At 28.5% G+C, this 57671-nt stretch carries 58 protein-coding genes, 1 tRNA gene, 1 other RNA gene and 1 riboswitch (2 of these 61 running past the window's edge); of the genes, 46 read left to right on the top strand and 14 right to left on the bottom strand.

Going from position 1 to position 57671, the window contains the following annotated elements; translation table 11 throughout:
- From BN2087_RS05540 to trhA, 6 genes are all read left to right on the top strand, one after another.
- Positions 1–1091 carry the 3' portion of a hypothetical protein gene (locus tag BN2087_RS05540; RefSeq protein WP_049690839.1) on the top strand. The gene continues 94 nt to the left of window position 1, outside the view, so only the last 1091 of its 1185 coding nucleotides appear in the window; its start codon lies off the left edge, out of view; its stop codon occupies positions 1089–1091.
- A 235-nt stretch (positions 1092–1326) separates the two neighbouring features.
- Positions 1327–1833 carry a transposase gene (locus BN2087_RS09580; RefSeq protein ID WP_425339115.1) on the top strand — a complete coding sequence of 169 codons (507 nt, stop codon included), beginning with the start codon at positions 1327–1329 and terminating at the stop codon, positions 1831–1833.
- Positions 1727–2233 carry a transposase gene (locus tag BN2087_RS09320; RefSeq protein WP_049690840.1) on the top strand — a complete coding sequence of 169 codons (507 nt, stop codon included), beginning with the start codon at positions 1727–1729 and terminating at the stop codon, positions 2231–2233. Before BN2087_RS09580 ends, BN2087_RS09320 begins: the two co-directional genes overlap by 107 nt.
- A gap of 566 nt (positions 2234–2799) precedes the next feature.
- A complete protein-coding gene (locus BN2087_RS05550; RefSeq protein WP_209320248.1) occupies positions 2800–4575 on the top strand; it encodes a DUF262 domain-containing protein in 1776 nt (591 codons plus the stop codon).
- A gap of 11 nt (positions 4576–4586) precedes the next feature.
- Entirely contained in the window at positions 4587–4865 is a 279-nt protein-coding gene (locus BN2087_RS09325) for a DUF5655 domain-containing protein (RefSeq protein ID WP_209320249.1), read from the top strand.
- A gap of 359 nt (positions 4866–5224) precedes the next feature.
- A complete protein-coding gene (trhA, locus tag BN2087_RS05555; RefSeq protein ID WP_245190846.1) occupies positions 5225–5842 on the top strand; it encodes a PAQR family membrane homeostasis protein TrhA in 618 nt (205 codons plus the stop codon).
- A 676-nt stretch (positions 5843–6518) separates the two neighbouring features.
- Here trhA and BN2087_RS05560 read toward each other — a convergent pair.
- On the bottom strand, positions 6519–8006 hold the full coding sequence (locus BN2087_RS05560) for a helicase HerA-like domain-containing protein (protein WP_049690841.1): 1488 nt from the start codon (positions 8004–8006) through the stop codon (positions 6519–6521).
- Positions 8007–8332: 326 nt separating this feature from the next.
- On the opposite strand from BN2087_RS05560, the gene BN2087_RS05565 reads away from it, so the two are divergent.
- Positions 8333–8833 (top strand): hypothetical protein, encoded by a 501-nt coding sequence (locus BN2087_RS05565; RefSeq protein ID WP_049690842.1) that lies wholly within the window; start codon positions 8333–8335, stop codon positions 8831–8833.
- Between the two features lie 489 nt (positions 8834–9322).
- Here BN2087_RS05565 and BN2087_RS05570 read toward each other — a convergent pair whose 3' ends face one another.
- The 3 genes from BN2087_RS05570 to BN2087_RS05580 all read right to left on the bottom strand — a co-directional run bounded on the left by BN2087_RS05570 (position 9323) and on the right by BN2087_RS05580 (position 11810).
- Positions 9323–9691: a DUF5684 domain-containing protein gene (locus BN2087_RS05570; RefSeq protein ID WP_049690843.1), complete on the bottom strand. Its 369-nt coding sequence runs from the start codon at positions 9689–9691 to the stop codon at positions 9323–9325.
- 579 nt (positions 9692–10270) lie between these two features.
- Positions 10271–10897 (bottom strand): response regulator transcription factor, encoded by a 627-nt coding sequence (locus BN2087_RS05575; RefSeq protein ID WP_049690844.1) that lies wholly within the window; start codon positions 10895–10897, stop codon positions 10271–10273.
- Entirely contained in the window at positions 10887–11810 is a 924-nt protein-coding gene (locus BN2087_RS05580; protein ID WP_148485522.1) for a sensor histidine kinase, read from the bottom strand. Before BN2087_RS05580 ends, BN2087_RS05575 begins: the two co-directional genes overlap by 11 nt.
- Before the next feature lie 255 nt (positions 11811–12065).
- Between BN2087_RS05580 and BN2087_RS09475 the strand changes: the two genes are divergently transcribed.
- From BN2087_RS09475 to BN2087_RS05595, 4 genes are all read left to right on the top strand, one after another.
- Positions 12066–12263, top strand: a complete 198-nt coding sequence (locus BN2087_RS09475; protein WP_245190847.1) for a DUF4428 domain-containing protein — start codon at positions 12066–12068, stop codon at positions 12261–12263.
- Positions 12224–12703 (top strand): hypothetical protein, encoded by a 480-nt coding sequence (locus BN2087_RS05585; protein WP_245190849.1) that lies wholly within the window; start codon positions 12224–12226, stop codon positions 12701–12703. Before BN2087_RS09475 ends, BN2087_RS05585 begins: the two co-directional genes overlap by 40 nt.
- A gap of 753 nt (positions 12704–13456) precedes the next feature.
- On the top strand, positions 13457–14422 hold the full coding sequence (locus tag BN2087_RS05590; RefSeq protein ID WP_049690845.1) for an InlB B-repeat-containing protein: 966 nt from the start codon (positions 13457–13459) through the stop codon (positions 14420–14422).
- A gap of 216 nt (positions 14423–14638) precedes the next feature.
- Positions 14639–15553: an alpha/beta fold hydrolase gene (locus BN2087_RS05595; protein ID WP_049690846.1), complete on the top strand. Its 915-nt coding sequence runs from the start codon at positions 14639–14641 to the stop codon at positions 15551–15553.
- 276 nt (positions 15554–15829) lie between these two features.
- On the opposite strand, the gene BN2087_RS05600 is transcribed toward BN2087_RS05595, so the two are convergent.
- Together BN2087_RS05600 and BN2087_RS05605 are read right to left on the bottom strand one after the other, a co-directional pair.
- Positions 15830–17053, bottom strand: a complete 1224-nt coding sequence (locus tag BN2087_RS05600) for an IS110 family RNA-guided transposase (protein WP_049690226.1) — start codon at positions 17051–17053, stop codon at positions 15830–15832.
- 278 nt (positions 17054–17331) lie between these two features.
- Positions 17332–18339 carry a potassium channel family protein gene (locus BN2087_RS05605; protein WP_049690847.1) on the bottom strand — a complete coding sequence of 336 codons (1008 nt, stop codon included), beginning with the start codon at positions 18337–18339 and terminating at the stop codon, positions 17332–17334.
- Positions 18340–18513: 174 nt separating this feature from the next.
- Here BN2087_RS05605 and BN2087_RS05610 point away from each other — a divergent pair, with 174 nt between their 5' ends.
- The 15 genes from BN2087_RS05610 (at position 18514) to BN2087_RS05680 (ending at position 32997) form a co-directional block, all read left to right on the top strand.
- Positions 18514–19557: a serine hydrolase gene (locus tag BN2087_RS05610; protein WP_049690848.1), complete on the top strand. Its 1044-nt coding sequence runs from the start codon at positions 18514–18516 to the stop codon at positions 19555–19557.
- 79 nt (positions 19558–19636) lie between these two features.
- Complete coding sequence (locus BN2087_RS05615) at positions 19637–20659, top strand: serine hydrolase (RefSeq protein ID WP_049690849.1); 1023 nt, start codon at positions 19637–19639, stop codon at positions 20657–20659.
- Positions 20660–20741: 82 nt separating this feature from the next.
- Positions 20742–21479 carry a YwaF family protein gene (locus tag BN2087_RS05620; RefSeq protein ID WP_049690850.1) on the top strand — a complete coding sequence of 246 codons (738 nt, stop codon included), beginning with the start codon at positions 20742–20744 and terminating at the stop codon, positions 21477–21479.
- Between the two features lie 130 nt (positions 21480–21609).
- Positions 21610–22275, top strand: coding sequence for an L-serine ammonia-lyase, iron-sulfur-dependent subunit beta (gene sdaAB, locus BN2087_RS05625; protein WP_049690851.1), 666 nt, complete (start codon positions 21610–21612; stop codon positions 22273–22275).
- A complete protein-coding gene (gene sdaAA, locus BN2087_RS05630; RefSeq protein WP_049690852.1) occupies positions 22275–23174 on the top strand; it encodes an L-serine ammonia-lyase, iron-sulfur-dependent, subunit alpha in 900 nt (299 codons plus the stop codon). Before sdaAB ends, sdaAA begins: the two co-directional genes overlap by 1 nt.
- Positions 23175–23528: 354 nt before the next feature.
- Entirely contained in the window at positions 23529–24215 is a 687-nt protein-coding gene (gene gloB, locus BN2087_RS05635; RefSeq protein ID WP_049690853.1) for a hydroxyacylglutathione hydrolase, read from the top strand.
- 23 nt (positions 24216–24238) lie between these two features.
- A riboswitch (Fluoride riboswitch) is annotated at positions 24239–24313 on the top strand.
- A 45-nt stretch (positions 24314–24358) separates the two neighbouring features.
- Positions 24359–25549 (top strand): cation:proton antiporter, encoded by a 1191-nt coding sequence (locus tag BN2087_RS05640; RefSeq protein WP_049690854.1) that lies wholly within the window; start codon positions 24359–24361, stop codon positions 25547–25549.
- A 21-nt stretch (positions 25550–25570) separates the two neighbouring features.
- Positions 25571–26482 carry a LysR family transcriptional regulator gene (locus BN2087_RS05645; protein WP_049690855.1) on the top strand — a complete coding sequence of 304 codons (912 nt, stop codon included), beginning with the start codon at positions 25571–25573 and terminating at the stop codon, positions 26480–26482.
- Positions 26483–26612: 130 nt separating this feature from the next.
- Positions 26613–28880: a 5-methyltetrahydropteroyltriglutamate--homocysteine S-methyltransferase gene (gene metE, locus BN2087_RS05650; protein WP_049690856.1), complete on the top strand. Its 2268-nt coding sequence runs from the start codon at positions 26613–26615 to the stop codon at positions 28878–28880.
- Positions 28864–29715, top strand: a complete 852-nt coding sequence (gene metF, locus BN2087_RS05655) for a methylenetetrahydrofolate reductase [NAD(P)H] (protein ID WP_049690857.1) — start codon at positions 28864–28866, stop codon at positions 29713–29715. Before metE ends, metF begins: the two co-directional genes overlap by 17 nt.
- A gap of 138 nt (positions 29716–29853) precedes the next feature.
- A complete protein-coding gene (locus tag BN2087_RS05660; protein ID WP_049690858.1) occupies positions 29854–30741 on the top strand; it encodes an alpha/beta fold hydrolase in 888 nt (295 codons plus the stop codon).
- Positions 30731–31012, top strand: a complete 282-nt coding sequence (locus BN2087_RS05665) for a DUF1294 domain-containing protein (protein WP_049690859.1) — start codon at positions 30731–30733, stop codon at positions 31010–31012. Before BN2087_RS05660 ends, BN2087_RS05665 begins: the two co-directional genes overlap by 11 nt.
- Positions 31013–31080: 68 nt before the next feature.
- Positions 31081–31608, top strand: a complete 528-nt coding sequence (locus BN2087_RS05670; protein ID WP_049690860.1) for an NUDIX hydrolase — start codon at positions 31081–31083, stop codon at positions 31606–31608.
- A gap of 85 nt (positions 31609–31693) precedes the next feature.
- The gene (locus BN2087_RS05675) at positions 31694–32632 is read left to right on the top strand and encodes an L-lactate dehydrogenase (RefSeq protein WP_049690861.1); all 939 of its coding nucleotides are present in this window, start codon (positions 31694–31696) and stop codon (positions 32630–32632) included.
- 59 nt (positions 32633–32691) lie between these two features.
- Entirely contained in the window at positions 32692–32997 is a 306-nt protein-coding gene (locus tag BN2087_RS05680; RefSeq protein ID WP_049690862.1) for a DUF4298 domain-containing protein, read from the top strand.
- Positions 32998–33035: 38 nt separating this feature from the next.
- Here the strand turns inward: BN2087_RS05680 and BN2087_RS05685 are convergent, their stop codons facing one another.
- The 3 genes from BN2087_RS05685 to BN2087_RS05695 form a co-directional block, all read right to left on the bottom strand.
- Positions 33036–33773 (bottom strand): ECF transporter S component, encoded by a 738-nt coding sequence (locus BN2087_RS05685; protein ID WP_049690863.1) that lies wholly within the window; start codon positions 33771–33773, stop codon positions 33036–33038.
- A 149-nt stretch (positions 33774–33922) separates the two neighbouring features.
- Positions 33923–33998: transfer RNA gene (locus tag BN2087_RS05690), tRNA-Lys, on the bottom strand.
- Between the two features lie 58 nt (positions 33999–34056).
- Positions 34057–34953 (bottom strand): C39 family peptidase, encoded by an 897-nt coding sequence (locus BN2087_RS05695; RefSeq protein WP_049690864.1) that lies wholly within the window; start codon positions 34951–34953, stop codon positions 34057–34059.
- A gap of 154 nt (positions 34954–35107) precedes the next feature.
- Here BN2087_RS05695 and BN2087_RS05700 point away from each other — a divergent pair, with 154 nt between their 5' ends.
- The gene (locus BN2087_RS05700; RefSeq protein WP_049690865.1) at positions 35108–35608 is read left to right on the top strand and encodes a QueT transporter family protein; all 501 of its coding nucleotides are present in this window, start codon (positions 35108–35110) and stop codon (positions 35606–35608) included.
- Positions 35609–35656: 48 nt separating this feature from the next.
- Here the strand turns inward: BN2087_RS05700 and BN2087_RS05705 are convergent, their stop codons facing one another.
- From BN2087_RS05705 to BN2087_RS05715, 3 genes are all read right to left on the bottom strand, one after another.
- Positions 35657–36076, bottom strand: coding sequence for an Asp23/Gls24 family envelope stress response protein (locus BN2087_RS05705; protein WP_049690866.1), 420 nt, complete (start codon positions 36074–36076; stop codon positions 35657–35659).
- Positions 36077–36154: 78 nt separating this feature from the next.
- Positions 36155–36424, bottom strand: coding sequence for a metal-sensing transcriptional repressor (locus BN2087_RS05710; RefSeq protein ID WP_049690867.1), 270 nt, complete (start codon positions 36422–36424; stop codon positions 36155–36157).
- Position 36425: 1 nt separating this feature from the next.
- Positions 36426–38975: a heavy metal translocating P-type ATPase gene (locus tag BN2087_RS05715; RefSeq protein WP_049690868.1), complete on the bottom strand. Its 2550-nt coding sequence runs from the start codon at positions 38973–38975 to the stop codon at positions 36426–36428.
- A gap of 113 nt (positions 38976–39088) precedes the next feature.
- Here BN2087_RS05715 and BN2087_RS05720 point away from each other — a divergent pair, with 113 nt between their 5' ends.
- Positions 39089–39355, top strand: a complete 267-nt coding sequence (locus tag BN2087_RS05720) for an acylphosphatase (protein WP_049690869.1) — start codon at positions 39089–39091, stop codon at positions 39353–39355.
- Between the two features lie 30 nt (positions 39356–39385).
- Here BN2087_RS05720 and BN2087_RS05725 read toward each other — a convergent pair whose 3' ends face one another.
- Positions 39386–39727, bottom strand: coding sequence for a phage holin family protein (locus BN2087_RS05725; protein WP_049690870.1), 342 nt, complete (start codon positions 39725–39727; stop codon positions 39386–39388).
- A gap of 117 nt (positions 39728–39844) precedes the next feature.
- Between BN2087_RS05725 and BN2087_RS05730 the strand changes: the two genes are divergently transcribed.
- The 11 genes from BN2087_RS05730 to BN2087_RS09125 all read left to right on the top strand — a co-directional run bounded on the left by BN2087_RS05730 (position 39845) and on the right by BN2087_RS09125 (position 52315).
- Positions 39845–40534: a DeoR/GlpR family DNA-binding transcription regulator gene (locus tag BN2087_RS05730; RefSeq protein ID WP_049690871.1), complete on the top strand. Its 690-nt coding sequence runs from the start codon at positions 39845–39847 to the stop codon at positions 40532–40534.
- A complete protein-coding gene (gene pfkB, locus BN2087_RS05735) occupies positions 40531–41445 on the top strand; it encodes a 1-phosphofructokinase (protein ID WP_049690872.1) in 915 nt (304 codons plus the stop codon). Before BN2087_RS05730 ends, pfkB begins: the two co-directional genes overlap by 4 nt.
- A gap of 124 nt (positions 41446–41569) precedes the next feature.
- Positions 41570–42940 (top strand): aldehyde dehydrogenase family protein, encoded by a 1371-nt coding sequence (locus BN2087_RS05740; RefSeq protein ID WP_049690873.1) that lies wholly within the window; start codon positions 41570–41572, stop codon positions 42938–42940.
- A 107-nt stretch (positions 42941–43047) separates the two neighbouring features.
- Complete coding sequence (gene dnaG / locus BN2087_RS05745) at positions 43048–44718, top strand: DNA primase (protein ID WP_049690874.1); 1671 nt, start codon at positions 43048–43050, stop codon at positions 44716–44718.
- Positions 44719–44744: 26 nt separating this feature from the next.
- On the top strand, positions 44745–46601 hold the full coding sequence (gene rpoD / locus BN2087_RS05750) for an RNA polymerase sigma factor RpoD (RefSeq protein ID WP_082144183.1): 1857 nt from the start codon (positions 44745–44747) through the stop codon (positions 46599–46601).
- A gap of 1 nt (position 46602) precedes the next feature.
- Complete coding sequence (locus BN2087_RS05755) at positions 46603–47298, top strand: tRNA (adenine(22)-N(1))-methyltransferase (protein ID WP_049690875.1); 696 nt, start codon at positions 46603–46605, stop codon at positions 47296–47298.
- A complete protein-coding gene (locus BN2087_RS05760; protein ID WP_049690876.1) occupies positions 47276–48043 on the top strand; it encodes a Nif3-like dinuclear metal center hexameric protein in 768 nt (255 codons plus the stop codon). Before BN2087_RS05755 ends, BN2087_RS05760 begins: the two co-directional genes overlap by 23 nt.
- Positions 48044–48081: 38 nt before the next feature.
- Positions 48082–48417, top strand: an RNA gene (rnpB, locus tag BN2087_RS09030) — RNase P RNA component class A.
- Positions 48418–48705: 288 nt separating this feature from the next.
- Complete coding sequence (locus BN2087_RS05765) at positions 48706–50406, top strand: C40 family peptidase (protein WP_049690877.1); 1701 nt, start codon at positions 48706–48708, stop codon at positions 50404–50406.
- Between the two features lie 47 nt (positions 50407–50453).
- Positions 50454–51254 carry a bifunctional 5,10-methylenetetrahydrofolate dehydrogenase/5,10-methenyltetrahydrofolate cyclohydrolase gene (locus BN2087_RS05770; RefSeq protein WP_049690878.1) on the top strand — a complete coding sequence of 267 codons (801 nt, stop codon included), beginning with the start codon at positions 50454–50456 and terminating at the stop codon, positions 51252–51254.
- Positions 51255–51322: 68 nt separating this feature from the next.
- Positions 51323–52315, top strand: a complete 993-nt coding sequence (locus BN2087_RS09125) for a lipid II:glycine glycyltransferase FemX (protein WP_082144184.1) — start codon at positions 51323–51325, stop codon at positions 52313–52315.
- Between the two features lie 135 nt (positions 52316–52450).
- On the opposite strand, the gene tpx is transcribed toward BN2087_RS09125, so the two are convergent.
- Entirely contained in the window at positions 52451–52963 is a 513-nt protein-coding gene (gene tpx / locus BN2087_RS05780) for a thiol peroxidase (RefSeq protein ID WP_049690879.1), read from the bottom strand.
- Between the two features lie 154 nt (positions 52964–53117).
- On the opposite strand from tpx, the gene BN2087_RS05785 reads away from it, so the two are divergent.
- The 7 genes from BN2087_RS05785 to uraA form a co-directional block, all read left to right on the top strand.
- Complete coding sequence (locus BN2087_RS05785) at positions 53118–53762, top strand: 50S ribosomal protein L25 (RefSeq protein ID WP_049690880.1); 645 nt, start codon at positions 53118–53120, stop codon at positions 53760–53762.
- A 97-nt stretch (positions 53763–53859) separates the two neighbouring features.
- Positions 53860–54489, top strand: coding sequence for a dTMP kinase (tmk, locus tag BN2087_RS05790; protein ID WP_049690881.1), 630 nt, complete (start codon positions 53860–53862; stop codon positions 54487–54489).
- Positions 54486–54815 (top strand): cyclic-di-AMP receptor, encoded by a 330-nt coding sequence (locus tag BN2087_RS05795; protein WP_049690882.1) that lies wholly within the window; start codon positions 54486–54488, stop codon positions 54813–54815. Before tmk ends, BN2087_RS05795 begins: the two co-directional genes overlap by 4 nt.
- Position 54816: 1 nt before the next feature.
- Positions 54817–55647, top strand: coding sequence for a DNA polymerase III subunit delta' (locus BN2087_RS05800; protein WP_049690883.1), 831 nt, complete (start codon positions 54817–54819; stop codon positions 55645–55647).
- Entirely contained in the window at positions 55622–56440 is an 819-nt protein-coding gene (locus tag BN2087_RS05805; RefSeq protein ID WP_049690884.1) for a PSP1 domain-containing protein, read from the top strand. The genes BN2087_RS05800 and BN2087_RS05805 overlap by 26 nt, the downstream gene beginning before the upstream one ends.
- A 92-nt stretch (positions 56441–56532) precedes the next feature.
- Positions 56533–56709 (top strand): ferredoxin family protein, encoded by a 177-nt coding sequence (locus BN2087_RS05810; RefSeq protein ID WP_004813856.1) that lies wholly within the window; start codon positions 56533–56535, stop codon positions 56707–56709.
- A gap of 143 nt (positions 56710–56852) precedes the next feature.
- Positions 56853–57671, top strand: the 5' portion of a protein-coding gene (gene uraA, locus BN2087_RS05815; RefSeq protein ID WP_049690885.1) for a uracil permease. 447 nt of this gene lie beyond the right edge of the window; only the first 819 of its 1266 coding nucleotides appear in the window; its start codon is at positions 56853–56855; the stop codon falls past the right edge of the window.

The following is a 57671-nucleotide window of genomic DNA, read 5'->3' on the forward strand; positions in this document are numbered from 1 at the left end:
ATACATTAAGCTTGCCAATTGCTGACCTATCAATGTTGGGAGTAACTATATCGTCTTTGCTACCTTATTTTAGAACGGTTACGCAGACAACTAGCTTACCTGCTGATGGCTTATTTAGAATAGCAAATAAAGCTTTTGGAGATACACTCAAAATGGCTAAAAATGGAAATGCCTGGGGTGCAATGTTTACAGGCAATGGGAAGTCAAAGCTAGTCCAACTTGCTAAAGTAGATTCTGTTTTATTAACAACAAAAACAGTGGCTCCTATGAATCCTGGGCTTATTTTTGCTGCTATGATGATATATTCTGTAGAAAAAGATATGAAGCAAATAAAACAAGACCAGAAGAAAATTCTTTCTTTTCTAGAAGTAGAAAATGAGTCACAAATTGAAGCTGATGTTGAAACTTTAATGGAGATAGTAAAAAACTATAAGTATAATTGGGACAACCTTATGATTGTCACAAATAGTCATAATGTGGTAATGAATATAAAAAACAGATCAAGGAAAAATATCTTATCATTTCAAAGGAAGATAAATGATGAAGTATTAAAGAAGCAGCTTTTTGCAAGGCAAGGAAAGATCAACTCTAGATTAGCTGATTTAGTTAAGAAATTTAAATATTACCGCCTATCTATTTACATATTTTCCTTATCTTCCTTGATGGAAATAATGCTGGCAGGCAATTTCAAAGAAGAATATATTTCATATACAAGAAATGAAATTGAAAAATTATCAAGTCAATATAGGAATTATTTTATGGAAGCCTCCTTTTACTTAGAAAAAATTTCAAAGACTGGAATTGAAAAGAATTTATTTAAAGGAATAGGAATGGCAGGAAAAACTGCTGGTAAAGTTATAGGTTCTATACCACTCATAAACAAAGGTCCGGTGGATGAGTATTTGCAAGATAAGGGTGATGATATATATAAAAGTTCTCTAGAAATTGAAAAGAATCTTTTAAGAAATTTTGCTGACTTAGCTAATCCATCTACAAGAATTTTAATTGAAAAGATAGAAAACTTAAATTATATTTATAACAAGACTGAAGAAATATATTTCAATAAAGAAAAAATTTATTTTTTACAATGAAATCTTATTGGTTTTTTATAAGTTAAGTCCATAATATGTATAAAATCATAGTATAAAATATTATGTGTAAAATAGAAAAAGAGAACTCAAACTTGTAAAGTTTTGTTAAGTAAAAAAAGAAAAACATAAACTAACAAGGAGTTCTCTTATGAATAATTTTAACACAGATTTAATGCGAATACTGGCCCAAGGATTAGATATTAATGAATTTTTTAGGCAATAGTTAGAAATAGCTATTAATAATTTACTAAAATCAGAACTAACAGTATTTTTAAACTATGAAAAATGGGAATATAAAGGCTGTGGTTCGGGCAATTCAAGAAATGGATACTATCATAGAAACTTAAAAACTAGATTTGGAGAGCTTGAACTTCAAATTCCAAGGGATAGAGCGGGTCAATTTAAGCAAGAAACAGTAAAAGCATATGCTAGAAACACAGATAATCTTGAGAATATGGTTATCACTCTATACAAGAAAGGTATAACTACAAGGGAAATAGCAGAACTATTGGAAAAAATGTATGGAAACCATTATTCTCCAACAACCATATCAAATATCTCAAAAGTAATGAAAAATGAAATAGAAGCATATCACAATCGCAAAATAAAAAAAGACTTTATCGTTTTGTATTGTGATGCTACATACTTTACCAGTAAGAGGGAATTCAGTAGCAAAAGAAGCTCTTCATGTAATAATTGGAATAGATCCAAATGCAAAGGACAAACTAGAAGTAGCAAATGATGCTAAACTAATCTACAGCTTCGATAATATAGAAGCAGCAGAAAAAAGATTGATTGAGTTTTTATCAAAATGGTCAATTAAATATCCTAAACTAAGAAAAATGCTAGAAGGTAAAGATAATTTATTTACCTTTATGCTATTTCCAAAAGCAATAAGAAGAAGCTTGTATACCAATAATATATGTGAAAATTTCAATAAGGATATAAAAAGAAAATTAAAACAGAAAGTCCAATTCCCAAATGAAGAAAGCCTTGATAAAGCAATTTATATACTAGTATCAGAATATAATAATAAATTTTCAAATAGGACTCATCTTGGATTTGGCTTGGTAAGATATGAACTAATAATCATGATAGGGGAAATAAGTGATTCACCAGATACAATCAAATCTACGATTTAATTGTATCTAGTGAATTAAGATGACAAAATTTATAAGTTAGAGTTTACACAAAAAATTTGACAGTACCTATTAATGCTATACCATGTATATTGGAAATTAAAGAAAATGAAATCATAAAAGGAAAGAAAAAGTAATTCAATAAAAGTAATAATCGTTGTTTTTTAAGAAAAATAAGATGCAGTAGTAGCATGTGAAAGAAATTAATGATACTTTTCAAACGAAATATTAAACAATAAATTCAAACAGCTCTTTTATGGGCTGTTTTTCTGTGTTTAAGAATGATATAATAAGTCATTAGATGAGTAGTAATTGATATGTTCCCGCATACGAGGCTTCCCTAAAATATCAAAAATTATCCATACTGACCACTCAATCCATGTAGAATCAGTAGAACTTTTGTTGAAAATCTAGTGGTTTATTTCGTATACTAAGATAGAAAAAATGAGACAAAATAGGATATAGATAGTATTTTAGTAGCAAAATTAAGGGAAAAATGATTAATTTTATACGCTGCTGAAAGATGGTAATATTTGACAGCAGGATAAAAGAAATATTGGAGGTGCGATATGGATGCACGCAAGGGAAATATCTATGAGATATTAAATGGAAATAAGCAGTTCTTGATTCCAGTGTATCAGAGATTTTATAGCTGGGATATTGATCAGTGCAAACGACTTTGGAATGATATTGTTGAAATGCAAAAAAATGGAAAGCTTGGTCATTTTGTTGGATCTATTGTTAATATTGCTGAGCAGGCAATGCCAACAGGTGTTCAAAAATTTATGATTATTGATGGTCAACAGCGAATGACTACCTTAATGCTGCTTCTTCTGTCTTTGCGAAATTATGCAATAAAAAATCCAAATGATACAACGATAAATGCTCGCCGTATAGATAATATGCTTTTAAAAAATGAGTATGAAATTGGTGATGAAAGATATAAGCTTTTGTTAACTGAAACAGATCGAGATATTCTCATAAGCCTTGTTGATGAAAAACCAATTATGGAAGGAACTAGGTCAAGACTTATTGAAAATTATAATTTTTTTGTAGCTAAGCTTGCAGATAAAGAAATTGAGCCTTTTGAGCTTTATGAGTCAATTGGAAAATTACAAATTGTTAATATCACATTAGATCGAGCTGTTGATGATGCACAAGCAATTTTTGAAAGTTTGAATTCAACGGGTAAGGAACTTTCTGAATCTGATTTGATTCGTAACTATATATTGATGGGACTAGAACCTTCAGAGCAAACTTATGTGTATGAACATCTTTGGCGACCTATGGAACAACTATTTGTATATGAAACACAAGCAACAGTAATGGATGCTTTTTTCCGCCATTATTTGACTATGAAATTATCTCGTATTCCAAAGCTGGGCCGTGTATATGAAGAGTTTAAGCTTTATCATTTGAACTGTGAATTTAGAACTATAAGAGAACTATGTCAAGATTTGCTAGAATACGCAAAATATTACACAGACATTGTATTTATTAGAAATTCTGACAAAGATTTAAAAAGGCTATATAAGGATATTATTGATTTAAAAATGGAAGTATCTTATCCATTCTTATTGAAAATTCATAAGGATTGCGATGAGGGCCTAATTACATCGGACGAGTTGAAAGAAATTCTAAAACTTTGCATTAGCTATGTAATAAGACGTTCAATTTGCGAGATCCCTACTAATTCACTGAACAAAACCTTTGCAACTATGAGAAATTTTATTAGACTAGATGATTATGTGAATTCTGTTAAGGCCTTCTTCTTGATGCTAGATTCTTATAAAGAATTCCCAGATAACGATAAGTTTGAAATTGCATTTGTGAGTCGTGATATTTACAATATGCGTAATAGAAATTATATTCTTAGCCGTTTGGAAAATTTTGAAAACAAAGCTCCAATTATAATAGAAAATTATACAATTGAGCATATAATGCCTCAGAACAAAAATCTTTCTTTAGAGTGGCAAGCTGATCTCGGTGACGATTGGCAGGAGGTTCAGAAAAATTATTTACATACAATTGGTAATCTTACTTTGACTGCATATAATTCTGAGATGAGCGATAGGAGTTTTTTGGAAAAGATGGATATGCAGGGAGGATTCAAAGAAAGTGCACTTAGACTTAATAAATATGTTGTTTTACAAAATGAGTGGAATGAAAAACATATAAAAGAAAGAGCAAAGGAATTAGCTAAGAAAGCTGAATCTATTTGGACATATCCAACTTTAACAGCAGAAGAACTTTCACAATATCAAGTAGAAGAAAAAACAACTGAGAAGTATTCATTACAAACATATGATATGAATGATTTAAAAAGAGTCTATTCGAATTATTGAATAATCGAATCATGAATCTATCTCCAGCAGTAAAAAAGGAATATAAAAAGTTTTATGTTGCCTATAAGCTGGATACTAATTTTGTAGATATTATTTTCCAGAAACAAAGATTGCGTATTTCAATTAATATGAAGTTTCCAGATATTATTGACCATAATGGTATTTGCAGAGATATTACTGGAATAGGTCGTTGGGGAAATGGCGATGTAGAATTGTTTATGGAGCATAAGGATGAATTAGATCAAGTTATGGAAATTGTGAAACAATCTTTTGATGCCCAGGGAGAATAATTATTTTAAGACATAAAAAAATCTTTGTCTGAAAAATATAAAAACAAAATCGCCTAAAAAGAAAAATGCCAACGACGATTGCATTAATAAATTGTGCTCCTACAAGAATGACGAGTATAAAAAATTATGTTTCCAATCAGAAGGCAAGGCGTGTAGAGATTATAGACCTATTGTCCAAATCAAATACAGAACACAATTTAGATTTAGAAATATGTGAATATGAATTTAATTAGTTTGGAATGCTTTAAGGAAATACTTAAGTTGAAAGACTTTAAAAATAAAAAGTTGTGGATGTAATCTTATAAGGCTTAATCTTGTATCAAATAATGTTAAAAAATTTTGAGAGGGGGAGATGAAAAATGCGAATTATTAAATATAGCAAGTCTGAGGAAGGCATAAATATAGCTACCCATATTTTAGGATTTATCTTAAGCCTGATATTTTTTATACCAATAGTAGTTGATGCTTACACAGGTAAAGACCTGATTAGATTTTTGGCGTGGTTAATTTATTTTATAGCTATAGCCATAATGTTTTTATCATCAAGCCTTTATCATGCTATGACTCATCCTTTAGCAAGGACAATATTTAGGGCAATTGATCACGGTGTAATATATTTAACAATAGCAGGCTCATATACTCCAATTATCTTAATCGGTTTAAGGTCTACTTTTTCCATAGTTATATTTGTTCTAATCTGGATTTTGGCATTGATAGGAATTACGATGAACATAATAGCCTTTACAACAGGTAAAGAAGATAAGATAAATAAGGCTTCTATGATTATATATATGGTAATGGGATGGGTATCTCTTATCCTTATCTATCAGATTTATAAGTATATAGGTATATGCTATATTTTATTTTTGTTACTTGGCGGACTGTTTTATACCATAGGAGCTATTTTTTATTCTATAAAAAAATTCCCTACAATCATGCCTTGTGGCATATTTTTATACTTGCAGCAAGTTTTGTAATGTTTTATGGCAACTATAGGTTTTTAGGGTAATAGCGAGAAAAGATTAAAGTAAGTATAAAATTATTAGATAAGTAATAAATAATGGAATTAGCTGAAAAGACAAAGATAGAACTAGTATAAAAGATCATAAAAAATTAAAATCTCATTCATATTAATCTATCAAGCATTGTTTAAAGTGTGTAATGATGGATAAGGAAATTAATAAATGCTAGAAACTAACATGTTTTTTAGGATTTTCGCAAAGTTTCGATTTTAGCTAGAATAATAAAAAAGCTTGATTTTCTTATATAAAAACATATATACGCAAAATATGTGCTAGATAATAACAGTGATTTAGATTTCATGGTTTTGATGTAATTTTTGGCAGAAGAAAAAGAATAACAAACAATCTGAAAACTCGACAGTTTTGGTTGCTTTTAGGCAGTGAAATAGAAGCTAGTATAAATTAGATAATTTGGAATTTTAAGTCCTGGAACCTGCCATATCTGCAAAAAATCTTCTGAGCATAGCATTGAAAACACAGGAGGTGAAGATTTGGTTTTACTCACTGTGGTTATAGAACACTAAATCAAAGTTTGAAATAAAACTTATTGACGATAAATTAATTGAAAAATCTTTATAATAAAATAAAATTTAAACTAAAAAAGACTGGATTATTTCCAGTCTTTTTTATCTTATCTTCTTTTTTTCATGGAACCGAGGATTCCTCTTGCGATTTCACGACCAATGGTTCTCGTAATGGTGCCGAGCATGGAGTCGATGCCCTTATCGACGTAAGTCTTTTGTCTGCGGCTGGACTTTTGTGCTCTTTCTAATTCTTTTCTTTGAGCTTCAAGTTCTTTCTGTCTTTCGGCGTCTATTTTTTCTTTTTCAGCTTCCGATTTTTCTTTTTCAATTCTTTCTAAAAGAATTTCGTAGGCGGATTCTCTGTCGATAGGATCCTTGTACTTTGTATAAAGTTGCGAAGATTCAACCAAGTCTTTATACTCCTCATCGGTTAGTGTCGCAAATGATGAGTGGGGTGGAAGGATTAGTGCCTTGTCTGCAACTGTTGGTGCACCACTTTCATCGGCAAATGAAACCAATGCTTCACCAGTCCTAAGATTTATGATTCCTTCTTTTATATTCATGGATTCATCCTGTCTAAATGTGTCTGCAACAGCGTTTATCGCCTTTAGTTCCTTTGGAGAATAAGCCCTTAGTTGATGGACGATTCTGTTAGAAAGTTGTGACGATATGGATTCCGGCACGTCGAGAGGATTTTGAGTGATGAAGAATACGCCCACCCCTTTAGAGCGCACTAGACGAACGACTTGGATAATTTTGTCTTGTAAAACTTTTGGAGTGTTGTTAAATAGTAAATGTGCTTCGTCAAAGAAAAATACAAGCTTAGGTCTGTCCAAATCTCCAACTTCTGGGAAGTTTTCATAGATTTCTGAAAGCAAGTATAAAAGAAGCATGGAGTAGAGAAGTGGATTTGAAATCAATTTTGTGGCATTTAAAATATTTACCACACCCTTGCCACTTGTGTCTGTTCTAATAAGATCGCCTATATCTATCGCAGGCTCTCCGAAAAATAAATCGCCCCCAGCATCTTCAATAAACAAAAGTTTTCTAGAAATGGCAGAGAGACTTTGACTAGCCACATTTCCGTAGGTCCTACTAATCTCGTCCTTATTTTCACCGACGTAATTAATCACCTGTTTAAGATCCTTTAAATCTATTAACAGAAGACCTTCGCTGTCGGCAACTTTGAAAATAATATTTAAAACCCCAGTCTGAGTATCGTTTAGCTCCAAAATATTTGCGAGCATAAGAGGACCCATCTCTGAAACAGTAACCCTAAGAGGAATTCCTTTTTCACCGTAGATGTCCCACATATTTACAGGATAATTTTTAAAATCAAAATTAGAAATACCTAGCTCTTCAAGCCTTGAATTTAATTTGTCATTCATCTCGCCAGGCTTTGAAATATTTGCAAGATCGCCCTTCACATCCGCAAGAATGGTCGCAACCCCAGCGTTAGAGAGACCTTCCGTAAGCACTTTCAAAGTAACAGTTTTACCAGTTCCAGTAGCACCGCTGATCAGTCCGTGTCTATTAATTTTATTTAAAAGTATATAGTTTTCCTTATTCCCTTTGCCAATCAAAATTTTGTCCATCAGATCCTCCTTTTATATTTGATTTAATTATAACACATTAAATACAGACAAAGACATAGATTATAAAATAATATCTTGAAAAAATTGGAAAAGATTTTTCGTTTTAATGATATCTTAGACCTACTGTTAAAATGTTTGTTGATATTTTTCAATGTTCGGTCAGTATTATTTGACATACTCAGATGGTAAAGATAGATAAATCATCAACTGTAGTAATTTTACAGAAATCACTTACCGCTCAATAACCAGTCAGATTATGCTAATTCTTGTGCTAGACGATGAATTTAAATTGTTCATAATAATTAATAAAATCAAAGGAGAAAATAATGGGTAAAATTTTAAAATCTGTAGAAGAAGTAAAGAACTTGCTTGAAATTGATTCTTTTAGAAATATTACTAAAGAAAAAGTAATAGAATTTGTATCACAAATTCCAAATATGGATAAGGAAGTTGCTATAAATATAATTAATCAATTTCCATCATATGTAAAATTATCTGAAACTATGATAGTACAGTTGAAGAATCTTTGTAGTGATGCACTAACACAAAATAATAAAAGCAATGAAGCATCAATTAATGCTTATAGCAAAATTCTTGATGATTTAGGAATCCTTTTGCATAAAGAAGAATTAACTTTTGAAGAGAAAAAATATATTACAGAACAAATGGTTTCAATAGCGGATAAGATATCAGCTAAAGATACAGAAAATAAAAAATTCATTAATAATAAGATAGGTTATGTTTCCATGGCATTTATGGCAGTAGTAGGAGTAGGTGTTTTGATTTTAGGAGGGGGAAATATTTCAATTGATGATAATCATATATAAAATCAAATTTGAAAAAAATTAGAATGAATTATAAACTTAAAGGTAAGAATTAATTTTACACAGTCTCTATTTAAAATTAGAAAGCAAAAACCAGCACATGATGTGCTGCTCAGAGCGTAGACAAAGTCAGTTTAATAATTTATTAATAATTCGAAAATAAAATTAGGCTAAAACCCATCTCGACTAGATTATTGTGCCTTAATTTGGCACAATAATCCCTAAAACTAAGTGCGAAAGCACGAAGAAGTTTGCAAAGCAAACGTGTTTTAGTGCGAGTGAAACGAACGTATGGAGAGATCTCATGAGATTTCTCCGCTCGTTGCACTCGGTCGAAATGGAAAATTTTTTAGTTTGTCAACAGTCTGACTGCTGGTTTTTCTTTGGGCAATTGCTCTTAAAATATCTATTCTTTGATGGCCCTAATAAAGTATAATCTAATCGAGGCTTTGATTAATATAAAAAGCTTTAATGAAATTTTTGATTTAATTATTAACTTTCAGGAACTCCAAAATATTTTGCGTCGCTAAATCCAAGTATAGCATAGAAAATAGGAGTTAAGAATATTAGTCCTGCAACAAATCCTCCGCTTTTTCCAAATGCTTTTGCTAGTTTTATTTGAGTTTTTATAGATATAAATATGTTAACAATTGGTATAAGTAATAGAAGGAATTTAATTCCGCTTCCCCATGTGATTTTAAAAAGAACATAGATATTATAAATAGGAATTATTGATGCCCATCCAGCCTCTCCTGCTTTGACAAACATCATCCACATCCCAACAACAAAAACAATTGCTACTATAATACTTAAAACAATATTGAGAGTACCACCTGCGCCTAAATTTTTATAATTCTCCATAATATACTCCTTTCGTTAAATTATTTGCCGCGTTTAAAAGAATTTTTAATTCTTTAATAACTTTGGCCTAAAGATTTATTTTTTATCATTCTATAAATCTGCAATTTTTACTATAGGTGAAACCATATCAATAAAATTTTGCTTGTTTTTTTTATCTCCTTTTCATTTCATTATCACTTTTTTTTATAGTGTGTATATACATCAAAATGCCTTTATCATTTTTGAAACCATTTTTCATCAAACTCTTAATATTTGCTACTCCTTTCTAATATATTTACAAAATTGTTTATTGATGATGATTTTCTATTAGTTTAAATAAATTATATCAGCGATTAAACTTTAGCACATCACCCTAAAGTATGAAATTTAAAGAATTTTTAATTTTTTTTAAAAAGTTTATGTAATTTAATTATTTTATTAAAGGATAAGGGGGCATGTAATTTTTTGCATTAATCCTTGACCATTGTTGTATAAACTGCCTTTGTATTAATTTATAAATTAAAACAGACTGACCTAAAAATAATTAAAGGTCAGTCTGTTTTTTAATTTAAATTTTTTTTTATATTATATGTCGACTATCTATTCATCTTCTATAACAAAGCCTGTGATACGGGATTGGATTGCAAGTTTGGTTCTGTTGGAAAATCCAGTTTTTTCCAATAGATGTTTAATATGAGTTTTTACTGTATTTTGCGAGATGTGTAATTTTTTTGCAATTTCTTCATTTCCAACACCAGTTTTAAGAAGCCTAAGAACTTCAATTTCTCTAGGCGTAAATTCAATAGAGCTAGATAAGCCAAGTTTAACTTCTGGAGTTTCTTCTGGATATATGGATTCACCAGAAAGAGTTCTTTCAACAATTTCTAAAATTGTTTCTTGAGAGACTTCTTTATACCAAAAACTGTCGATTCCAATTTTTTTGGCTCGATTCATCCACGACACTTCCGGCATGCTGGTTACAGCAAGAATTTTTATATCTGGTTTTAATTTTTTTATTTTTTCTGCAGCGTCCAAGCCGTTTGAACCATCTTGCATAAGAATATCCATTATAACTAGGTCGATATGGCTTTTTAAAACGTAGGTATCTGCAAACATTGCACTATCAATACAATATATAACTTCATATTCTGGGGCTTGGTTTATAGAAAGTTTAAAAAGTTCTCTTGAAACAAATTGATCATCTACAATCATTATTTTATAAGTCATAATTTTCTCCTTTTATCCAAGATATTTCAAGTTTAAAGTTTTGTTCAGTATTTATTTTAATTGTACTGTCAAAGGAGTCTAAGCGTTGACGAATATTTTTTAGCCCTCCTTTTTCAACTATAGGTTCATAAGCTTTTAAACCGTCATTTTCAATTTTGCAATGAATTCTAAATTCATCTTCATATAAGTTTATCCAAATATTTTTTGCCTGCCCATGGCGAATTGCGTTGTTTAGTGCCTCATGGACTATGTCTACTAAAAGTATCCAGTCATTCTCATTTGAAGGTGTTTTACCATTTACATGAACATCTACTCCAATATCTTTTGCCGTTGAAATCAATTTTTCAAATCTGGATTCGTTTTTAGGTGATTCGTTGTTTTCTTCTAATATTAAAAGACTTTCCATCCAAAGTTTAATCAACTTATCACGCTCTTTTTTTGTCTTATCTGCATTTTCTAAATAACGTTTAAAGTAGATTAAAGATTGTCCTATTTTGTCGTGAATTTTTATTTTTGCCTTTAAAATTTCTTTTTGTCTTGTGTATTCCCCAACATTTTTTTGGTAATCTCTTAAACTTTCATTAATTTTTTTAATCTGTTTAGTTTTCTTTTCGATTTCTTGATACAAGGAACATTCCAATGTGATATTATATGCAATAGTTTCCTTAACCAAGCAATGATAAAAGATCTTTATTTGCCAAATTTGGCCGAGGCTTTCCAAAACTAGGGGATCTCTTTGTAAAATTTTTATATTTGGTCTAATTTTATTGTTTTTAATATTTTCTGCACAAACAAGGTCATTGACTAACATTTTTCCAAAGACTTCATAGCTAATATCTTGCATTATTCTATTTACCAATAGAGGAGTTCCATCAAGCTTAGAAAAACAAATACCATTAGGAAGATTGTCCATACTCTCTTTAATTGAGTTTTTTCCAATACTTTTCTTTTGCCTTTTAGAAAATTCCATGATTAATATAATTTCCAAGGTGCAAATTAAAATGTTATATAAATATAAAAAATGTATGGGAAGATAGGGCCTAGTAGGTAAAGATGGCTCATATATAAAACAAGCAAATTTTTCATATATTTAATAAAAAGTCTAAAAATAGTTAGATAAAAGAAAAGTTAATAACTTAATATAATCAAATAATAAAAGGAGACAATTATGAAATTATTTGGTAAAAAAGAAAAAAAATTATGTCCAATATGCGGCAATGAATTGAAGTTATTTAGCAGCGTGCTAGTTGATGATGGAGAAATCTGTGGTGATTGTGAGAAAATGATCCGTGGTCAATTCAATATCACTGAATATTGGAAGAAAAGATGGGCACTGATGGCTTTGATAGAGCAGATTATCTTTTAAAAACAAAGGATCCACTAAAGCTTATGACAGTAGATGAAATTAAAGAGATGATTAATTCAATGAAAAAAGAGCAAGCACAGATTATAGAAAATGTTGGTTCCAATTATGCAAATATAGCCAAGGCAGATAAGTGTATTTCCATTGCACCAAAAGCATTTGATGTTGGACTAAAAAGAGCAAAAGCATACAAAAATAGATTCGTTGCTACCTCTCAGATTATAAGTGGTGAATTTGCAAAAGGAGATACAGTTACAGTTACTACAAATGGCAAGGATATCACAACTACAATTCTCGATGTTTTTGAATGCAGTAACAGCTCAACATTTGAGACAACACTTGGAGCCAATATGGGCAAGCATAAGGTCGAAGCGGGAACTAGTGCATGGATTATCTTGGATTTAACAGGAGATGTCGGCCAAGGTAGTTTGATTCAAAAGTAAGATGCTATAGACTTTTATAGAATAAGAAAATGAAATAGAAATATTTCGAAGCTTTTTCGATAAAAAAACTCTGAGGTTCTATTTTACGAATCTTTGTCAAATAGTCTTGCTTTCTATACAGAACAAAAAAATATAAGGAGTAAACTTATCCCTTTTTTAGTGAGTCAATAAATAATAACAAATAAAAAACCGCTAAAGCTCTAGTAGAAAAATAGGTGCGAGTGATAGAATATTGGACAAGCCCAATAGTAAAGTGTCAGTATTCACGCCTTATAGGTAAAGGTAAAATTACAAGTTAATCTGGTAGTTTTGATTTATAAAATAATATTTATAACCATATCAGAAAATAAAAAAATAATAAAAAAAACAAGAATAAGTCAAAAAATCATTTTATAATTTCTTTAAAAGTAGCTTAATAGCTGCTCTTTTTATTAGCTTTATACACGAGAGCTAATAATATTAGAAAAAACTTTTAGATATAGATTAGTCAGATAAATTAAAATAATTATATTACTTAAATAGTCAAAAATTCTTATAATAATAATGATTATATATTTAACAATGTTGTTTAAAAAATTTACAAAATAAGGTATAATATTAAAAAATATAGATATAAATAAAATGCAAAAGAAAGACCGAGGAGAATATGAAAAAATATAAAAAATAAAACTTGAATTCGAGGAAAAGGTTCTTGATAAAAATACAAAACCAATCTATGCAACAAGGAAATTATCAATAGGCCTAGTATCTTGTATGCTGGGACTATTAATGGCTGCACCTGTAGTTCATGAAGAAGATCTTGACATTAACCAAGTAGATTCAAACGCACCAGCTATTGAAGATAAGATTAGCGAAAAAACCCTAGAAAAAGGAAAAACCTATACATTACCAGGAAACGGATTTGAAGTTCCAGAAGGCAAAGAATTTGACGGCTGGATGATAGGAAACGAAAAGAAAAAACCAGGCGACGAAATCACAGTAAATAACAATGTAAAAGTAGTAGCTCAATGGAAAGATAAAACTGCAGAACCACCAGTTAAAGACGAAGTGAAAGTAAGCTTCGATGGAAATGGTGGAAATGGTGAAATGAAAGAACAAACCATTAAAAAAGGCTCAACCTATAACTTACCTGAAAATGGATTTGAAATTCCAGAAGGTAAAGAATTTGACGGCTGGATGATAGGAAACGAAAAGAAAAAACCAGGCGACGAAATTACAGTAGAAGGAAATGTAACTGTTGTAGCTCAATGGAAAGACAAGAACCCAGGCACAACACCATCAGAAGAAACAGTAAAAGTAAACTACAATGCTAATGGTGGATCTGGTGAAATGACAGGCGCAACCCTAAAGAAAGGTTCAAAATATATCTTATCTGCAAATATCTTCAAAGCCCCAGCTAACAAAGAATTCAAAGCATGGGAAGTAAATGGCAAAGAAGTAGCAGCAGGAACAGAAATAATATTAGATAAAGATATAGAAATAAAAGCTATCTGGAAAGATAAGAAAGCAACTCCAAACCCAGATCAAGACAGACATAGTCAAAAACCAAAAATAATTAAAGCAAATAATCCAGATAATAAAGGCAAAGCAAATAATACTAAGAGCCTAGGTCAAATAGGCAAAAATGTACAAACTGGCATTGAATCTGTAGAATGTGTAGCGGGAATTTTAATGACAGCTGTAGGTGGATTATTTGTAAGTAAAAAAAGAAAAAAATAAAATAATTTTTTGATAAAATGTGATGAAGCAAAATAGCAAAGCTATTTTGCTCATCACTTTTTTTATTATATAAAAATAAAATTTCTAATTAAAAATTTATAAAAATAAGGCTGGGTTTATTAGGATTAATTATAAATTTTTAAATTTAAAATCAAATATAAAAAGCCGAATATTGGGTATAAAATATTTAGAAGATTTACTTTTTTTGGTGATAATATGATTATTTTTAAATTTATATTATATTTATTTATTTTTATTTTTTTAACTTTTTCTCTTAATAAATTTCTATTATTAAGGGAAAAAAATAAGATAATTGGCTACGGGAATAAGATATTAATAAAGGGTAAAAAAATCAATATAGTTGAAAAAGGGATAGAAAATAAAAAAATAATAATTTTAAATCCTGGATATGGAACTATAGCTCCTGGGCTTGATTTTTTGCCATTAATTGATGAACTTTCTAAAAATTTTCATGTTATTGCAATTGAACCTTTTGGATATGGGGATTCGGATTTTTGTAGAAATTCTAGAAGTGTAGAAAATATTACTTTTGAGTTGCACGAAGTTATAAAAAAGTTGGGTATTAAAAAATATATTTTATGTTCTCACTCGATATCTGGTATTTATTCTATTTATTATTTAAATAGGTATGAAGATGAAGTTGTTGGTTTTATTGGAATGGACACTTCGGTTCCAAATCAACTAAAATATACTGGAAATAAATTTTTTCCAATTCTTAGAAAATTATCAAATAGGCTTGGATTTATAAGACTTTTATCAATTATTAAGCCGGAATTGTTTATGGCAAATAATAATTACTATAGTGATGAAGTAAAATCACAAATAAGATATAGGTTATACAGAGATTTTGCAAATGAAGATAATTTGAATGAGGGCTTAAATTTTGAAAGAAACTGGAGTAAAATAAAAGATTTATATTATCCTAAAAATATAAAAAAAATCTTTTTTCTTGCAAAAAAAGAAGATAAGGATAAGAATTGGAGATATATTGAAACAAAAAATGCCTTCAACAATCAAAATGGAAAGATTTATTTAATGGAAGGAAGTCACTATATTTATAGGGAAAAATTTGTTGAAATGTCAGAAATTATTAGGGAAGAGTTTTTATAGAAAAAAGGCTATTATTTATTAATAGCCTAAGAGCGTATACAAAGTCAGTTTAATAATTTATTAATAATTCAAAAATAAAATTACGCTATAACCCATCTCGACTAAGTGAGTGAAACGAACGCACGGAGAGATCTCATGAGATTTCTCGACTCACTACGTTCGCTCGAAACCTGCTAGGAAAAATCAAGTCTTTTTTTAAAAAAATCAAATAATTTTATTACTAAATTTGACCATAGGAAATAAGCCCTCTTGTTTGGGCTTTTTTTTTCTATTTTTTTATGCAGCTTTTAGTAATTCTTCCTTGTTTTTTTCCTCCATTACTTTCGCATAATATATTCTTAAAAATTTGTTTATTCCTGCTATGTTTGATACTTTTTTTGCCTTGCCTTCTCTTTCTTTTTTTATTATATATTTATATACCGAATTGCTTTCATCTTTTGCTTTTTTCATACATAACATTGCCATGTATAGTACTTTTCTTAGGATTGGATTTCCTCTTTTGGATATTTTTCTTTGTTTTGCACTAAAGTTTCCTGATTGATATGGTGGTGAATCTATTCCTACAAATGATATTAGACTTTTCTTGTTTTTGTATTTTCTTATATCTCCTATCTCTGCTGTTATTTGTATGGCTAATTTTTCTCCTATGCCTGAAAATTCTTTTGCTATTTTGTATTCTTCTAATTCTGTGGCGATTTCTTTCATTTGTGATAGAATATTATTAAGAGTTTTGTTTATTACTCTTAGAAATTCAATCGAGTCTAGGACATTCGCATCTATTTTTGAGTTACTAGATGAGATTGTTGGGATTGATTCTAAGGCATTTTGGTAAATGGTTATTGCTTTTTGTGCGTTTGGATGATATCCCTTTTTCTTTGCCCATTTTTCATAATCATTTACAAATTGCTCTTGACTTCTTTTTAATATCTTTTCACTATTAGTCCATCTTTCTACAAAGTCTATTAGTTTATCTTTTTGATAATTACCATTTGCATGGGGGATTAGTTTTTTTAGTCCTGGATGTCTTTTTTCTATTTCTTTGTCTAAATAGTTTAAGTGATTTATTCTTAGTTTTTGGTAATGTTGATAGGATCTGTTTAATTGTTTTAATCTTACATATTCTTCTTTATCTTCTTTGAATTGTATTAGATCATTCCAGTTCATTAAACCATATTCAGCTATGTGTATAGCATCTTTTTTATCTGTTTTTACATTTCTAAAACTTAAGGCTTGGCAAAATCTTTTCATTTTTAATGGATTTATTACGCTTACAAAAAATCCTTCATTTACTAAACTAATTAAGATAGGAATATGATAAATTTCTGTTGCTTCCATAACTATTTTTACATCTTCATCTAAAGATTTAATTTTAGCAATTAATTTATTTACATCATTTTTTACATGATAAATATTAAATGGTTTAAAGATGACTTCTTTCCCAAATCCTAAGGCTGCAACTGTACTTTTAGATTTTGATACATCAATTCCTATTGAAATCATAAATACCTCCAATAAATTTTTATCTACCTACACAATTATCCACTCAGTTTAGCTCGTTACACGGGTGTATTAACCCAACCTGCTTAATCGAATTCTTGATAATGGAAGGTAGCAGACTGTTTCGAGTACGGGTGTATTATCCCAAATGGGCTGCGTCTGTTACCTTCATTATATTAAAAAAAGTGTAGGTAGAAAGTTTTTTCTACTTACACTTTTATAGTACTAAATGGGTAAATTTTTAGTTTGTCAACAGTCTGGGCTATTATTTATTAATAGCCTTATTTTATTTCATCACCCAGATGTCTTAATTTGTCCACTTGTTCTTCTCTTCCAAGAACAATGAGAACATCTCCTATTTTAAATGTATAATCTACTGGTGGATTGAAAACCATGGTCTGGTCTTCAATCTTTTTTATAGCTAGAACAATAAGTCCAGTTTTTTTAGGAATTTGTGCTTGAAGTAAATTTTTATTATCTAGGTAAGAATCTTTATTTACAATAACTTCTTCAAGGTCAAGTTCTACATCACCGATTTTTGTAGCAACATCCAAAAATGAAATTATATTTGGTTTTATCATTAAAGATGCCATTCTTTTACCACTTATTTCAACAGCTGACAAAGTTTTATTTGCACCAACTTTTAATAATTTTTTGCTTCCAGATTTTGTTATGGAATTTGCAATTATATATATTTTTTTATTTAGATTTCTTGCCGTAAGGACGGTTACAATATTGTCGACCTCAGAATCTAGAGTTGAAATAAGTCCTTTGGCTTTTGTGATTCCAGCTTCTTCTAAAATCTCTTCTTCTGTAGAATGACCTTCAACAACTAAAATATTATGGTGACTATAATCGTCAAGGTCATCACGTTTATCTGTAATAACGACAAAATTCAAATTTTCTTTTATAAATTTTTGAATGATAACTTCTGCAAGCTCTCCAGAACCACATATTATATAGTGATCACTTAGAGCAGAAATTTTTTTCTCCATTTTATTTCCCTTCCATAAATCAGCAAATTTTCCTTCAACAAACATAGCAACAATTGTAGTAAATGCATAACCAACTATACCAACGCCCAAAAATATCATAAATACTGAAAAAATTTCAGATTGGTTGCTGGTAGTGCCAACCTCAGTAAAACCTACTGTTGATACAGTGATAACAGTCATGTATAAGGCATCAACAAAATCTATTTTTAGTAATTTCATGTATCCAACCACTCCAATTACTAACAAAAGTATAAAGGCATATAAAATAAATTTAAGTTTTCTTTTCTCTTCCATAAGCTCTCCTTGTTGATTAGATTATAATATAAGTTTAAATAAAATACTAGAAATTTGGTAAGAGATAACTTCATTATTTATAGAAATATTTTTTAAAATTTATATTTTAATAAAATTTGACACATATTTGTTTATAGTCTAGCATTAAACTAGCATTACATATTGGGGGGGACTATGAATAAAAATAGGAAAATATTATCTAGTTTTACCTTTGTTTTAATTGTTTTTGTTTTTACTTCAATTTTAAATTTTTCTAAGGCAGATAGTGAGATTAAAAATAATAAAGTCAGGAAGGCATCTCGAAAAAATAGCATAATTGGTTTTAAATCTGATAAATATTTAAATGAAATCGAAATGATCTATGATTTAGATGATTTTAAGGTAAAAGATGAGGATTCTATATCTGATGATATTAAAAATAAAAATTCAAATAAGGAAGATGATTATCTTTATAGAGAAATTAATAAAATTATTTCAGAGGAAACTGAAAATTTAGATGGGAATTGGCAAGTTGCTGTTGATAGTATAAGGGGAAAATCAAATATTTCTATTGAAAGAAAGTCTTCTCCTAAAAATATCAATCAAACTTCTGCATCAACTATAAAAATTTTTATAGGTCTTGAAGTTTATAGGCAAGTTGAAGAGGGGATTTTAGCTGAAAAAGATGTTGAAGAAGATCTTTACCTTATGCTTAGAAATTCTAATAATGAATCTACAGATAGGTTAATCGATTTAATTGGCGATAATAGTGTGGATAAGGCTAGTAAAAATGTTAGTAGAATTATTTATAAAATTACTGGCGAAAACAAAACTGGCCTTTATACAAAAATGAATCAAAGAGGTAAGAATAATGTTGCTAGAGCTAAGGACTTAAACAAAGGTTTAATTGCAATTTATGATGGGAAAATTGTAAATGAAGATCATTCTAAAAAAATGATTAAGGCTATGTCAAATAATACTACTACATCTAAATTTAAGCTTTTGGGAAAATTACCAAAAGGTGCAAAGGGTTTGAATAAGTCTGGTGAGTATCCTGATGGGGGAATAGAAAATGATGCAGCTATAATTGATGTTGGGGATAGTGTTTTTGCAATTTCATTTATGGGTGAGCATCCTGGCCCTGTTAGTCATAAATATGGTAATCAAGCTATAGCGATGCAAAATCTAGGAAAAAGAATATCTGAAGCTTACATAAATTTTGATAAAGATAATAAATAGTTTATATATTTTCATTTTATTTGACAGCATTATTATTTTAAGCTAGCATAAAACTAGAATATATAGTAATGGGGAAATTATGAAAAAAAATATAAAAATATTGATAAGCATTTTTATAGCTATTTTTATTTCAACTTTTGCTTTTACTTTGAAAGTTTCTAAGTCTGAAAAAGTATATAAAAATAAGAAGGTAGTTGGTTTTAAATCTGACAAATATTTAAATAAGATTGAAAATTTGTATAAATCTGATGAAGACCTTGATGAAAATATTGTAAAAAATAAAACTAAAAATACTAAAGAAGAAAAATCTTCAAATAATGATGAGCTTTCTAAGGAAATTGAAAAAATTATTGACGAGGAGTGTCAAAATTTGGAAGGGGATTGGCAGGTTGCTGTTGATTCTTTGAAAGGTGATTCTAAAGTTTCTATTTTTAAGAATTCAAATCCTCAAAAAGAAAGCTTACCTGCTGCATCAACTATTAAATTTTTTATTGCCCTTGAGGCATACAGGCAAGTTGAAGAAGGGATTTTGGATGAAAAAAATGTTGAAAATGACATTTATTTGATGCTAAGAGATTCTAACAATGAGTCAGCAAACAGGTTAATTGATCTAATTGGAAATAATGATATGAACTTAGCAAGTCAAAATCTTGGTTCTACAATTAAAAAAATTACTGGTGAAAATAAAACTGGCCTTTATAGAAAAATGCTCCATGATGGAAAGGAAAATATTGCTAGGGCCAATGATTTGAATATGGGTCTTAGAGATATTTATTTGGGAAAATTTGTAAATAGAGACCATTCAAATAAGCTAATGAAGGCTATGGCTGAAAATAATTCTACATCAAATTTTAAATTATTAGGAAAATTACCAAAAGAGGCCAAGGGCCTTTCAAAATCTGGTGAAATTCCAAATAAAGGTGTTGAAAATGATATTGCAATTATAGGTGTTAATGATGAAGTTTTTGCTATTTCTTTTTTAAGCCAGTATCCAAATCCGGTAAATCATGGTTCGGGTCCTCAATTTGATGCTATGCAAAATTTAGGTAAAAGAATTAGTGAAACTTTTATAAAATATAATATAAATAAGAAAGACTCTTAAATTTTTTTAAGAGTTTTTTAATATAACTTATGGACGTAAATAAAAAATTATTATATAATAACAAGAAAATTCAGGAGTTTTAATGAAAGATTTTATAGAAGTATTTTTTAGAAAAAAAGAAGACGGTTTTGTCTTTAATTCATATGGTTCTCTACATCTTTTCTTGTTTTCATTTATGATATTTATGGGATTTTTGATGTATAGGTATAGAAAAAATATTAGAGAAAATAAAAAAATTTATAAGATTTTAAGAAATTCTTTTATATTTTTACTAGCTTTTCAACAGCTAAGTTTTTTATTTTTTCTATCATTTATTAGACATGACACAATCAGCGAGGCCCTTCCTCTTTATACTTGCAGGGTGAGTATTTATAGTGGATTTTTTGCCTTGTTATTTAACAATAAAAATTTAAAAATTTTAACTATTTTTTGGGGACTAATTGGTGGTTTAATTGGAATGATTTATCCAGATTTGAGTCCATATTCTTGGCCACATATTATGTATGTAAATTTCTTTTTGACCCATTATTTAGTTTTTTGGGTGTCCTTGTTTTTTCTAGTAGTTGATGGGGTGAGACTCAATAGGGGAAATTTGAAATTTTTATTTATTTTTGTAAATATATTTTTGATAATTACAGAGCTTATTAATTTGAAATTTGGATTAAATTATGCTTACCTATCATATAGTCCAATTTTTACAGATCTCTTAAAAAAATTACCAGGATATTTATATTTTATTTTGGCAGGAATCTTATATAATTTTTCGATTATTTTAAATTATTATATTTTTAAAAAATTAAATCTAATTGAAGTCAAGTGAAATTATTTTGAAAAATTTGCAAAATAATTTTTCTTGGCTTTTATTTTTTTTATAAAACGAGTAGGATAATAATAAGAAGAAATTTATTAAATGCTTTATGCAAAGGTTTTTATTATAAAATGGAGGTTTTATGAAAGAATATGGTGTTTTTGATATAATTGGACCAATTATGATTGGCCCATCCTCATCTCACACAGCGGGAGCTGCGAGAATTGGACAAGTTGCTATATCAATTGTTAAAGATGGTTTTACTAGGGTGGATTTTCATCTTCACGGATCTTTTGCTCAAACTTACAAGGGACACGGAACTGACAAGGCGCTTCTTGCGGGAGTTTTGGGATTTAGGCCAAATGATAAAAGACTTAGAGATTCTTTTAAAATAGCAGACGAAAAAGGTCTTGAATATCATTTTATAAAAGATGATTTGGGACCTGTTCATCCAAATACTGCAAAAATTATTTTTTATTATCCAGACGGAACTACTTCATCAGTTACCGGATCATCAATCGGTGGAGGAAATATAGAAATTATAGAAATTAACAACGTATCAATTTCTTATAATGGAAAATTCCCAACAATAATTTTAAGGTATAGAGAACAAAAGGGTGTAATTTATGAAGTAAGTAAACTTTTGGCAACCAATGATTATAATATTGAAAGTATGAAAACAGTAAAAGCTGATGAAGAGGTTACTTTAATTGTAGAATTAAATGAAAAACTTGAAAAAAGTATAATTGAAGAAATTATTAATAATAAAAGATACGATTATGCAAATTATATAGAAGGGGTTAGATAATGTTTAGAAAAGCAGGAGAAGTTATAGAAGAATGTGAAAGAAGAGGTCTTCACATAAAAGATTTAGTTCTTGAAGAAGAATTAAAATCATCGCAAATTAATAAGGATGATATTTTATTTAATTTGACTGAAATGTTTAAGGTAATGGAAGAATCTGCAACAGGAAATTTAAATCATGAAACAAAAACTGCCATGGGAATGATTGATGGATTTGCCAAAAAAATGAATGCTTATTCTAAAGAAGGAAAATCTATTACAGGTTCTTTTGTTACAGAAGCTATGGCTATGGCTTTTTCAACTCTTGAAATTAGTGCAGCCATGGGAGAAATTGTTGCAAGTCCTACCGCAGGATCTTCTGGAATTTTGCCAGCAATTTTATATTCTCTCAAAAAAAGAGAGGGATTTTCAGATGAAAAAATGGTTGATGCTATGCTTACTGCAATTGGAATTGGAAAAATAATTGGATATTATGGATCTTTTGCAGGAGCTGAGGGCGGATGTCAAGCTGAAACTGGATCGGGAGCGGCTATGGGAGCTGCTGCAGCATGTTTTCTTTATGATCAAAGCCCAGAAGTTTGTTTTCATGCAGCAAGTTTTGCTTTCTTACATGTTTTAGGATTAGTTTGTGATCCAATTGCAGGACTTGTAGAATATCCTTGTACATTTAGAAATGCATCGGGAGTTGTAAATGCCTTTATATCTGCAGATATGGCTATGGCTGGAATCACAAGTATTGTTCCATTTGATGAAGTTTGTAAGGCAGCTGGAGAAGTTGGAGCAACTTTACCAGAAGCTTTAAGGGAAACAGGAATTGGTGGAATAGCAGGAACAGAAACTGGAAGAAAAATAAGAAAGAAATTTTTCGCTCTTGGAAATGATGCTACAAAAGAAAATAAATAGTTTTTTAAAGTAGGCTTTTGCCTACTCAGAGCGTAGACAAGGTATGAATTTAGATAATATTTTATTTTGAAATAAAAATAAGCTAAGTACCATCTCGACTAAGTGAGTGAAACGAACGCATGGAGAGATCTCATGAGATTTCTCGACTCACTACGTTCGCTCGAAATGGGTGAAAATTTAGTTTGTCAACAGTCTAAGTAGGAAACGAACGCATGGAGAGATCTCATGAGATTTCTCGACTCACTACGTTCGCTCGAAATGGGTGAAAATTTAGTTTGTCAACAGTCTAAGTAGGCTTTTGCCTACTTTTTTTTATTTTAATTTTTGGGTATAAATCTTTTGAGAGGAGTTTTTATGAAAATTAATTTTATTAGAGCTTTTGAAGATAATTATATTTGGACAATTGAAAAGGGAGAAGATGTAATTTTAATTGATCCGGGCGAGGCTAGACCTTGTTTTAAATATTTGAAAGATAAAAATTTATATGCTATTTTTTTGACTCATAAGCACATGGACCATGTTGGTGGAGTAAAAGAATTGAAGGAAAAATTTAAAGAAGCAATAGTTTATGGACCAAGTGAAACTGAAAATTTAAATGATAAAACTTTAAAAGATGAAGATGAGTTTGAAATTTTTGGATATAAGATTAAAGTTTTAAAAACAAATGGCCATACTGAAGAGCATATTTCATATTTGGTTGAAAATAATTTATTTTGTGGGGATACAATTTTTTCTTCTGGATGCGGTAGGGTATTTACAGGTGATTACCAAAGTTCTTTTGAATCCGTTCAAAAGATTAAAAATTTGGATAAGAATACTTTGATTTATCCAGCCCACGAATATACAATTGATTGCTTAAAATCTTCAAAAAGAATTATTAAGGATAAAATAATGGATGATGCAATAATTGAAGCCAAGGAAAAAATTTCAAAGGGCCTTCCTAGCCTTCCAACAAGTGTTGAAAAAGAATTATTGATTAATCCATTTTTTATGGCAAAAGATTTGGACGAGTTTAAAGAATTTATTAAAATTAAAAATTGACTAAAAATATAAAAAAATTTATAATACTTAAAGGGAATGAAGTTCTCCCTTAGATTTTTTTCTAAAACCGCGTTTATGCTGATGACTTCTGTTACTATTAGGGGACAGATTTCATCAGTTTTTTTGTCCCAAAAGGAGGAATTATGTTAATATCACTTGGTTTAATTATTATTTTTGGACTTATATTTGGATTTTTTTGTCAAAAATTAAAAATACCTGCTTTGATAGGTATGCTTTTTACGGGAATTATTTTGGGACCTCACGTTCTAAATTTACTTGATTCAAAAACACTTGGCATTTCAGCAGAGCTTAGGCAAATTGCTTTGATTATTATTTTAATTAAGGCTGGACTTTCTTTAGATATTTCTGATTTGAAAAAAGCTGGTAAATCTGCCATACTTTTATCATTTTTGCCAGCAAGTTTTGAAATATTAGCTTATTTTATTTTTGCAAGAATTTTTTTCAAAATCAGAGCAATTGATGCACTTTTGATGGGTTCAGTTCTTGCAGCAGTATCGCCAGCAGTTGTAGTTCCTAGGATGGTAAAATTAATCGAAGAAAAAAGAGGAGTAAATAAATCAATACCTCAAATGATTCTTGCAGGCTCATCTTGTGATGATATTTTTGTTCTTGTTTTATTTTCATCATTTTTGTCAATGGCAAAGGGGGAAGATGTAAGTTTAATTTCCCTTTTTAATGTACCAATTTCTATAATTTTGGGAATTTTATTTGGCTCTATTATTGGCTTTATTTTATACCTTGTTTTTGAATATTTTTATAAAAAAGACGATATGATTAGAAATTCTACAAAAGTTATTATAATTCTTGCACTTTCATTTTTATTAGTCGCAATGGAAAGTCTATTAAAATCAAAAATTGCCTTTTCTGGACTTTTGGCAGTTATTGCTATGAGTTGCGTATTTAAAATCAAGGCAGATGATGAAGTTTCTTTAAGACTTTCTGAAAAATTTGGGAAATTATGGATTTTTGCTGAGATTTTATTGTTTGTTTTGGTTGGGGCAGAGGTAAATATCTCATATATAACAAAACTTGGATTTTTATCAGTAATAATGGTGTTTTTGGCATTGATTATAAGATCATGTGGAACTTTAATTTCAATTGCAGGGTCAAACTTAAATAAAAAAGAAAAATTATTTACAGTTTTTTCTTACATGCCAAAGGCAACAGTCCAAGCAGCTATAGGAGCTGTTCCTCTTGCAAATGGACTTTCTAGTGGGGATATAATTTTATCAATGGCAGTTTTGGGGATTTTATTAACAGCCCCAATTGGAGCTATTTTTATTGACAATTTCTACAAAAAATTACTTGATTAATTTTTTTAAAAAGGAGCTTTTATGACTTTACAACAATTAAAATATCTTATTGCTATTGTAGAAGAAGGTTCAATTTCTAAAGCAAGTAAGGCTTTGCTTGTAAGCCAACCCTCCTTATCTAAGTCGATTTTTGATTTGGAAAAAGAAATGGGCATTAAAATATTTACTATAACAAACAGGGGAGTCAAATTAACTGAAGAAGGGGAAATTTTTCTAGCATATTCAAGATCTGTAGTTGAACAAGCAGATTTTTTGGAAAATAATTACAAAAAAAAGGAAGTTACTAAAAGAGTTTTTTCAATTTCAAGTCAACATTACGCCTTTGTTGTCAATGCTTTTGTTATGCTTGTAAAAGAATATGGGGAAAATAAATATGAATTTTCATTGAGAGAGACTACAACTTCTCAAATTATTGAAGATGTAAAGTCTTTGAGAAGTCAAATTGGTATAATCTATCTTTCAAATTTTAATAGAAATATAATTTTGGGAATTTTGGAAAGAGAAGATTTGGAATTTCATTCTATTTTTAAGGCTAAACCTCATATTTTCATAAGTAAAGACAATCCACTTGCAAAAAAAGATAATATAAGTCTTGAAGATTTAAAATCATATCCAAGATTATTGTATGAACAAGATAAAAATAATTCTTTTTATTTTGCAGAAGAATTATTCCCAACAGAATATAGTCCAAAAAATATTGTAGTAACTGACAGGGCTTCAATTTTTAATTTGATGATTGGCCTTAACGGCTACACCATAACATCAGGAGTTTTATCAAAAGATTTAAATGGTACTGGAATTATTGCAAAAAAATTAGATGCTGATGAAGAAATGGATATTGGTTATATTTCTTTAAAAAATAGGCCGATTGATTTTATTAGCAAATCCTATATAAAATATTTAAAAGAATATATTGAAAATTTCTCAAAATAAGTGGTATAGAAAAAATCTATATCCAATAATAGAAAATAAGTATTAACACTAATAAGCCATATTGCTTTATACTGTACGAAAGAATAAAAAAAGCAATGGCTTATTTTTTTAAGCTTAAAAGGAGATAGAAATGAAAACAGCTATTATTGGATTTCCAAGAATTGGAGAAAATAGAGAATTAAAATTTGCTACAGAAAAATATTTTAAAGATGAAATAAAATTTTCTGAGCTTGAAAGTGTTGCAAAAGAAATTAGAAAAAATGCTTGGCAAAAACAAAAAAAATTAGATTACATAGTATCAAACGATTTTTCTTATTATGATTTATTTTTAGATACAGCTTTTACCTTTAATGTTATAGCTAAAAGGTATAGAAAATTAAATTTATCTGATATCGATACATATTTTGCAATGGCTAGAGGCTATCAAAAAAATGGTCTTGATGTAAAGGCCCTTTCAATGAAAAAATGGTTTAACACAAATTATCACTACATGGTTGCAGAAATTGAAGATGATACTGAAATAAAATTAAATTCAACAAAAGCCTTTGACCAATATAAAGAAGCAAAAGAGTTAGGTTTTGAAACAAAATCAACGATTATTGGTATTTTTACATTTTTGAAATTATTAGATTATAAGGGAGAAAAAAATATAAATGATTTTAAAGATGATTTTATTAATGTTTATATTTCTTATATTGAAAAATTCCAAGAACTTGGTCTTAAAACTCTTCAATTTGAAGAACCTTACCTAGTTTATGATTTAAGCAAAGAGGATATTGACTTATTTGTAGAAGCTTATAAAAAAATATTAGCTAAAAAAGGCTCTATTAAAATAATACTTCAAACATATTTTGGAGATGTTAGAGATATTTATAAAGATTTGCAAAATCTAGATTTTGATGGTATTGGTCTTGATTTTATAGAAGGAAGAAAAACTTTAGACCTAATTGAAAAATATGGATTTAATAAAGATAAAACTTTATTTGCAGGACTTATAAATGGAAAAAATATCTGGAAAAATTCATATGAAAAAACTTTAGCTATAATTGAAAAATTAAAGGAAAAAGAAATAGATTTTGTAATCCAAGCTTCATCTTCTTTAATTCACGTTCCTTATAGTGTAGATTTTGAAGACGAATTGGATGAAAAATATAAAAAACATTTTGCCTTTGCCTATGAAAAGCTAGAAGAATTAAATGATTTGAAAAAATTAGTTGATTTAGATTATAAATTTGATAAAAATTTCATCGAAAATAAAAAACTTTTTGATGATAGAAAAAATCTTTGTGATAGGGAAGTGAAAGATAGGATAGAAAATTTAAAAGATTCAGATTTTGTAAGAAGAGATTCTTTTGAAAAAAGAGAGGAAATTCAAAAAGAAGAATTAAATCTTCCATTATTCCCAACAACAACTATTGGATCTTTCCCACAAACTATAGATGTAAAAAGAAATAGAAAAAAATATAAAAATGGTCAAATATCAAAAGAAGAGTACGAAGAATTTAATTACAAAAAAATTGAAGAATGTATAAGGCTACAAGAAGATTTGGGACTTGATGTATTGGTTCATGGTGAATTTGAAAGAAATGACATGGTAGAATATTTTGGTGAACATTTATCAGGTTATTTGTTTACAAAAAAAGCTTGGGTTCAATCTTATGGTACAAGATGTGTAAAACCACCAATTATTTGGTCTGATATAAAAAGAGAAGAAAAAATCACTGTAAAATGGTCATCATATGCAAAATCTTTGACAAAAAAACCAATCAAGGGAATGCTTACTGGCCCTGTTACAATTTTAAATTGGTCTTTTCCAAGAGAAGATATATCTGTAAAAGAATCAACTTATCAAATAGCTCTTGCCATTAGAGATGAAGTTTTAGATTTAGAAAAAGCTGGAATAAATATTATCCAAATTGATGAAGCAGCTCTTAGGGAAAAATTGCCATTAAGAAAATCAGATTGGTTTAGCCAATATCTTGATTGGGCAATTCCTGCATTTAGATTAGTACATTCTGATTGTAAGGCTACAACCCAAATCCATACACATATGTGCTATTCTGAATTTACAGATATAATAAAATCTATTGATCAAATGGATGCAGATGTAATTAGTTTTGAAGCTTCAAGATCAAATCTAAAAATTCTTGATTCATTAAAAGAAAATAATTTTAAAACACAAGTTGGACCAGGTGTTTATGATATTCATTCACCAAGAGTACCTTCAGTTGAAGAAATTAAAAATACTTTAAGAAAAATTCTTGAAAAAGTTGATGCGAAAAAACTTTGGGTAAATCCAGATTGTGGACTAAAAACCAGGGGTGAAGAAGAAACAGTAAAGGCTCTTAAAAATTTAGTAAGGGCAAGTTTGGAGCTTAGAGATGAATATAGGAAGTAGAAATTGTGTTTTAAGTTTTGAAGTTTTTCCACCAAGAAAGAATTTGCCCATAGAAACAATTTATAACACCATCGATAGATTAATAGATTTAAAACCAGAATCTATATCTGTAACTTATGGAGCTGCAGGAAATGATACTAGCAAAAGAACTTTTGATATAGCTGGTGAAATAAAAAAACAAGGTGTAGAATCGGTAGCTCATTTAATATCAATTGGTTTAAGTGAAGGAGATCTTACAAAAAAATTAAATATTCTAAAAGAAAAAAATGTAAATAAAATATTGGCTTTAAGAGGAGACATACCAGAATTTTCTTATAAAAAAGGAGATTATGAACATGCCTCAGATCTAATAAGGGCTATAAAAGAAAAGGGAGATTTTTACGTCATGGCTGCAGCTTATCCAGAAGGTCATATTGACAGTTTAAATCTTGTAGAAGATATAAAAAATTTAAGAAAAAAAGTTGATGCAGGTTGTGATAGTCTTGTAACTCAATTATTTTTTGACAATGAAGATTTTTATAGGTTTAGAGACATGTGTGATTTAGCTGGAATTAATGTGCCAATACAAGCTGGTATTATGCCGGTTATAAATAAAAAACAAATAGAAAAAATGATAAGTTTAAATGGTATAAAACTTCCAAAAAAATTCTTAAAAATCATGAAAAAATATGAAAATGATAAAACTGCCATGAGAGATTGTGGAATTGCCTATGCAGTAGACCAAATAGTTGATTTAATTTCATCAGGAGTTGATGGAATTCACTTGTATACAATGAACAATCCATATATAGCAGAAAAAATATATGAATCTATTAAAAATTTAATAAAAATATAAAATAATTAGAAATTGTTGCAGAAAAATATAAAATTTGCAACAGTTTCTTTTTTTTTAATTTATAAACTTATATAAAATTGATAAAAATTTTTTTTCTTTATATAATAAGACTAGTTTTAATAGAAGGTGAATAAAAAAATGAAAATAAATTATGTAAAACTTGATAACGGCGAAACTATGGCCTATAGACATGTTGGTCATGGTGAAAATAAGGTGGTTTTAATTCATGGCTTTCAATCTTCTTCTCAATTTTTTGAAGATTTATTGGAAAGTCTTGATGAAAATATTGAAGTTTTTGCTCCAGATCTTATTGGTTATGGGGAAAGTTCTTATGAAAATAAGCACAAAAAAATGAATGAATGGGCGAAAGATTTGAATTATTTTGTTGATTCTTTGAATATTGAAGATTTTACTCTTGTTGGTTGGTCTTTGGGCGGTCAAGTTGCCATGGATTTTGCAGGACTTTTCTCTGAAAAAATAAAACAATTAATTTTGATTGCATCTGTCGGAGTTAGGGGTCTAGTTATGCCGAAAGATAAGGATGCAAATGAAGATGATAAAAAATTAAAACTTCCAAATTTTTTGAAAAATTTCAATATTAAGCACGACCATTCTTTTACAGTTCCTATTTTAAATGGGATAAAGGATAAGGATATTGATTTTTTTGAAGATTTATTTAGGCAAACAATTTATAATGTCAATGACCCAAATCCTGATGATTTAAGAAAAATGGCTGAAGATTTTCTAAAACAAAGGTGTTTTTTGGAAGCCCTCCTTGCAATGGTAACTTATAATAATACGAGCGAAGATGGAGATGGCTTAATTGAAAAAATAAATAAAAAGGTTACATGGATTCACGGTGACAAGGATATGGTTGTGCCAATTGATGATGCCTATAAAAGTATTGAATATTTTCCAAACAAGGTAAATTTCATAAAATTTGAAAATTCTGGTCATGCTATTTTTGTTGATGAAAAAGAAAAATTTATAGAAATTTTTGAAGATTTGATAAAAAATGAAAATTAAATATTTAATATTTTATTTTATATTTGTTTCTATAATTTCAATTTTCCTAGTAATTTACGATAAAGTTGCTTCAAAAAAATTTAAAAGAAAAAGGGTAAGAGAAAATATTTTATTGGCATTTGCCTTTATTGGAGGGGCTTTTTCTATGTATATTACAATGAAAATTACCCATCATAAAACTCGTCACAAAAAATTCATGATATTTCTTCCAATTTTTATGATTTTACATATTTTTCTTGGATTTTTTTTAATAAAATTATTTTTTAATTAGCGGTATGAAGATGCCGCTTTTATTTTTTAAAAATGGGTAAGTATATGTAAGGAATGAAGGAGAGAATAATGAAAGAATATGTAGATTTATATGATAATTTTAGGAAAAAAACTGGAGATATAATCGAAAGAAGAGATATAGTGCCAAGAGGTCTATACAGACTTATTGTTCATGTTTTAATTTTTGACAAAAAAGGAAGGCTTTTGATTCAAAAAAGAACAAAATCCAAAAGATCTTGGCCAAATTTGTGGGATTTGACAGTTTCTGGTGCAGTTTCAAGTGGAGAAAGTTCTCAAATTTCGGCTTCAAGAGAATTATTTGAGGAGCTTGGAATTAAATATGATTTTTCAAATGCTTATCCAAATATTTCAATTAATACAGGTTTTAGGATAGATGATGTTTATATAATTAGAAATAAAAATATAGATCTTAAAAAATTGAAATTACAAGAAGAGGAAGTAGCGGATGCAAAATTTGTTAGTAGAAGTGAGCTATTACAAATAATTGATGAAAAAGAATTTGTTCCTTACCAAAAAGATTATATTAATTTATTATTTTATTTGAGGGATAATTCAAATTTATTTACAAATAATTAAGAACAATTATCATTTTCTTTCTAAAAGGAGTATAATAAAAAAGAATTAGAAGTGATTTACTCGGAATTAAAACATAGGAGGAATAATGAAAGATAGTAAAATTATTTTAGTTGGCGATGGAGCTGTAGGAAGTTCTTTTGCTTATGCCTCTACAATTCTCGGTGTAGGAAGAGAATTGGGAATAATTGATATAAATGAGAAGAAGGCTGAGGGAGATGCAATGGATCTTTCCGATGTTCTTTCTTTTACAAATCCAAAACATATTTATAAAGCAGATTACAGTGATTGTAAAGATGCGGAAGTTGTTGTAATTACAGCTGGAATTCCACAAAAATCTGGGGAATCAAGGCTTGATTTAATAGAAAAAAATCTCAAAATTTTTAAAGATATGATTGAAAAAATTGTTTCAAGTGGTTTTGATGGAATATTTTTGGTTGCATCAAATCCTGTAGACATTTTAACCTATGCAACTTGGAAATATTCAAAATTTCCTGCAAATAAAGTTATAGGAACTGGAACAACTCTAGACTCATCAAGATTTAAAAAAGAAATTGCAAATTTAATAGGAATTGATCCAAGAAGTGTTGAAGCTTTTATTATGGGTGAGCATGGAGATAGCGAATTTGCAGTTTGGTCACACACAAATGTTGGTGGAATGCCTTTGTACGAATGGGTAAAAACTCACAGTGATACTGATGAAAAAGAATTGTTGGATACTTTTGAAAAGGTTAAAAATGCGGCCTACGAAATTATTGATAAAAAAGGCGCAACATTTTATGGAATCGGTATGGCTCTAACAAGGATAGTTGAAGCTATAATAAACGATCAAAATTCTGTATTTTCAACTTCATCATATCTTGATGGGGAATATGGTTTAAATGATATTTATATAGGAGTTCCTTCAGTTATAGGAAAAGATGGAATAAAATGGGTTTTGGAAGTTCCACTAACAGATACTGAAGATGAAAGAATGAAAGAAAGTGCCAAAACTTTAAAAGAAATAATTAAAAAATCTAATGTATAAATAATTTTTAAAAATGGGTATATATTTTAGGTAAAGTATCTTATAAAGGATGGAAAAATATGGCAGATATTAAAAAAATTAAAGAAATGGAAGAAATTTTAAATAAAAATTCCAAAGCCGTAGAAGAGTTTAGACAAGCTCTTGAAAAATTTAAGGAAAGTCAAAAAGATTACAAGAAACTTTCTGATTATTATTCTTCACAAGAATATATGGATGACCTTGATGAATCAAACCAAGGAAAAATTGATCCTGAAATAAGTCAAGGAATATTTTCTGAAGATTTAGTTTATGACCTACTTGGTGATAATTATTATTTGGCAGTCGATATGCTTGAACTTGCAACTGAAATAATTAAAAATAATTAATTTAAAATCCCTCAGCAAAAATTTGCTGAGGGATATTTTTATTTTCTTCTTGCTGCTTTTACTATTGCAGAAACCAAAACGATTGACATGATTCCTTCTGGAAGTCCGTTTGTAATAATTGCTCCAAAAATTGTGCTTCTTGCAGCCTCAACTGAAATTCCCAAGGCCGTTACATATTTTTCTGCATAAAATAAATATATAAAGCCCATTACAAAAAGTGTATTAGTCATTGTTCCAACAAAAGATGCTATAGCAACTGAAAGATTTGAATTTTTATTTTTAAAAGTCAAATAAAGCATAGAAATTGCAATGATTGTAATAATTATTGAAATAACTATTTGATAAATTTTTGCTTGGTGGCTTAAATTATAATAAACTAAATATAGCAAAAATCCTGTTAAAATTGTCCACAAAAATAAGGAAACTTTCCTTATTTTTTCATTACTTTTATCTTTTAAAGCCAAAAATGTTAGTCCTGCAAAAATTCCTATTAAAATTCTTGGTAAAACTGAAATTATTGGATTATAAAATACAAATGAAATTGGACCTGGTCTTAGCATTGCATTTGCTATTGAAGATAGACCAAAAATAAATCCTACAAGGCCTCCAACAATTGGTCCTTCCAAAATTGCTGCTATAATTACTGGAATGTGCATGGTCGTAATATTTATTAGGCCTAGGGGAATGTATCCCATTGGAGTCAATCCTAAAACTATAGTGATTGCACCAAGCATAGCCACAGTTACCATCTTGCGTGTTTTTTCTTTGTTATTCATGTTACCTCCTGATACGATTCTTCAAGATATCGTTCATTTTCTATAATATTATATAGGAAAAAAATTAAAATGTCTAAGATTAAAAAAACAAAAATATTTCAAATAAAAAAGCTGTTGCAAAATAATTTATTTTACAACAGCTTAAAAACTGGTGCGCCATCAGGGATTCGAACCCTGGACACCCTGATTAAGAGTCAGGTGCTCTACCAACTGAGCTAATGGCACTAACTTGCTGACTTATTAATAATACCATTTTAAAAATAATTTGTCAACAAGATTGAAATTATTTATAAATTAGCCAAAGTTTTACAATTTGATCTTGTATATCTTGATATGGCCACTCAATTTTTGAATTTTTTATAGAATTTGGATCATTAATTAAAAATTTATCATCTTTTACAGAGTCTATTACCATAATATGACCGCCGGTTGTAAAATAACCGTGTTTTACAGAAATAATTATTGGACCTTTTTTTAGAGCTTGTTTTATATCTTTTTCAGTATTTTCAATATCTTTAATTTTGACTTTATATTTATCTGCTTCAAATTCAAAAAAAGACCAATACACTCCATCTTCAGTCATATGATTTTTTGCATCTTTTGCAATTACTTTTGGATTTATTTTTTCATCATCTAAAAGCCTAGATAAAACCATTGACATGGAAGTTGGACCACAACCTGCAATTCCTATATTATCATCATCAATTAGTTTATCATAAGCCCATCTGTTGTCCCACTGAAGATAGAATGGAGTTTTTCTATGTAAATTAATTGTTTGCCCATCATAAAAATTAAAGTCATTTTTATTATTATGGCTATTGTAAACAAAATCACAAGCATCATCATCATTTCCAACTAAAACTTTTTCGCCATAAGTTAATTTATCGAAATTATCATAAATCCATTTTAATTTATTATTTCCAGAAGATTTTTCCTTAATGTATGATTTTAAATCTTTATCTTTATTGGTTTTGATTTTTGCTTGGTGATACATGTCCTTATCTATAATTGAAAGCATATTTGCCTTGGCGTTTTTATCATGATTTATATATTTTTTTGTAATAAATTCAACATCTCTTAATGTATTTGAAAAATTTTCATTTTTTATTTCACTCTTTTCCTTTGTCGAGCAAGCTGACAGTGGAAAAATTAATAATAAGATTAATATAATTTTTTTCATATTTTCACCTTTTCTTAAACTTAATTATATCAGAAAATAATGACAAATTTAAATTATTTAAAATTTTGAAACTTTATTTTTAAAAAAATTTTGTTATAATGGTAAAAGGATGTTTACTTGGGACCCATCCACAAAAAAAATCAAGGAGGTATATATGTCTAATCAAAGATATAATTTTAAGGATACAAATTTTTTAGTTAAGTCAGCTGCGATCGCAGCCCTTTATGCTGTAATTACTTTAATGTTCCCATCACTAGCATACGGGCCAATTCAATTGAGGTTTAGTGAAATACTAGTTTTATTGGTATTTTACAACAGAAGATTTATACCAGGACTTTTGTTGGGATGTTTTTTGGCTAATTTCGCATCAGATATTGCAGTATTTGATGTAATTTTTGGAACTTTTGCTTCATTTTTGGCATTTTCCCTAATTATTAGGCAAAAAAATTTATTTATAGCATCATTATTCCCAGTTTTATTTATGTTTATACCAGCTATAGGAACTTACCTTTTATTAGATTCATCAACTGCATTTATAATCATGCTTTTACAATTTATGATGAGTGAATTTATAGTTGTATCTATAATTGGTGTTATAATTTTTAAAATTTTAGAAAAAAATACTGGACTAATGGAAATGATTAAAAATTTCTAAAAATAATAAAAAAAAAGAGTGCATTTTGCACTCTTTTAAATTTTAAATTTATTCTTCATCTTTATTTTTTGAATTTTTTTCTTCAAATTCTTCTTTTGTTAAAACATCAACTATTTCAGCTTTAACAGCTTGTACGTTTATACCTGTAAGTGTATAAACTTCTTTTTTGATATTTCTATCTAATGAAGCAAATACTTCTTGAGCTTTTTTACCATATTCAAGAATAATTTTTGTATTTACTACTGCGTTTTTAGCGTCATCAACGTCAATTGAGATTCCTGAAGTATTTTCACCGTCTGTAAAATTATCAGCTATTGATGAAAATACATTTTTTTTCAATTCTAAAACACCGTCAGTTTTTACCAAAACTTTTTTTGCAATTTTTGCAATTACATTATCATTAATTGTATATTCACTTACTTCATTAGCATATTCAGCTTGAACGTCTTTGTTTTCAATTTTATCCATAATTTTCTCCTTTAAATTTTTTAGTATTAAATACTTCCTACTTTACATTGTTACCCCAAAAATTGTTAAACAAACATCTTATTTGGATAATTTTTTTATAATTTTTTCAATCTCTTCAATTTTTTCAATTCCATCTTCGTTTTTTTCATCAAGGGCATGGTAGACACAATGTTCAAGATGGGAGGAGAGTACGTCTGAATTTATATTTTTTAAAATTGAAATTGATGCCATTAATTGATTTGATATATCTATACAATACCTATCATCTTCAACCATTTTAATTAAACCGTCAATTTGTCCTCTAACAGTTTTTAATTTTCTTAATGTTTTATCTTTATCAGCCTGCATTTTATTTGTACTCTATACCTACAAACTCATATCCTGCATCATTGATTTTTTCTTTTATTTCTTCTTCGTCAATTGCTCCAAAAAATTCAACATTTGCAAGTTTTTCATCTAAATCTACTTCTGCATTTTCAATTCCTGCAATACTTTTTAAAACTTCCTCTACACGATTTTTGCAGTGGTTACAAGACATATTATTTACTCTTACTATCATTTTGTTTAGTTCGCTCATTTTTTTCTCCTTATTATTTTTATTTTTTTCTTCTTCTAAAATTTCTTTTATTTTTTCTTCATTTTCAAAATCAGCCTTAAATCCTCTAAGTCTTAAAGAATTCAAACAAACAAATACTGATGATAAACTCATGGCAAAGGCACCAAACATTGGTGAAAGTTTCAATCCGAAAGTTGGATACAATAAACCAGCAGCAAGGGGAATTCCAATAATATTATAGAAAAAGGCCCAAAATAGATTTTCTTTTATTGTTTTTATGGTTGCTTTTGAAAGTTTTATGGCTGAAACAATATCCAGGATATTATTTTTTATTAAAATCACATCAGCTGATTCAATTGCAACATCAGTTCCATTTCCAATCGCCATAGAAACATCACTTCTTGCAAGGGCTGGTGCATCATTAATTCCATCTCCAACCATCAATACTTTTTTACCCTGATTTTGAAGTTTTTTAACTTCTTTTTCCTTATCTTGGGGCAAAACTTCTGCATATTTTTCGTCAATGTTTAAGGATTTTCTTATAGCTTCAGCGGTTTTTTCATTATCGCCTGTAATCATCCTAACTTCATAGCCCATTTTTTTCATCTCATCAATTGCAATTTTTGATAAAGATTTTGGCCTATCTTGAACGGCAACAATTCCTATTACATTTTTTTCATCAGAAAAGTACATGGAAGTTTTTCCCTCATTTGAAAATTTATCAGCGATTTTTTCATAAGAATTTAAATTTATATTTTGATCTTTCATTAAAGAAATATTTCCACCAAAATAAATTTTATTTTTATATTTTGCCTTAATTCCCTTGCCGGAAATTGATTCAAATTCTTCAATTTTTTCTGTCCCAATATTTTTTTCTTTTGCATATTCATTTATTGCATTTGATAGGGGATGTTCGCTATTATTTTCAATTGAGCTTATTATTTTTATAAATTCATTTTCATCTATTTCAGTTTTAAAATCTGTAACTTGTGGTTTTCCTTCAGTAATTGTTCCAGTTTTATCAAGTAAAATTGTATCAACCTTGTGAAGATTTTCTAGACTTTCAGCGTTTTTAAATAAAAGTCCAAATTGAGCACTTTTCCCAGTTGAAACCATTATTGCCATAGGAGTAGCAAGTCCTAAAGCACAAGGACAAGAAATTACCAAAACTGAAATTGCAAGGTTTAATGAAAATTCAAATCCATATCCTAAAAACATCCAAGTAATAAATGTTAAAATAGAAATTATTATTACAGCTGGAACAAAAACTGCAGAAATTTTATCAGCAAGTTTTGCTATTGGAGCCTTTGTTTCGTTGGCATCATTTACAAGTTCAATTATTTTTGAAAGAGTTGTATCTTCACCAACTTTTGTAGCTTCAAAAACAAAAGATCCTTGCTTGTTAATAGTTGCAGAAATTACTTCATCACCAATATTTTTATTTACCGGCATTGATTCGCCTGTTATGGCAGATTCATCTACAAGAGATGAGCCTTCTTTAATTATTCCATCAACTGCTATTGATTCACCAGGACGAACTAAAATCAAATCTCCTTTTTTTAAATCTTCTACCAAAACTTCAACTTCCTTGTCATCTTTTAAAACTCTTGCTTTTTTTGGAGCAAGATCCATCAAAGATTCCAAGGATTTTTTTGTTTGACCCTTAGATCTTTTTTCAAAATATTTGCCAAGAGTAATTAAAGTCAAAATCATAGCTGCAGATTCAAAATATAAATTATTCCTATAACTTTCAACTATTTCAAATTCACCAAAGCCAAGTCCATAAGCCATTCTCATTATGGCAAAAATTCCATAAACAAGTCCTGCAAAAGAACCAAGCCCAACCAAAGTATCCATATTTGGAGCCTTGTTAATTAGTCCCTTGAAACCTGAAATATAAAAAATCCTATTTACAAAAATAATTGGAAGAGCCAATAAAAATTGACTAAAAGCAAAATTTACGCTGCCCTCACTTCCCATTAAAAATTTTGGAAGGGGAAGAGAAATCATGTGTCCCATAGAAATATACATCAACGGAACCATAAATAGAAAAGAAATAATTAATCTATCTTTAACTTCTTTTTCTTCATTAAAATGATTATTTTTTTCAATATTTTTTGAATTATCACTTTTTATATTTTTTGGACTAGCTCCGTAGCCGATTTTTTCGACGGCTTTTATAATATCATCTTCAGAAATTTTCTCCTTGTCATAGGAAACATTCATAGTTTCTGAAACAAGATTTACACTTACATCGACAACACCTAATTTTCTTACAGCTTTTTCTACGTTTGCTTGGCAAGATGCACAAGTCATTCCAGTAACATCAAAGCGTTCTTTCATTTTACCTCCTAACTAACACCCTGTGGGGGTATCTATTTTTATTATATTGCTAAATTAATTTTTGTAAAGAAAAAATATTTTTTTATGGGTAAAAAATTAATAAGGAGAAAAAAATGAAAAGATATAATATGATTTTTAAAGGAAGAGTTCAAGGAGTTGGTTTCAGATACAAATCCTACATGATTGCAAATGAACTTGGACTTACGGGAGATGTTTATAATTTATATGACGGTGATGTCGAAGTAAATGTTCAAGGAAATCAAGAAAAAATAGATATTTTTTTGGATAGGCTGGCTCACGACAGGTTTATTAGAATTGACGATATAAAAATAAAAGAAAAAGAATTAAAAAATGATGAAAAAGAATTTAAACTTTCATAAAAAAATAAGGACGCTTGAAAAACAAGGTCCTTATTTTTTTTGAAACAAATCTTCTATTACAGGATTTATAATTGCAAGAATTATTGATGCAAAAATTGCAGTAGAAAATGAATCAATCATAGCTCCACTTGATAAGTTGAAGGCTGTTTGTAAAACTATTGCATTCACAATAAAAGAAAATAATCCTAAAGTTATAATAGTTAAGGGAAGTGACAATAGTTTTAAAATTGGTTTTATAATTGCATTAACAAATACTAAAAGTAAAGCAGTAATAATTATAGCTTTATTTTCTGTAAATGATATTCCTGAAAACAAAATATCAAGTATATAAAGACTAATAGCATTTACTAGCCATTGAATTAGTAATTTCATTATTTTTCTCCTTTATTTTTTTATAGATTTTACAATAAAAATAATTAAATTCAAATTTTGATAGAAAATGAATGAAAATGATTGACTTTGGTTGAAGCTGCATTATAATATTAGCAAATGATATTTGAAAAAAGAATTGAAATTATTTTAAACATTTTAAAAAAACAAAGGCAAGTTTCTAATAAGTATTTAATAACAAATCTTAATGTTAGCGAATCTACTTTGAGAAGAGATTTAGATTATCTCGAAAAAAGGGGTGATATTAAAAGAGTTCATGGTGGAGCAGTACTTGCAAATATTGAGTTTGAAGAAAAATCTTATGATAAAAACGTTGTGTCAAATATTGAAAGTAAAATAAAAATCGCTCAAAAAGCTTCAAAAGAAATTTTTAATAGTAAATATATTTATTTGGACGCAGGTACCACTGTAAATCAAATTATAGATTATTTACCAAAAGATTCTGTTGTAATAACAAATGGAATTATGCATTTAGAAAAACTCGCAAAAAATAATATCAAAACAATTTTTCTAGGCGGAAATATTAAAAACAAAACAAATGCAGTAATCGGTGAGCAAGCTTTGGAAAATTTATTAAAGTATAATTTCGACTTATGTTTCATCGGAGCAAATGGTTATTGTGATGGAGAATTTACAACTCACGATCCAGACGAAGCAATAATCAAAAATACTGCGATAAAAAGATCGAAAAGATCAATAATGTTAATAGATAAATCAAAATTTGGAAAAGTTTATTTTTCTAAAATATGTGACATAGAAGATGTAGATTTAATAAGGGAGGATTCATGATTTATACGCTAACTTTAAATCCATCTATTGATTATGTTCTAAGAATTTATAAGTTTGATGATGGACAAACTATAAGAAGTAAAAGTGAAGAAAAATATCCTGGTGGAAAGGGAATCATGGTTTCCAAACTTTTAAAAAATCTTGGAGAAAATTCTGTAAATATTGGTTTTTTGGGTGGTTTTACAGGTGAATTTATTAAAAATAAATTAGAAAATTTAGGAATTGATGAAGAATTTACAAAAATTTCTGATGACTCTAGAATAAATGTAAAACTAAAATATGAAAAAGAAACCGAGATTAATGCTCAAGGACCTGAGATTAAAGAAGAAGAGATTGAAGATTTTTTAAATTATTTGGATAATCTAGAAGAAGATGATTTTGTAATAATCTCAGGCTCAATTCCAAAATCCTTGGGAGATGATTTTTACAGGGTTATTGTGAATTTGCTTGAAATGGAGAATGTTAGATTTGCCCTTGATACATCTGGCAAAAAATTATTTAATCTTTCATCTTACAAACCATTTTTGGTAAAGCCGAACAGGGATGAACTTAGTGAAATTTTTGAAGATGAAATTGATAGTGACGAAAAAATTGTGAAATATGCAAGAAAATTAATTGACCAAGGAGCAGAAAATGTAATTGTTTCTCTTGGAAAAGATGGGTCAATCTTTATCGATAACAGTATTGCATATAAGGCAAAACCAATTGAAGGAAAATTAATTAATTCTGTAGGAAGCGGAGATAGCATGGTTGCTGGATATATTTATGGATATATGAAAGGACTTTCAAAACTTGATTCATATAAACTTGCAATTGCTTGTGGAAGTGCAACAGCCTTTAGTCCAGATATTGCAGAAAAAGAATTGATTTATAAAATACTCGAGAAAGTTGAAGTTGAAGAATGGAAATAAAAGATTTATTAAAAAGAAAATTATAAATCAATAAACTTAATTTTAAAATATTCACCAGCTTAATTTTAAGTTGGTGTTTTTTAATTGGGAAAAATTGGGTATAGGAAGAAAAAGAGAGGTAAATATGAAAACATTAGGAAAAGTTATTGAAGAGCAAAAAATATTTTTTAATACGGGCTTAACTAATACTGAAGATTTTAGAAAAAAAGCCTTAATAAATTTAAAAAATTCTATAAACAAAAATAAGAATGAAATTTTACATGCCTTAAAAATGGATTTAAATAAATCAGCAACAGAAGCTTATTTTTCTGAAATTGCAGGTGCTCACTCAGAAATTGATTTTGCTTTAAAAAATTTATCTAATTGGATGAAAGATAAAAGAGAGATTACAAATATGGAAGCTATGCCTGGAAAATCTTTTACAAGATATGAACCTTTGGGTATAACTCTTGTGATTTCTCCTTGGAATTATCCGTTTTTACTTGCGATTGATCCAATAATTAATGCAATAGCAAGTGGAAATACAGTAATTTTAAAAACTTCAAGAAAGGCAGCCTACACATCAAAAATTATTAAAAAAATTTTGGATAATAATTTTGATAGGTCTTTTATTTATTGCGTTGATAACGAAAAAATAAGTCATGACGAGCTTTTATCTTACAAGTATGACCATATATTTTTCACAGGATCTTCAAAAGTTGGAAGAATTATAATGAAAAAAGCAAGTGAAAATTTGACCAAAGTTACACTTGAACTTGGTGGCAAATCTCCTTGTATTGTTGATGAGAGTGCGAATTTAAAATTTGCTGCAAAAAGAATTATTTGGGGAAAACTTTTAAATAGCGGTCAAACTTGTGTGGCTCCAGATTATTTATTGGTTCACAAGGATGTGAAAAATGAACTTTTAAGGCTAATGAAGCAAGCTATATATGAATTTTTTGGAGATAGGGCTTTAGAAAATCCTGATTATCCAAGAATAATTGACAAAAAAGCTTTAGATAGGCTTGTTTATTTGATGGAAGGACAAGATATTTATACTGGAGGACTTTATAATTCAAAAACTTTAAAAATCGAACCAACCATAATAAATAATGTAAATTTTTCAAATAAAATTATGGAGGAGGAAATTTTTGGACCAATTCTTCCAGTAATCGAATACGAAGATATTTTTGAAATAATTAAAAAATTACAAAAAATGGATAAACCTCTTTCAATGTATATTTTTAGTGAAGATCAAGACCATATTGATAGACTTACTTATGATTTATCATCTGGTGGAGTATGTATTAATGATACAATAATGCATTTAACAAACCCAAATCTAGAATTTGGAGGAGTTGGAGAAAGTGGAATGGGAGGATATCATGGTAAATTTGGCTTTATGAATTTTTCAAATAGAAAATCTATAATGATTAGGTCAAATAATATCGATATAAAAATAAAATATCCACCATATTCAAAAGGCCAAGAAAAAATAATTAAAAAAATTTTTTAAATGAGAATCCTAATTTATTAGGATTTTTATTTTTTTGCTTTTTATTTTAATTTATTGAAGAAAAATTTTACAAAAGTATAATAGGGTTTATATCAAGGGGTGGTTTAATGGTGTTTATATCTGATGAGAAAAAAAATCAAATTTTAGAAAATTCAGATATTGTGGCAATTATTGGTGATTATGTAGATTTAAAAAAATCTGGTAACTCCTATAAGGGGTTGTGTCCTTTTCACAACGAAAAGACACCATCTTTTACAGTTGATGACAAGAAACAATTATTTCATTGCTTCGGTTGTGGCGAAGGCGGTGATGTTGTTTCTTTTATTATGCACAAAGAAGGACTTTCCTATATTGATGCCATGAAATATTTGGCAAACAAGGCCGGCATAAAACTTGATGATTCAAAATCTTCAAAGGAAAATAAAATTTTAAATAGGTATTTTGATATTAACAAAGATATTATGATGTATTTTTACAAAAATTTATTGACTGATAAGGCTGGACAAATTTATTTGAAAAATAGGGGCTTTAGGTCAAATATTGTAAATACCTTTATGTTGGGTTTTGCTAAAAATTCTTGGGATGACTTATTAAATTATGTAAAAAAGAAAGATTATCTGCTGGATGATATTGAAAATTTGGGCTTAATTAAAAAATCTCAAAACGGAAAATATTATGATAAGTATAGAAATAGGTTGATTTTTCCAATTATAAATCACTATGGAAAAGTGATTGGCTTTGGTGGAAGAAGTATAGATTCAACCATGCCAAAATATTTAAATTCACCAGAAAGTCAAGTTTTTAAAAAAAGATATAACCTTTACGGTTTAAATATTTTTAAAAAACAGGCAAGTAAGGATATTATTTTGGTTGAAGGTTATATGGATGTAATTGGTTTAAACAATCAAGGAATTGACCAAGCTGTTGCAAGCCTTGGAACAAGTCTTACAAATGATCAGGCAAAACTTTTGAAAAGATATGCCAAAAATGTTTATATTTGCTATGACGAGGACAATGCAGGAATTAAAGCAACTGATAGGGCAATCGAAATACTTTTAGATGAAGGTATAAAACCAAATATTATTTCTCTAGAAAAGGGCCTTGATCCTGACGATTTTGTAAAAAAATATGGAAGAGATGCCTTTTTAAAAAAGATGGATGTGGCTAGTGATGTTTATAATTACAAGTACAATAAAATTCTGGACTTGTATGCAAAAAGTAAGGATAATGAGAAATTTGAAAAATTAAATTTATTTATCGAATTTTTGGCATCAATCAAGTCAGATCTTACTAGAGAAATTTTCATAAATAATGTAAGCAAACTGTTTGATATAGATAAAGCTACTTTAAAAGAATCTGTCTTAAAGTATAATGATAACTACAAAAAGACTCATAAAAATAATAAAGAAAATTTTTCTAATGATAATAATTTTAAAAATTACAACCAAAAACAAAAAATAATTGTCGAAAGAAAAAATTATGAAATTCCAATTAATGAACTTGAAACTTTAAGATTGTATTTAAATCAAAGAGATGATTATAAGGAATTTGAAGATTTTTTCGATCAAGTATTGGTTGATGATAGATTAAAAAAAATAAAAGCATATATTGATAAAAATGGATTTGATAGGATAAGTGAAAATTTTTCAAATGATTATCAATTTATAATAGATTATATTAAAACTAAGTCAAATAAAATATTAGCTTATGAATTGAAAGAAAAAATCAATCTAGAAAATAGAAGAAAACTTTTGGAAAAGTTGAAAAATAGAGACTAATCACTTCAAAGCTGGAGGGGAGACTTATGACAAGTGATAACGAGAAAATGCTAGAGGATGATCTTCTTAGAGAAATTATAGATGAATTTAAATCTATAAGTGAATCTCAAGACGGTGTTGTAACATACAAACAAGTTTACACCTTTGAGAGTTTTAAAGAAATGGAAGATGAAAGCAAAAAATATGTTATAGGCCAAATTATATCCAATGGAATAGAGATTGTTGAAGAACAAAGAACTGTCTTAGACGAAGACGAAGAAGTAGAAATAGATGAAGATGAAGATATATTAGATGATATAGAAGATGAGGACGAAGATTTTTCTGACGAAAAACTTGAAGATCACATGAAAAAGGTCTATCATAAGCAAAAGTTAGAAAAAAAACTTATTCAAGATGATACAATTACTGGTTTAAAATTAGATGATCCAGTAAAAATGTATTTAAAAGAAATTGGTAAGGTTAAGCTTTTGGATGCTCATGAAGAAATATTTTTGGCAAAAAAAATGGAGTTAGGTGATATTGCTTTTAGGAGTAAAAGCGGCAAAAAACTTACCAAACAAAACAAAATAAAACTAGCTTTGGATATTTTTTATGGCGATGTTTCCCTAACTATACTTGGAGCAAATCAGTTAATTTTGGATAATAAAGAATTTGATGAGGAAACAAAAACAAATCTTAAGTCTTTAATAGAAATTGGTCATCAATTTGAAAATATGTTAAATCAAGAATTAACAGAAGATCAATTAGAGGCTATAAGATCTAAAATTTTAATTTGTAATATAGCTCAAAAATCTATAGCTGATAAAGAATTAAGCGAAAAAGAAGCAAATATTTTGTGTGATTTGTTTGATAATTTTGGAAACTTGGTTGCAACAAAAGAATCTGATGATATTGTATCATTAATTTATTTGGCCTTTTCAGACCTTTACAAAAAGGGTGCAGAAAATGAAATTTTAAAAACCAATGACAAATTATTAATAAATGATTTAATTAATTTTTCAAATAAGGCAAAACAAGTTTATGATTACAAGGCTTTATCAGAAACAAGCATAAAAGATTTGGAAAGATTTGCAAAAACAAAAAATCTTTGCAATAAAATTTTTGAAGATCATGGATTTGATGCAGATGATATAAAAAGATTAAATAGGGCAATTTTTGATGCAAATAGGGCAAAACAAAAATTGGCTGAAACAAACTTAAGACTTGTTGTATCAATTGCAAAAAAATATGTGGGTCGTGGCATGAGCTTTTTGGATTTGATCCAAGAAGGAAATATGGGCTTGATGAAAGCTGTAGACAAGTACGACTATAATAGAGGATTTAAATTTTCAACCTATGCAACTTGGTGGATAAGACAAGCTATAACAAGAGCAATCGCCGACCAAGCAAGAACAATAAGAATTCCTGTTCACATGGTTGAAACTATAAATAAATTAGTTAGAATTCAAAGACAATTAGTTCAAGATTTAGGACGAGATCCATCAAATGAAGAAATTGCTGAGCAAATGGGAATTGAAGTTGAAAAGGTTCAAGAAATCAGAAAAATTGCCCAAGAACCAGTAAGCTTGGAAACACCAATTGGGGAAGAAGAAGATAGCCATTTGGGAGATTTCATTGAAGATGATACAGCAATAAATCCAGATGATGCAGCAAACTATTCAATGCTTAGAGACCAATTAAATGATGTTTTATCATGTCTTGGAGCAAGAGAGAAAAGAGTTTTACAATTAAGATTTGGTCTAATTGATGGAACTCCAAGAACTCTTGAAGAAGTTGGAAAAGAATTTGATGTAACACGTGAAAGAATTAGACAAATAGAAGCAAAGGCGTTAAGAAAATTAAAATCGCCAAATAAGAGTGAATTATTGAAAGACTTTTTATAAAATGAAGATTACTAAAAGATTAGAAAAAATTGCAAATCTAGTCGAAGAAGGTAAAAGCGTAATTGATATAGGGACTGATCATGGATTGGTCCCTTTATATTTAGCAAAAAATGAAATTTCTAACGATATACTAGCAACGGATATTTCAAAAAAAAGCCTTCAAAAACTAGAAGACAAATTAGATGAAAATTTAAAAAAAATAATAAGAACAAAAGTTTGTGATGGCCTATATAAGGTAGAAGTAAAAGAAAATCAAATTGCAATAATTGCAGGCATGGGTGCTGTTACAATACTTGAAATTTTAAATAAAAATATTGAAAAAGTAAGAAAACTTGATTATGTAATTTGTGAAGGAAATATAGGCAATGAAAAATTAAGAAAATTTTTAAATGAAAATAATTTTTATATAGATAAAGATTTTCTTATTAAAGATGGTAGAAAGCACTACGATATAATAAGGTTTAAAAATGGAAAAGATAGGAAATTGTCCCTAGGTGAAATTTATTTTGGAAAATTTATATACCAAGATTTTAACCCATTATTAAAGAAGAGACTGGAGCAAATTTATAGGAAAAATTTAAAATTTAAGGAAAATATAGAAAAATTCTCAGAAAATAAAGAAGGACTTGACCTAATTGAAGAAAGAATAAAAGCTATAGAAGAGGTGAAAAATTATGAAGATAAAAGATATAATTAATTTTTTAGAAAAAAAATTTCCTTTAGACTTACAAGAAGATTGGGATAATTCTGGGCTTCAAATTGGAAATATTGAAAATGACCTTAAAAATATCATGATCTCATTGGATCTTGATGATCAAACAATTGAAAAAGCCAAGAAAAAATCATGTAATTTAATAATAAACCACCATCCTCTTTTGTTTTCACCAATAAAATCCTTAGATTTTAGAAAAGACTACAGCAAAAAAATAGAAAAATTAATAAAAAATGATATATGTGTCTATGCTATGCACACAAATTTAGACATTGGAGAAGGTGGAGTTAATGATAATCTAGCTAAAATATTAGAGCTTAAAAAAATTTCTAATCTTGATACAGAAAATGAAAAACCAATGGCTAGATTTGGTTTTGTTGATGAAATATCTTCAGCTGATTTTGCAGAATTTGTAAAAGAAAAATTAAAGTGCAAGGGTCTAATACTTTATGGAAATAAAGATAAAAAAATTAAAAAAGTTGCACTTTGTGGCGGAGCTGGGAGTGAGTTTATTAAAGATGCAATAGATAAAAAGTGCGATTTAATTCTTACAAGTGATGTTAAATATCATGAGGCCTTGGATAATTACAAAGACATAAATATTATAGATCCAGGACACTTTGCAAGCGAAAATCATGTGATTTATATGATTAAAGATTTATTAGAAAATAATTTTGCAACAGGAATTTACACATATTCACAAGAAGATTTTTTTAGGGAATTTTTCTAAATCTTTACAAAATAAAAAAAAGTGATAAAATATCTAATGGAGTAAATTGAATAATCGCGTCAAGTACGAGGAAAGTCCGTGCACCACAGAGTAAGGATGCTAGATAACGTCTAGTAAGGGTGACCTTCAGGCAAGTGCAAAAGAAAGTATACCGCCAAAATTTTTTGGTAAGGGTGGAACGGTGAGGTAAGAGCTCACCAGATAATTAGTGATAATTATGCTGTGTAAACCCCATCCGGTGCAAGAACAAAAGGGACATTAGGTTTTCTACTCGAAACGGTCCAGTATGGTAGTTCGCTTGAGCTAATTGGTGACAATTAGCCTAGATAGATGATTATTTTTAACAGAACACGGCTTACAGATTTACTCTTAATTTTTAAATTTAGCTATCCATTTATTTGGATAGTTTTTTTTTATTTTTTTAAAAAATAAAATTGTAACAATTCATAAAAAAAATTAAAATAAGTTACTAAAATAAATTTAATTATGTAAATATTTATATAAATTGGGTTTGTACAAGTGTTTTCATAAATTAATATAAAAAAAATGGATAAAAAGTGTAAATTTTTTGTAACTTATTATTGACTATTTTGTCAAAAAGATATATCATTATTTTAGATTTCATAACAGAGTAGAAAAATATATTTTGACGGAGGAAGAAGATGAGTAAGAAAAATATTGGATCGACTATAGGAGTATTAGCTGCAGTAACAATTGGCGCGACAGCTTATGCTTCAACGATTAATAATTTAGATAAAGAAGATCAATCAAAGAAAGTATTAGATAATAATGTTTCTTTTATTGAAAAAGAATATGCGTCAAAAGTTAAATCTGTAAAAAAAGATTATTCTAATGAAGTTAAAAATACAAAATTTGCAGAAAAAGCTGAAAACAATGAAGATGCTAAATTATCAAAAGTTAGAAATTTAGCTGATCCATCTATAATAGAATCATCTAGTGAAGATGCTATAGTTGAAGCTGTAGATAAAAAAATTGAAGAAAATAAAGCTGAAGACAATAAGGAAGAAAATACAGTAAGTCAAGTTTTAGAAGAAAGCTCAATAATTGAAAAATTTGTAGCTGTAGATTCATTAAATCTTAGATCTTCTAAATCTGATCAAGAAAATAACGTAATAGATGTATTAAGCAAAAATAATAAAGTTAAAGGTATAGTTGAAGATGGTTGGTTAAAAACTGATAATGGATACATAAAATTAGACTTTTTATCTGATCAAGCCGTAGAAGTTACTGAAGTTGAACAAGCTAGCACTGAAGATGTTCTTGCCCAAGAAGAAGCTAAAAAAGCTGAAGAAGCAAAAGCTCAAGAAGAGGCTAAAAGAGCTGAAGAAGCAAAGGCTCAAGAAGAAGCTAAAAAAGCTGAAGAAGCAAAGGCTCAAAAAGAAGCTGAAAATCAAATGGCACAAGCAACAAGTTTTACAGGTTGGGTAAATGTTAATGCTCTTAATTTAAGAAGCAATGCAAATACAAATTCTAGTATACTTGGCGCATTTACTAAGGGTGATAAAGTATCAGGAACACTTGAAAATGGTTGGTTAAAAGTTAACCACAATGGACAAGTAGCATACATTTCAGCTGATTATCTTTCAAATACAGAAGTTAAAAAACCTGTAGTTGAAAATAAACAAGAAACAAAAACTCAAAATAATCAACAAGCTCCAGCACCTGCAAAAAAAGAAAATACAGTTCAATCTCAAGCATACACTGGTTGGGTTAATACTGCTGCATTGAATGTAAGAGCAGGAGCATCAACTTCAAACAATATAATTGGAAATTATACAATGGGTGATAAAGTTAGCGGACAATTAGCTAACGGTTGGTTAAAAGTAAATTACAATGGACAAACAGGATACGTAAGTGCAAACTTATTATCAAATACTGAAGTATCAAAACCACAACAAGTTGTACAAAATACTACACAAACTAGAAATGTACAAGCTCAACAAGCATCTGTTCAACAAGCCCCACAAGTATCAGCAAGTGGACAAGCTGTAGCAAATATAGCTTCATCATTAGTCGGAAATCCTTACGTTTGGGGTGGAACCGCACCTGGTGGATTTGATTGTTCTGGATTAGTTCAATACGTTTATAAACAAGTTGGAGTTAATATTGCTAGAACAACTTCTGGACAAGCTGGAAATGGATATGCAGTAAGTCTAGGAAATCTTCAAGCGGGAGATATTTTGTTATTCTCATACAATGGTGGAGTAGATCACGTAGGTATAGTAACAGATTCTAGTGGAAATTTTGTTCACGCATCAACACCAAGCACAGGGGTTTGTACAGGTAATGTATATGATCCTTGGTATAAAGCAGTTAATGTTGGAGTAAGAAGAATATTTTAATTAAAAAATGAAAAAAACACCCTGAGGGGTGTTTTTTAGGTGGGAAAATGAAAATTATAAATTCAAAAGAAATTAAAAAAAATTTATTAGAAAGAATTACTAATTCAAAAAAAAGTAAAAAATTATTAATAATCTCTCAAGGTAAAAATTTATCAGTTTTACAATATAAAAAAGCTATAATGAAACGATGTGGTGAATTTGAAATAGAATATATAGATAAAAATTTTGAAGATGATAAAAATCATATTGATATTATTGAATATTGTAAGAATTTAAAAAATGTTGACGGCTTTATAATCCTTCAACCTTTATCAATTAATACTGATTTAACTTATTTAAGAAAAAACATGCCATTTTGTGATTTGGATGGTTTTAGGTATGATTCTTTAGGGAAAATAATGGATAAAAATTTTGAAAATTTACCACAAACTGCAAGATCTATTATTAAATTTATAGAATATATGGATATAGATTTAAAAGGTAAGGATATAATAATTGCAAATTCGACAAATGTTATTGGTAAACCCCTGTCTATGTATTTAAATTTTAAAAAAGCAACAGTAACTTTATTTAATTCTAAATCTATAAATCAAAAATATAAAATCAAAAATGCTGATATTTTTATTTCAGCAATTGGCAAGGCTAATTATTATAATCTTGATTATTTTAGAAATGGTCAAATTTTAATAGATGCTGGTACAAGTTTTATGGATGGAAAAATGTATGGTGATATAGATTATAAAAGCATTGAAGACTTGGATGTTAAAGTTGTTACATGTAGAAATGGAGTAGGATCTATTACAACTTTATCTTTAATTGAAAGATTGCTTTATAGTGCTAATATTTAAATAAATTTATTTTATAGTATAGTAATAAGAACAATGATTTTTAATATTAATTTATTTAAGGAGTAATAATGCCAATAGTAAATTCAAATGAAGATTTAAAAAGATACGAAGAGTTTGTAAAAAATTCACCTTACGGAACCTTTTATCAAGATCCTGCTTGGTCTAAGGTTAAGAATAATTGGACTCATGATTTTGTATATATAGAGGAAAATAAACAGATTATTGCGGGTATGTCAGTACTTGGAATAAAAAATAAAAATGGTAAACACTTTTTGTACGCACCAAGAGGTCCAGTTTGTGATTTTACTGATTATGAATTAGTTGATAGGCTAATTAAAGAGGCTGAAACTCTAAAAGATAAATATAATGCTTTTCTTTTAAGAATTGACCCTCAATTTAAATTTGAGGAAAGACCAATTTATGAATACAAAAAAATGGGCTATGATTTTAGATCGGTTTGCGATCCTATCCATAGTTTTACTCAACCAAGGTATAATATGGTAATTGATTTGTCACTCGGTGATGAAGAAAAAATATTCGATAATTTTTCTAGTAAGGGAAGATATAATATTAGAAAATCTATTAAAGCTGGTATTGAAACAAAAATTGAAACAAATGAGAAAACATTAGATGATTTTTATGAACTTACTGAGATAATGGCAAAAAGACAAGGGATTACTTACAGACCTAAAGAATATCACAAAAGACTTGTTGAAAATTATGGATGTAAAATTTTCTCTTCATATTTTGAGGGAGAAGTTTTGTGCTCATCAATTGTTGTTCCTTATAAGGATGGATTGACTTATCTATACGCTGCAAGCTCTAATGAAAAAAGAAATAAAATGCCAAATTATAATATGCTTTGGGAAGAAGTTAAATACGGTGTAAAAAATGGATACAAATCTCTAGACCTTGGAGGAGTATTTTCTTTAGATAAAAATGATGGCTTATATAGATATAAAGAGCATTTCTGCTACCCAAATAAATACACAGCTTACATTGGTGAGCTTGATGTTGTGTATGATAGGGATGCTTATAATGAATTTTTGATTACTAAATAGTTTTGTAAGTTTAATTTGAATATTATATGAATTTTAAGAGCAAACTCAATTGGGTTTGCCTTTTATTTACAAAAAAATAGCTAGATTTTTCTAGCTATTTTTTGTGAATTTTTGTGATTTTAAAGATTTATTTTTTTAGACTATTTTTTTTGCGGCTTCTATTGCAGCTTTATAGTCTGGTAGTTGTGTGTTTTGTTCTAGATATTCTACATGAGCTAGTTTGTTATCTTTGTCTACAACGAATACTGCTCTGTTTTGTAGTTTTAATTCTTTGATTAAAGTTGCATATTTTTCAGCAAAATCTAGGTAATTATAATCTGATACTGTTTTTACTTGATCTATTCCTTTTGCTGAGCAAAATCTTGATTGAGCAAATGGTAGGTCGTTTGATATTGTTATAATTGATACGTCAGGACTAATTTCTGCAGCAGCCTTATTGAATTTTGTTGTTTGAATTTCACAAACAGATGTATCAAGTGATGGCACTACTGAAATTATTTTTATTTTTCCTTCTTCATCTTTGTAAAAATTATATTCTGACAAGTCGTTATTTATTGCTTTAAAATCAGGTGCAATATCTCCAATCTTTAATTCTTCTCCGATTACTGTAATTTCTTCTTCACCGAATTTTTTCTTTCTTTCTGTCATTTATACCTCCTAAATGTATAATCGTTTCTATATTTATATACCCAGTTTTTTGATTTTTTTGAAAAAATTTAAATTATAATATTATTATTGTCAAATCCTTTTAAATAAGGTATAATTAATCAGTATGAAAGTTAGATAAAATAAGGAGGAAACAATGGCAGATATAGTTTTAAAAGCAGAAAATAGAGAAGCTGTCGGAAAAAATAAAGTTAATAAACTTAGACAACAAGCTATTGTACCAGGTGTTGTATATGGTAAAGATAAAGAAAATATAAATGTACAATTTACTTCAAGAGATTTTGAAAAAGTATTATCTCAAGCAGGTACATCTACAATTATTGACTTAGATCTTGATGGAGAAAAGTTACCAGTACTTATTAAAGATTACCAAATGCACCCATTCAAATCTCAATTTTTCCATGTAGATTTCCAAGCAATCAATGCAAAAGAAGCAATTAGAGTTACAGTTCCAGTTTACTTAAGTGGAAGAGATGATATTAGGGTTGAACCTTCAGTTCTAGTTCAAAATATTGATACTGTTGAAGTTGAATGTTTACCAATGTATATCCCACAATATGCTGAAGTTGTTGTAACAGAAATGCAAATTGGAGATGCTTTCACAGTAGCTGATCTTGATATTGCTAAAAATGAAAATATCAATATCTTACTTGAAGATGATGAAGTTGTTTGTTCACTTCAAGAACCTCAAGAAGAAGTTGTTGTTGATGATGAAGAAAGTGAATCTGCAGCTGACGTACCAACTGTTGATGAAACTGAAGAAAAAGAAGACGAAGAATAAGTCTAAGAAACAAAGACCTTTATGGTCTTTTTTTTTACGAAATTTTAATTTGTTTTTCAAATTTTAATCTTTTTTCAATTTATTGTATAATAAAGTCATGAAAGGTTTATTAATTGTATTTGAAGGTCCAGATGGTTCTGGAAAAACTACTGTTTTGGAGAAAGTTTATAAGAAACTTTTGCAAGATGGGTATGATATATATAAGTTTAGGGAACCTGGCGGAACGGAAATTTCAGAAAAAATCAGGGAAATTATTTTAGATAATGAAAATATAAAAATGTCATCAAGGTGTGAGGCTTTATTGTATGCTGCAAGCAGGGCTCAATTGGTTGAAGAAAAACTAAGGCCCTTATTGGAAAAAGGATCAATTATTCTTTGCGATAGGTTTGTAATGAGTTCTATGTTATATCAGGGTATTGGAAGAGGTCTTGGTATTGACGAGGTTAAAAATATAAATGATTTTGCCATTGGAGAAATAAGAGCTGATTTAACTTTGTTTTTAAATATAGATTACAAAACTGCTATTGATAGGAAAAGAAGAAATTTCGTATCAGATCGTTTGGAAAATGAAGATGATTCTTTTCACAAAAAAACTTATGACGGTTATATTGATTTATCTAAAAAATTTAAGGATGAAATTATTTCGATAGATGCTAACAAAGATGTAGAAACAGTTGTTAATGATTGTTTAGATGTAATTAAAACTTATTTAAAGGAGAAAAAATGAAACTTTTAATAGCTATAGTTCAAGATGCAGATGCAAACTTTTTGATGGATTCTTTGACAGATAAGAGATATAGGGTTACAAAACTTGCAACAACAGGTGGATTTTTAAGAGAAGGAAATACTACACTTCTTATAGGAATTGAAGAAGAAAATCTTGAAGAAGTAAAACAAATTATTGAAGATAATTGTAAAAAAAGAACAACCCAATCATCAATTATAAATCCTACAGCAGATTCTCCACTTTTGGCAACAAGTGCACCAGTAGATGTAAATGTTGGAGGAGCTACAGTATTTATTTTAGATGTTGACCAATATATAAGAATCTAAAATGACAGAAATTTTAAAAAATCAAATAGAAAATGTCAAACTTTCCAATGCCTATATTTTTGAATCTAGAAATTCCACATATAATCTAGAAAAGGCATTGGAATTTTCTACGCATGTCTTTAATAAATATGGCATTGATACAAAACTTGAAGAAAATTCTGATTTTGAAATAATTGAAAAAGATGAAAAGGAAAAAAATATAAGTATAAAAACCATTAGGTATTTAATAAAAGATATGTATCTTAGGCCTACTAATGGGAAAATTAAAATTTACGTGATTAAGGATAGTGAAAATTTAAGTATTGAAAGCTCAAATGCTCTTTTAAAAAGTATTGAAGAGGCAAAATCTTACATTATCCTTATATTTACAACAAATAATGCTCATAGTTTGCTCAAAACTATAAGGTCAAGATGTCAAATTATTAATTTTAAAAGTCAGGTAGAAAATGAATTTGTAGATAAGGAAAAACTATCTTATGTATTAAGTGAGATAATTTCTGGAAATTTTTCTTTTTATTATAAAAATAAAGATTTTTTTGCCAAAGCGAAAGACTATAAAGAAGAATTATTTGGAGAAATTTTAAATTTTTTTAATAATTTGGTAAAATTAAAATACTATAAAAATAATTTAAATGAAAATCAGAAAATACTGTTTTATCTTAGAAAAATAGAAAAATTACCTTTTGATTCTATTGATAGGATAATAAAAAAAATTGAGCAAATAACAAAAGGATTTAAAAATAATGCAAATTTCGACATGTCAGTTGAAAATTTCCTTATTTTTATTTATAGAGAGGGGAAGAGTATTGAAGGTAGTAGGGGTAAGCTTTAAAAAAACTGGAAAAATATATTATTATAATCCGTTGGATTTTGACTTAGAAATTGGAGATAAAGTTATAGTTAGCTCTAATTCTTGTATTGAAATGGGAAGTGTTAAAACTTCCATAAGAGAAATCAAAGAAGATGAGTTTGACCATGATTTAAATCAAATAATCAGAAAAGCTGATAAAGATGACCTATTAAAATTCGAAAAAAACAAGAAAGATGCCAAGGAAGCTGTAGAAATTTGTCAAAAAAAAGCAGAAAAACTAGGTTTAAATCTCCATGCCATAGAAGCAGAATTTACTTTTGATAGAAAAAAATTGCTCATATATTTTTCATCAAATAATAGGGTTGATTTTAGAAAATTAGTAAAAGAACTTGCATCAATTTATAGAAACAGGATTGAACTTAGGCAAATTGGAGTAAGAGATCATGCAAAATTGGTTTCAAGTGTAGGAATTTGTGGCCAAAAATGTTGTTGTGCAAGATTTTTGAACGATTTTGAACCCCTATCAATAAAAATGGCAAAAGAGCAAGATATTACCCTAGATCCAAATAAAATTTCAGGTCTTTGTGGAAGACTTATGTGTTGTTTATCCTACGAAAATGAAAATTATAAAATAGCCAAAAAAGCTATGCCAAAAGTTGGAGAAAAAATTCAAACTGAAGATGGAATAGGGGTCGTTGTTGAAAATAATTATGTCAAGGAAAAATGTAAGATAAGAGTAAGAATCGAAGAAGATGATACTGAAATTGAAAAATCTTATTGTCCAAAAGATATAAGAAGAGTGGTTGATAAATAGCTATTAAAAAAGAAAAATTGAGATTTACTATCATTTGACATTAATAAATTTAACTACTATAATAATGATATAACAAAATAGGAGGTAATATTATGGCTTATAGAATAGATGAAAATACATGTATATCATGTGGATCTTGTGAAGGTGAATGTCCAGTTCAAGCAATTGAACAAGGAGACGCAGCATACGAAATAGACGAAGATGCTTGTATCGACTGTGGATCTTGTGCAGCAGTTTGCCCAGTAGAAGCAATCTCACCAGCAGAATAAGATATATACATAAAAAATTTAGACTCAGCTTATGCTGGGTCTTTTATTATGCTTAAAAATTTAAAAAATTAATAATTACAAAAAATATTGACAATTAATGCAATTTTTGCTAATATAACTCTTGATGTATACAAGGAGGTATTATGAAAAATTCTAAAAAAATTTACCATGTAGAAGACAAGTTACCATTTAAATTGTTATTACCACTTTCAATCCAACATACATTTGCAATGTTTGGAGCAAGTGTTTTAGTTCCTATTTTATTTAAAATAAATCCAGGAATTGTACTATTTATGAATGGTATAGGAACCTTATTATTTATATTATTTACCAAAAAGAAAGCACCAGCTTATTTGGGATCATCATTTGCATTTTTAGCACCAGGAACAGCTATAATTGCAAGTCAAGGATTTCAATACGCTCAAGGTGCTTTTATTGTGGTCGGAATTCTGGGTTGTTTTTTAGCCTTTATAATATATAAATTTGGAATTTCATGGATTGATGTGGTATTACCACCAGCAGCTATGGGATCTGTTGTAGCACTTATAGGATTTGAGCTTGCAGGAAACACAGTAACAGGCGGTTCAATCGGAGCAAATATAATGACAGAAACTGCAAATTATAAAGATTTTATAATTTTTGCAATAACCTTATTTACAGCAATAATTGGATCAGTTTCTTTTAAAGGATTTTTTTCAACAATTCCAATACTAATTTCCATAATAGTAGGATATGTTTGTTCAATATTTTTTGGAATGGTAGATTTCACACCAGTTTTACAAGCAAAATTATTTACCCTACCAAATTTTTCAGCTCCAAAATTTTCAATAGAAGCTGTTTTATCAATGCTACCAGTAATATTAGTAATAACAAGCGAACACATTTCACACCAAGTTGTAACAAGCAATATTATAGGAAGAAATTTATTAGAAGATCCAGGCTTACACAGATCAATTTTTGCA

It is taken from the genome of Anaerococcus jeddahensis, from assembly GCF_001182725.1.
Classification (GTDB): Bacteria; Bacillota; Clostridia; order Tissierellales; family Peptoniphilaceae; genus Anaerococcus; species Anaerococcus jeddahensis.

Excerpts from the sequence above, each read along its gene's own strand:
- BN2087_RS05660 (WP_049690858.1), top strand. The coding sequence starts at position 29,854 with ATGAAAATAAATTATGTAAAACTTGATAACGGCGAAACTATGGCCTAT.
- BN2087_RS05615 (WP_049690849.1), top strand. The coding sequence starts at position 19,637 with ATGAAAAAAAATATAAAAATATTGATAAGCATTTTTATAGCTATTTTT.
- BN2087_RS05800 (WP_049690883.1), top strand. The coding sequence starts at position 54,817 with ATGACAGAAATTTTAAAAAATCAAATAGAAAATGTCAAACTTTCCAAT.
- pfkB (WP_049690872.1), top strand. The coding sequence starts at position 40,531 with ATGATTTATACGCTAACTTTAAATCCATCTATTGATTATGTTCTAAGA.
- BN2087_RS09320 (WP_049690840.1), top strand. The coding sequence starts at position 1,727 with ATGCTACATACTTTACCAGTAAGAGGGAATTCAGTAGCAAAAGAAGCT.
- BN2087_RS09475 (WP_245190847.1), top strand. The coding sequence starts at position 12,066 with ATGAAATTATTTGGTAAAAAAGAAAAAAAATTATGTCCAATATGCGGC.
- BN2087_RS05565 (WP_049690842.1), top strand. The coding sequence starts at position 8,333 with ATGGGTAAAATTTTAAAATCTGTAGAAGAAGTAAAGAACTTGCTTGAA.
- BN2087_RS05725 (WP_049690870.1), bottom strand. The coding sequence starts at position 39,727 with ATGAAATTACTAATTCAATGGCTAGTAAATGCTATTAGTCTTTATATA.
- BN2087_RS05595 (WP_049690846.1), top strand. The coding sequence starts at position 14,639 with ATGATTATTTTTAAATTTATATTATATTTATTTATTTTTATTTTTTTA.
- BN2087_RS05665 (WP_049690859.1), top strand. The coding sequence starts at position 30,731 with ATGAAAATTAAATATTTAATATTTTATTTTATATTTGTTTCTATAATT.
- BN2087_RS05785 (WP_049690880.1), top strand. The coding sequence starts at position 53,118 with ATGGCAGATATAGTTTTAAAAGCAGAAAATAGAGAAGCTGTCGGAAAA.
- BN2087_RS05605 (WP_049690847.1), bottom strand. The coding sequence starts at position 18,339 with ATGGAAGAGAAAAGAAAACTTAAATTTATTTTATATGCCTTTATACTT.
- BN2087_RS05705 (WP_049690866.1), bottom strand. The coding sequence starts at position 36,076 with ATGGATAAAATTGAAAACAAAGACGTTCAAGCTGAATATGCTAATGAA.
- rpoD (WP_082144183.1), top strand. The coding sequence starts at position 44,745 with ATGACAAGTGATAACGAGAAAATGCTAGAGGATGATCTTCTTAGAGAA.
- gloB (WP_049690853.1), top strand. The coding sequence starts at position 23,529 with ATGAAAATTAATTTTATTAGAGCTTTTGAAGATAATTATATTTGGACA.
- BN2087_RS05710 (WP_049690867.1), bottom strand. The coding sequence starts at position 36,424 with ATGCAGGCTGATAAAGATAAAACATTAAGAAAATTAAAAACTGTTAGA.
- BN2087_RS05600 (WP_049690226.1), bottom strand. The coding sequence starts at position 17,053 with ATGATTTCAATAGGAATTGATGTATCAAAATCTAAAAGTACAGTTGCA.
- tmk (WP_049690881.1), top strand. The coding sequence starts at position 53,860 with ATGAAAGGTTTATTAATTGTATTTGAAGGTCCAGATGGTTCTGGAAAA.
- BN2087_RS05580 (WP_148485522.1), bottom strand. The coding sequence starts at position 11,810 with ATGGACAATCTTCCTAATGGTATTTGTTTTTCTAAGCTTGATGGAACT.
- BN2087_RS05755 (WP_049690875.1), top strand. The coding sequence starts at position 46,603 with ATGAAGATTACTAAAAGATTAGAAAAAATTGCAAATCTAGTCGAAGAA.
- BN2087_RS05670 (WP_049690860.1), top strand. The coding sequence starts at position 31,081 with ATGAAAGAATATGTAGATTTATATGATAATTTTAGGAAAAAAACTGGA.
- BN2087_RS05680 (WP_049690862.1), top strand. The coding sequence starts at position 32,692 with ATGGCAGATATTAAAAAAATTAAAGAAATGGAAGAAATTTTAAATAAA.
- sdaAA (WP_049690852.1), top strand. The coding sequence starts at position 22,275 with ATGTTTAGAAAAGCAGGAGAAGTTATAGAAGAATGTGAAAGAAGAGGT.
- BN2087_RS05700 (WP_049690865.1), top strand. The coding sequence starts at position 35,108 with ATGTCTAATCAAAGATATAATTTTAAGGATACAAATTTTTTAGTTAAG.
- BN2087_RS05675 (WP_049690861.1), top strand. The coding sequence starts at position 31,694 with ATGAAAGATAGTAAAATTATTTTAGTTGGCGATGGAGCTGTAGGAAGT.
- BN2087_RS05715 (WP_049690868.1), bottom strand. The coding sequence starts at position 38,975 with ATGAAAGAACGCTTTGATGTTACTGGAATGACTTGTGCATCTTGCCAA.
- metE (WP_049690856.1), top strand. The coding sequence starts at position 26,613 with ATGAAAACAGCTATTATTGGATTTCCAAGAATTGGAGAAAATAGAGAA.
- BN2087_RS05765 (WP_049690877.1), top strand. The coding sequence starts at position 48,706 with ATGAGTAAGAAAAATATTGGATCGACTATAGGAGTATTAGCTGCAGTA.
- metF (WP_049690857.1), top strand. The coding sequence starts at position 28,864 with ATGAATATAGGAAGTAGAAATTGTGTTTTAAGTTTTGAAGTTTTTCCA.
- dnaG (WP_049690874.1), top strand. The coding sequence starts at position 43,048 with ATGGTGTTTATATCTGATGAGAAAAAAAATCAAATTTTAGAAAATTCA.
- sdaAB (WP_049690851.1), top strand. The coding sequence starts at position 21,610 with ATGAAAGAATATGGTGTTTTTGATATAATTGGACCAATTATGATTGGC.
- BN2087_RS05720 (WP_049690869.1), top strand. The coding sequence starts at position 39,089 with ATGAAAAGATATAATATGATTTTTAAAGGAAGAGTTCAAGGAGTTGGT.
- BN2087_RS05760 (WP_049690876.1), top strand. The coding sequence starts at position 47,276 with ATGAAGATAAAAGATATAATTAATTTTTTAGAAAAAAAATTTCCTTTA.
- BN2087_RS09125 (WP_082144184.1), top strand. The coding sequence starts at position 51,323 with ATGCCAATAGTAAATTCAAATGAAGATTTAAAAAGATACGAAGAGTTT.
- BN2087_RS05740 (WP_049690873.1), top strand. The coding sequence starts at position 41,570 with ATGAAAACATTAGGAAAAGTTATTGAAGAGCAAAAAATATTTTTTAAT.
- BN2087_RS05695 (WP_049690864.1), bottom strand. The coding sequence starts at position 34,953 with ATGAAAAAAATTATATTAATCTTATTATTAATTTTTCCACTGTCAGCT.
- BN2087_RS05645 (WP_049690855.1), top strand. The coding sequence starts at position 25,571 with ATGACTTTACAACAATTAAAATATCTTATTGCTATTGTAGAAGAAGGT.
- BN2087_RS05620 (WP_049690850.1), top strand. The coding sequence starts at position 20,742 with ATGAAAGATTTTATAGAAGTATTTTTTAGAAAAAAAGAAGACGGTTTT.
- BN2087_RS05570 (WP_049690843.1), bottom strand. The coding sequence starts at position 9,691 with ATGGAGAATTATAAAAATTTAGGCGCAGGTGGTACTCTCAATATTGTT.
- BN2087_RS05795 (WP_049690882.1), top strand. The coding sequence starts at position 54,486 with ATGAAACTTTTAATAGCTATAGTTCAAGATGCAGATGCAAACTTTTTG.
- BN2087_RS05575 (WP_049690844.1), bottom strand. The coding sequence starts at position 10,897 with ATGACTTATAAAATAATGATTGTAGATGATCAATTTGTTTCAAGAGAA.
- BN2087_RS05810 (WP_004813856.1), top strand. The coding sequence starts at position 56,533 with ATGGCTTATAGAATAGATGAAAATACATGTATATCATGTGGATCTTGT.
- BN2087_RS05770 (WP_049690878.1), top strand. The coding sequence starts at position 50,454 with ATGAAAATTATAAATTCAAAAGAAATTAAAAAAAATTTATTAGAAAGA.
- BN2087_RS05585 (WP_245190849.1), top strand. The coding sequence starts at position 12,224 with ATGGGCACTGATGGCTTTGATAGAGCAGATTATCTTTTAAAAACAAAG.
- BN2087_RS05610 (WP_049690848.1), top strand. The coding sequence starts at position 18,514 with ATGAATAAAAATAGGAAAATATTATCTAGTTTTACCTTTGTTTTAATT.
- tpx (WP_049690879.1), bottom strand. The coding sequence starts at position 52,963 with ATGACAGAAAGAAAGAAAAAATTCGGTGAAGAAGAAATTACAGTAATC.
- BN2087_RS05730 (WP_049690871.1), top strand. The coding sequence starts at position 39,845 with ATGATATTTGAAAAAAGAATTGAAATTATTTTAAACATTTTAAAAAAA.
- BN2087_RS05550 (WP_209320248.1), top strand. The coding sequence starts at position 2,800 with ATGGATGCACGCAAGGGAAATATCTATGAGATATTAAATGGAAATAAG.
- BN2087_RS09325 (WP_209320249.1), top strand. The coding sequence starts at position 4,587 with ATGAATCTATCTCCAGCAGTAAAAAAGGAATATAAAAAGTTTTATGTT.
- BN2087_RS05590 (WP_049690845.1), top strand. The coding sequence starts at position 13,457 with ATGCTGGGACTATTAATGGCTGCACCTGTAGTTCATGAAGAAGATCTT.
- trhA (WP_245190846.1), top strand. The coding sequence starts at position 5,225 with ATGCGAATTATTAAATATAGCAAGTCTGAGGAAGGCATAAATATAGCT.
- BN2087_RS05560 (WP_049690841.1), bottom strand. The coding sequence starts at position 8,006 with ATGGACAAAATTTTGATTGGCAAAGGGAATAAGGAAAACTATATACTT.
- BN2087_RS05640 (WP_049690854.1), top strand. The coding sequence starts at position 24,359 with ATGTTAATATCACTTGGTTTAATTATTATTTTTGGACTTATATTTGGA.
- BN2087_RS05685 (WP_049690863.1), bottom strand. The coding sequence starts at position 33,773 with ATGAATAACAAAGAAAAAACACGCAAGATGGTAACTGTGGCTATGCTT.